General features: G+C 64.2%; 43 protein-coding genes (2 of these 43 running past the window's edge). 14 read left to right on the top strand and 29 right to left on the bottom strand.

The window, feature by feature from the left end:
- From prpC to R2R70_RS11705, 4 genes are all read right to left on the bottom strand, one after another.
- Nucleotides 1–349 carry the start of a 2-methylcitrate synthase gene (gene prpC, locus R2R70_RS11720; RefSeq protein WP_410978059.1) on the bottom strand. Its footprint begins 794 nt before the window's first position, so the window shows 349 of its 1143 coding nt (coding positions 1–349); the start codon lies at nucleotides 347–349; its stop codon lies off the left edge, out of view.
- Nucleotides 350–531: 182 nt separating this feature from the next.
- The gene (prpB, locus tag R2R70_RS11715; protein ID WP_043333964.1) at nucleotides 532–1443 is read right to left on the bottom strand and encodes a methylisocitrate lyase; all 912 of its coding nucleotides are present in this window, start codon (nucleotides 1441–1443) and stop codon (nucleotides 532–534) included.
- A 73-nt stretch (nucleotides 1444–1516) separates the two neighbouring features.
- Complete coding sequence (locus R2R70_RS11710) at nucleotides 1517–2296, bottom strand: GntR family transcriptional regulator (protein WP_107335487.1); 780 nt, start codon at nucleotides 2294–2296, stop codon at nucleotides 1517–1519.
- Between the two features lie 370 nt (nucleotides 2297–2666).
- Nucleotides 2667–3539, bottom strand: a complete 873-nt coding sequence (locus R2R70_RS11705) for an alpha/beta fold hydrolase (RefSeq protein WP_107335488.1) — start codon at nucleotides 3537–3539, stop codon at nucleotides 2667–2669.
- A gap of 231 nt (nucleotides 3540–3770) precedes the next feature.
- Between R2R70_RS11705 and pabB the strand changes: the two genes are divergently transcribed.
- Nucleotides 3771–5222: an aminodeoxychorismate synthase component I gene (pabB, locus tag R2R70_RS11700; protein ID WP_131431311.1), complete on the top strand. Its 1452-nt coding sequence runs from the start codon at nucleotides 3771–3773 to the stop codon at nucleotides 5220–5222.
- Nucleotides 5223–5437: 215 nt separating this feature from the next.
- Nucleotides 5438–6064 carry a phosphoadenosine phosphosulfate reductase family protein gene (locus R2R70_RS11695; RefSeq protein ID WP_131431310.1) on the top strand — a complete coding sequence of 209 codons (627 nt, stop codon included), beginning with the start codon at nucleotides 5438–5440 and terminating at the stop codon, nucleotides 6062–6064.
- Between the two features lie 136 nt (nucleotides 6065–6200).
- Here R2R70_RS11695 and cysB read toward each other — a convergent pair whose 3' ends face one another.
- Nucleotides 6201–7172, bottom strand: coding sequence for an HTH-type transcriptional regulator CysB (gene cysB / locus R2R70_RS11690; protein ID WP_410978058.1), 972 nt, complete (start codon nucleotides 7170–7172; stop codon nucleotides 6201–6203).
- A 176-nt stretch (nucleotides 7173–7348) separates the two neighbouring features.
- Between cysB and R2R70_RS11685 the strand changes: the two genes are divergently transcribed.
- Entirely contained in the window at nucleotides 7349–8125 is a 777-nt protein-coding gene (locus tag R2R70_RS11685; protein ID WP_043333970.1) for a sulfite exporter TauE/SafE family protein, read from the top strand.
- Between the two features lie 250 nt (nucleotides 8126–8375).
- Nucleotides 8376–8699, top strand: coding sequence for a thioredoxin (gene trxA, locus R2R70_RS11680; RefSeq protein WP_043333971.1), 324 nt, complete (start codon nucleotides 8376–8378; stop codon nucleotides 8697–8699).
- Nucleotides 8700–8832: 133 nt separating this feature from the next.
- Here the strand turns inward: trxA and R2R70_RS11675 are convergent, their stop codons facing one another.
- The 5 genes from R2R70_RS11675 to R2R70_RS11655 form a co-directional block, all read right to left on the bottom strand.
- On the bottom strand, nucleotides 8833–10116 hold the full coding sequence (locus R2R70_RS11675; protein ID WP_284892676.1) for an AI-2E family transporter: 1284 nt from the start codon (nucleotides 10114–10116) through the stop codon (nucleotides 8833–8835).
- A 332-nt stretch (nucleotides 10117–10448) separates the two neighbouring features.
- Nucleotides 10449–12260: an acyl-CoA dehydrogenase C-terminal domain-containing protein gene (locus R2R70_RS11670; RefSeq protein WP_410978057.1), complete on the bottom strand. Its 1812-nt coding sequence runs from the start codon at nucleotides 12258–12260 to the stop codon at nucleotides 10449–10451.
- Nucleotides 12261–12708: 448 nt separating this feature from the next.
- Nucleotides 12709–13473 (bottom strand): SDR family NAD(P)-dependent oxidoreductase, encoded by a 765-nt coding sequence (locus R2R70_RS11665; RefSeq protein WP_410978056.1) that lies wholly within the window; start codon nucleotides 13471–13473, stop codon nucleotides 12709–12711.
- A 197-nt stretch (nucleotides 13474–13670) separates the two neighbouring features.
- Nucleotides 13671–15335, bottom strand: coding sequence for an AMP-binding protein (locus R2R70_RS11660; protein WP_410978055.1), 1665 nt, complete (start codon nucleotides 15333–15335; stop codon nucleotides 13671–13673).
- 306 nt (nucleotides 15336–15641) lie between these two features.
- On the bottom strand, nucleotides 15642–16259 hold the full coding sequence (locus R2R70_RS11655; RefSeq protein ID WP_043333975.1) for a TetR/AcrR family transcriptional regulator: 618 nt from the start codon (nucleotides 16257–16259) through the stop codon (nucleotides 15642–15644).
- 117 nt (nucleotides 16260–16376) lie between these two features.
- On the opposite strand from R2R70_RS11655, the gene R2R70_RS11650 reads away from it, so the two are divergent.
- Nucleotides 16377–17597 carry an acetyl-CoA C-acyltransferase gene (locus tag R2R70_RS11650; protein ID WP_107335493.1) on the top strand — a complete coding sequence of 407 codons (1221 nt, stop codon included), beginning with the start codon at nucleotides 16377–16379 and terminating at the stop codon, nucleotides 17595–17597.
- Nucleotides 17598–17743: 146 nt separating this feature from the next.
- Here the strand turns inward: R2R70_RS11650 and pstB are convergent, their stop codons facing one another.
- From pstB to R2R70_RS11620, 6 genes are all read right to left on the bottom strand, one after another.
- Nucleotides 17744–18586, bottom strand: a complete 843-nt coding sequence (gene pstB, locus R2R70_RS11645) for a phosphate ABC transporter ATP-binding protein PstB (RefSeq protein ID WP_084589459.1) — start codon at nucleotides 18584–18586, stop codon at nucleotides 17744–17746.
- A gap of 81 nt (nucleotides 18587–18667) precedes the next feature.
- Nucleotides 18668–19834 (bottom strand): phosphate ABC transporter permease PstA, encoded by a 1167-nt coding sequence (gene pstA, locus R2R70_RS11640; RefSeq protein WP_043333976.1) that lies wholly within the window; start codon nucleotides 19832–19834, stop codon nucleotides 18668–18670.
- A gap of 14 nt (nucleotides 19835–19848) precedes the next feature.
- Entirely contained in the window at nucleotides 19849–21105 is a 1257-nt protein-coding gene (pstC, locus tag R2R70_RS11635) for a phosphate ABC transporter permease subunit PstC (protein WP_043333977.1), read from the bottom strand.
- 128 nt (nucleotides 21106–21233) lie between these two features.
- A complete protein-coding gene (locus R2R70_RS11630; RefSeq protein ID WP_107335494.1) occupies nucleotides 21234–22250 on the bottom strand; it encodes a substrate-binding domain-containing protein in 1017 nt (338 codons plus the stop codon).
- Nucleotides 22251–22362: 112 nt separating this feature from the next.
- Nucleotides 22363–23580, bottom strand: coding sequence for a Bcr/CflA family multidrug efflux MFS transporter (locus R2R70_RS11625; RefSeq protein WP_054555389.1), 1218 nt, complete (start codon nucleotides 23578–23580; stop codon nucleotides 22363–22365).
- A gap of 128 nt (nucleotides 23581–23708) precedes the next feature.
- Nucleotides 23709–23852 (bottom strand): hypothetical protein, encoded by a 144-nt coding sequence (locus R2R70_RS11620; protein WP_410978054.1) that lies wholly within the window; start codon nucleotides 23850–23852, stop codon nucleotides 23709–23711.
- Nucleotides 23853–23904: 52 nt separating this feature from the next.
- Here R2R70_RS11620 and tal point away from each other — a divergent pair, with 52 nt between their 5' ends.
- Complete coding sequence (gene tal, locus R2R70_RS11615) at nucleotides 23905–24843, top strand: transaldolase (RefSeq protein WP_043333980.1); 939 nt, start codon at nucleotides 23905–23907, stop codon at nucleotides 24841–24843.
- Nucleotides 24844–25022: 179 nt separating this feature from the next.
- Here the strand turns inward: tal and R2R70_RS11610 are convergent, their stop codons facing one another.
- The 6 genes from R2R70_RS11610 to R2R70_RS11585 form a co-directional block, all read right to left on the bottom strand.
- On the bottom strand, nucleotides 25023–25577 hold the full coding sequence (locus tag R2R70_RS11610) for an STAS domain-containing protein (RefSeq protein ID WP_043333981.1): 555 nt from the start codon (nucleotides 25575–25577) through the stop codon (nucleotides 25023–25025).
- Complete coding sequence (locus R2R70_RS11605) at nucleotides 25570–26721, bottom strand: PP2C family protein-serine/threonine phosphatase (protein WP_043333982.1); 1152 nt, start codon at nucleotides 26719–26721, stop codon at nucleotides 25570–25572. Before R2R70_RS11605 ends, R2R70_RS11610 begins: the two co-directional genes overlap by 8 nt.
- Nucleotides 26722–26837: 116 nt before the next feature.
- Nucleotides 26838–27599, bottom strand: a complete 762-nt coding sequence (locus R2R70_RS11600; protein WP_410978053.1) for a VacJ family lipoprotein — start codon at nucleotides 27597–27599, stop codon at nucleotides 26838–26840.
- Between the two features lie 135 nt (nucleotides 27600–27734).
- A complete protein-coding gene (locus R2R70_RS11595) occupies nucleotides 27735–28919 on the bottom strand; it encodes a beta-ketoacyl-ACP synthase III (RefSeq protein ID WP_410978066.1) in 1185 nt (394 codons plus the stop codon).
- Between the two features lie 398 nt (nucleotides 28920–29317).
- Nucleotides 29318–33484: an ATP-dependent RNA helicase HrpA gene (gene hrpA / locus R2R70_RS11590; protein ID WP_410978052.1), complete on the bottom strand. Its 4167-nt coding sequence runs from the start codon at nucleotides 33482–33484 to the stop codon at nucleotides 29318–29320.
- Between the two features lie 232 nt (nucleotides 33485–33716).
- Complete coding sequence (locus R2R70_RS11585) at nucleotides 33717–35477, bottom strand: AMP-binding protein (RefSeq protein ID WP_410978051.1); 1761 nt, start codon at nucleotides 35475–35477, stop codon at nucleotides 33717–33719.
- Between the two features lie 520 nt (nucleotides 35478–35997).
- On the opposite strand from R2R70_RS11585, the gene cysK reads away from it, so the two are divergent.
- Nucleotides 35998–36963, top strand: coding sequence for a cysteine synthase A (gene cysK / locus R2R70_RS11580; RefSeq protein WP_043333985.1), 966 nt, complete (start codon nucleotides 35998–36000; stop codon nucleotides 36961–36963).
- 121 nt (nucleotides 36964–37084) lie between these two features.
- Here the strand turns inward: cysK and R2R70_RS11575 are convergent, their stop codons facing one another.
- From R2R70_RS11575 to R2R70_RS11565, 3 genes are read right to left on the bottom strand one after another with little or no spacing between them, the layout of a single operon-like run.
- Complete coding sequence (locus R2R70_RS11575; protein ID WP_410978050.1) at nucleotides 37085–37978, bottom strand: class II glutamine amidotransferase; 894 nt, start codon at nucleotides 37976–37978, stop codon at nucleotides 37085–37087.
- Nucleotides 37971–40118, bottom strand: coding sequence for a VWA domain-containing protein (locus tag R2R70_RS11570; RefSeq protein WP_410978049.1), 2148 nt, complete (start codon nucleotides 40116–40118; stop codon nucleotides 37971–37973). Before R2R70_RS11570 ends, R2R70_RS11575 begins: the two co-directional genes overlap by 8 nt.
- Before the next feature lie 60 nt (nucleotides 40119–40178).
- Nucleotides 40179–40703, bottom strand: a complete 525-nt coding sequence (locus R2R70_RS11565; RefSeq protein ID WP_410978048.1) for a hypothetical protein — start codon at nucleotides 40701–40703, stop codon at nucleotides 40179–40181.
- Between the two features lie 267 nt (nucleotides 40704–40970).
- Here R2R70_RS11565 and R2R70_RS11560 point away from each other — a divergent pair, with 267 nt between their 5' ends.
- Complete coding sequence (locus R2R70_RS11560) at nucleotides 40971–43088, top strand: S9 family peptidase (RefSeq protein ID WP_410978047.1); 2118 nt, start codon at nucleotides 40971–40973, stop codon at nucleotides 43086–43088.
- Nucleotides 43089–43251: 163 nt separating this feature from the next.
- On the opposite strand, the gene R2R70_RS11555 is transcribed toward R2R70_RS11560, so the two are convergent.
- The 4 genes from R2R70_RS11555 to R2R70_RS11540 form a co-directional block, all read right to left on the bottom strand.
- On the bottom strand, nucleotides 43252–44778 hold the full coding sequence (locus R2R70_RS11555; protein ID WP_043333987.1) for a catalase: 1527 nt from the start codon (nucleotides 44776–44778) through the stop codon (nucleotides 43252–43254).
- A gap of 450 nt (nucleotides 44779–45228) precedes the next feature.
- Nucleotides 45229–47475, bottom strand: coding sequence for a catalase HPII (katE, locus tag R2R70_RS11550; protein WP_410978046.1), 2247 nt, complete (start codon nucleotides 47473–47475; stop codon nucleotides 45229–45231).
- 348 nt (nucleotides 47476–47823) lie between these two features.
- Nucleotides 47824–48069, bottom strand: coding sequence for a GlsB/YeaQ/YmgE family stress response membrane protein (locus R2R70_RS11545; protein WP_043333988.1), 246 nt, complete (start codon nucleotides 48067–48069; stop codon nucleotides 47824–47826).
- 98 nt (nucleotides 48070–48167) lie between these two features.
- Nucleotides 48168–48785, bottom strand: a complete 618-nt coding sequence (locus tag R2R70_RS11540; protein WP_410978045.1) for a DUF924 family protein — start codon at nucleotides 48783–48785, stop codon at nucleotides 48168–48170.
- Nucleotides 48786–49051: 266 nt separating this feature from the next.
- On the opposite strand from R2R70_RS11540, the gene R2R70_RS11535 reads away from it, so the two are divergent.
- The 6 genes from R2R70_RS11535 to R2R70_RS11510 all read left to right on the top strand — a co-directional run.
- The gene (locus tag R2R70_RS11535) at nucleotides 49052–50788 is read left to right on the top strand and encodes an alkaline phosphatase D family protein (RefSeq protein ID WP_410978044.1); all 1737 of its coding nucleotides are present in this window, start codon (nucleotides 49052–49054) and stop codon (nucleotides 50786–50788) included.
- A gap of 402 nt (nucleotides 50789–51190) precedes the next feature.
- Complete coding sequence (locus R2R70_RS11530) at nucleotides 51191–52786, top strand: solute:sodium symporter family transporter (protein WP_410978043.1); 1596 nt, start codon at nucleotides 51191–51193, stop codon at nucleotides 52784–52786.
- A 483-nt stretch (nucleotides 52787–53269) separates the two neighbouring features.
- Complete coding sequence (locus R2R70_RS11525; protein ID WP_054555381.1) at nucleotides 53270–54862, top strand: solute:sodium symporter family transporter; 1593 nt, start codon at nucleotides 53270–53272, stop codon at nucleotides 54860–54862.
- Nucleotides 54863–54994: 132 nt separating this feature from the next.
- Complete coding sequence (locus tag R2R70_RS11520; RefSeq protein WP_410978042.1) at nucleotides 54995–55897, top strand: DUF2927 domain-containing protein; 903 nt, start codon at nucleotides 54995–54997, stop codon at nucleotides 55895–55897.
- Between the two features lie 144 nt (nucleotides 55898–56041).
- Nucleotides 56042–57247 (top strand): MFS transporter, encoded by a 1206-nt coding sequence (locus tag R2R70_RS11515; protein WP_410978065.1) that lies wholly within the window; start codon nucleotides 56042–56044, stop codon nucleotides 57245–57247.
- A gap of 115 nt (nucleotides 57248–57362) precedes the next feature.
- A protein-coding gene (locus tag R2R70_RS11510; RefSeq protein WP_410978041.1) for a YcjX family protein crosses the window boundary here: on the top strand, nucleotides 57363–57671 show its 5' end (the start). It continues 1179 nt past the right edge of the window; the window shows 309 of its 1488 coding nt (coding positions 1–309); it begins with the start codon at nucleotides 57363–57365; the stop codon falls past the right edge of the window.

The raw sequence follows: 57671 nt of genomic DNA, 5'->3' as shown, positions 1-57671 counted from the left end.
CGGTCTCCAGATTGCCGAGCATCGAGCAACCGGTGCGCATCACGTCCATCGGGTGAGCGCTGGCCGGAATCTGCTCCAGTACCGCCTTCAGGGCATCCGGCAGGCCACGCAGGCCCTTGAGGCGCGTGATGTAGGCGTCCAGCTCCGAACGATTGGGCAACTTGCCCTTGAGCAGCAGATAGGCGACTTCTTCAAAGCTTGCGTGGGCGGCGAGATCCTCCAGATCGTAGCCGCGATAGCGCAGGCCGGAGCCGGTCTGGCCGACGGTGCACAGGGCGGTCTCGCCGGCACTCTGGCCGCGCAGGCCGCTGGAGGCACTAGGGCTCGGGGTAGCGGTGGTATCTGACATGGCGCGATCTCCTTGGCAGTGACGTCATTGAGTTGTTCTTTTTCTTGTAGGGCATAAAGCGTCAAGCCCCTCGCCGGCCAGGCGTTTGCCAGCGAGGGAGAAACGGTCGGGCCGGAAGTGCCGGCCCGTGAAGCCAATGGCCTCCTGATGCGAGACATGGCGTCCGTCTCGAGCGTCTGGCATCAATCCTTGCGGCTTTCGGCCTCGAACAGGGTGTCCAGCTTCTGCTCGAAGGTGTGGTAATCGAGGAAGTCGTAGAGCTCCATGCGGGTCTGCATGTCGTCGACCACGTCCTTCTGGTCACCCTTGTCGTGGATGTTCTGGTAGACCTTGAGGGCGGCCGCGTTCATGGCGCGGAAGGCCGACAGCGGATAGAGCACCATCCGGCAGCCGACGTCGCCCAGCTCGCGCTGATTGAACAGCGGCGTGGCGCCGAATTCGGTGATGTTGGCCAGAATCGGCGCGTCGACGCCCTCGCAGAAGGCGCGGTAGTCCTCGAGGGTATGCACCGCCTCGGCGAAGATGGCGTCCGCCCCGGCCTCGACACAGGCATTGGCACGCGCCACGGCGGCCTCGAGCCCTTCCTTCTGGAAGGCATCGGTACGCGCGATCAGATAGAAGTCGTCGTCACGGCGGGCATCGGCGGCCGCCTTGATGCGGTCGACCATCTCCTGACTGGAGACGATGGCCTTGTTGGGGCGATGTCCGCAGCGCTTCTGGGCAACCTGGTCTTCCAGGTGCACGGCAGCGACACCGGCGCGCTCCATCTCCTGAATGGTGCGTGCGATGTTGAAGGCGCCGCCCCAGCCGGTGTCGATGTCCACCAGCAGCGGCAGCTCGCTGGCGGCGGTGATGCGGCGCGCATCTTCCAGCACGTCATTCATGCTGGTCATGCCCAGGTCCGGCAGGCCGTAGGAGGCGTTGGCCACGCCGCCACCGGACAGGTAGATCGCCTGATGCCCGACGCGCTCGGCCATGATGGCGGTATAGGCATTGATGGTGCCGACGATGGGCAGCGGACGATTGGCTTCCAGCGCCGCGCGGAAGCGGGCGCCGGGGCTTGGCAAGGCGGTGGAACTCAGATGGCGTGACATGACATCTCCCGGGCTGGGCCCATGACGGGGTTGGAATTGTTGGTGGTGATCCGGTCGCAAGCGGTGTGGCAGTTCACTCCTCGCCCTGCTCTTCCTTGAGCGTGGCGGCATAGCGGCGGGCGACGTTCTCCCGCGATGCGCTGACGTGGCGCCGCATCAGCAGCTCCGCCAGCTCCTCGTCGCCGGCCTCGATGGCATCGACGATACGGTGGTGCTCGACGAAGGCCTTCTGCGGACGCGAGCCACTGGCGCTGAACTGGGTGCGATACATGCGCACCAGGTAGTAGAGGTCGTCGCAGAGAATCGTCATCAGCATGTGGTTATGGCTGCCGAGGACGATCTGATAGTGGAAGTCGAGATCGCCTTCCTTCTGGAAGTAGGCGGTGCCGGTCTTGAGGTCCGACTGCTGCTCGTGGGTCTTGAGCACGCTGCGCAGCCGCGTGACCTCCTCCTGCGTCATGTGCCGCGCCGCCAGACGCGCGGCCATGCTCTCCAGCGCCTCACGCACGTCGAACAGCTCCAGCAGCTCGGTCATCGAGAGCTTGACCACCCGCGCGCCGACGTGGGGCACGCGCTCGATCAGGCGATGAACCTCGAGGCGACGCATCGCCTCGCGCAGCGGGCCGCGCGAGATGCCATAGGCCTGCGCCAGCCCCGGCTCGGTGATCTTGCTGCCCGGTGCCAGCTCGCCGCGCACGATGGCGTCCTGCAGCTGGTGGAAGACGCGCTCGGCCAGAGTGCGCACCTCAGGCGCCGGAGCACTCGCGGAGGCGGTGTGGCCTGCCTGCTCGGCAGTGGCGCCGCGTGCGAGGCTTCGAGCGGTGGTGGCATTGTGAAAGGCATCGGTGGTCATGGCGGTCAGGCAATCCGGCTGGACAAGGGGCTGAGACAGGACAATGGCGATGAGGGACTTTCAGCACCATTGTCGACAATCATTCAATGACTGCCAGACTAGCCAGCGAGCCTGAGTGGGTCAAGATGCAATCCGCCAAATCCTCTACACCTTTGGCGTAAGAGAGCTGGCATGCGCTGGATAAACGGCTGCCAGAACAAGGCCGAACCGCCTGATACGCCGCCATGCCAGTCTTCCCACGCCGACAGGCCAGAGGCACTCCAGCCGGTAGCGGCCGAGACGAAAGACGCCCCGCCAGCACAGGCTGACGGGGCGTCTTGAGTCTCAATGCCAGACCGTTCATCGGTCGGCTTGTCGACAATCATGCGTTTTATGTGAAGCTGAGCTCCGCGCCGATGCGGCGGGGTTTCTGGAAAGGCAGCGAGTGATCGGTGCCGGGGATTTCCAGCGATTGCCAACCCGCATGACGTTCGGCCAGCAGGCTGTGATAGTCGCGCAGGGTCTGCGGGCTCTTGCCGCCGACCAGGCTGCGTACCTCGCTGCCTGAGGCCAGCACGTCGGCCAGCAGCGCCTCGCGGTCGATCTCGCGCACGGCATGCGTGACACAGTCCAGCGCATTGGCGAAGCCCAGATAGCGATGTGCCAGTCGCGCCACCATCATGCGCTCGGCGCGCGGGTTGCGCGTGCGATGCGGCGAGATGAGATCGAGGAAGGCGGTGATGCCCGCCTCGGGGCTTGAGGCTTCGCGCATGGCGCGCGCCGCCTCGGCGTAGCCGTCACGCACCTTGAGCATGGTGGCGTGGCATTCGCGCTCCAGCAGTGCCGGTTCCAGCAGGCTGATGTCGCCGACCTTCACCTCCGGGCGCTCGGCGCGCAGACGCTGGACGAGACGCATGGCGACCAGCCCGCCGAAGCTGTAGCCGATCAGGTCGAAATGCGTGATGCGCTGGGTCTCGATCAACGCCATCACGTCCTCGACCACCTGCTCGAGGGTGAAAGGAGGCTCGCCGCCCTGCGGTGCCAGCGTCTGCCCCATGCCACGCAGGTCCGGGATGATCAGCTCATCATGGGCCGTGAGATGCCCGACCAGCGGTGCCCAGGTCAGCGTGCCGGCCACGCCCGCGCCGTGCAGCATCAGCAGTCGACGCCCGCCCTGTGCGTCATGCCGCTTGAGACGCTGCCAGAAGATGTTCTGATCGGGACGTGACAGCAGATGTTGGCCATGTTCGAACTCGGGATGCATGCAGGGGCTCCGGTGGGGTGCCAGGGGCTGGGCAAGAGGGCTGGGCGAACGTCAGCACGTGCGTCAGGGCAGTCATCGATGACGGCGCAAGGCGTTCGGAGGCAGGCACCTTAATCAGCGCACGGGAGAACGGCAAGCCGACAAGGCCAGCCCCTCACCGGAATCCGCACGCATGGGCGGACAAAACGCCTTCGGATGCCTAGAATGCCCTGTCCGCCAACGGAAGCTGTCATGACCATCTCGCTCGAAATCAACGCCCTGCCCTACGCCCTCGCCGCCGAGGATGAAGCCTCCACGCTGTCGCGCTTCGCACGCCTGCGCTCACGTCCCGACGCCGTGCTGCTCGACAGCGGCCAGCCGTCGCTGGCCGGTGGCCGCTTCGACATCATCAGCAGCGACCCGCTGGCCGTGCTGGAGCAAGGCCCACACGGCGGCAAGCTCACTGGCCCGCTGCCGGAGTCGATGCGTGACCTGAGCCAGTTCAGTGAAGCGCTGGAGCGCCTCGCCCGCCTGCCGGTGATCGAGGCCCAGCGCCAGCTGCTGACCTTGCTGCCACAGACGCTGGCAGGCGAAGAGCTCGCCCGGCACGACCTGAGCGCCGAGGACCTGCCGTTCATCGCCGGCCTGCTGGGCTACTGGAGCTACGACTTCGGGCGCGCGCTGGAAGACCTGCCTGCCACGACCGAGGACGATATCGCGCTACCCTGGGCACGCCTCGGTCTCTATGACTGGGCATTGATCAGTGACCATCAGCGCCAGCAGAGCTGGCTGATCGCCTCGCCCCAACGGCGCAGACAGGTGCTTGAGTGGCTAGAGCAACCGGCACCGCGCAGCGCAGACTTCGCCCTCGACACCCCCTTCGCGCCACTGCTGGACCGCGCGGGCTACGGCGAACGCTTCCGTCAGGTGATGGAGTATCTGCACGCCGGTGACTGCTATCAGATCAACCTGACCCAGCGCTTCTCCGCCGACTGCAGTGGCGACAGCTGGGATGCCTACCTGCGCCTGCGTCAGGCCACGCCGACACCTTACGCCGGCTATCTGAGCTGGCAGGACGCCCAGGGTGAGGAGATGGCGATCGTCTCCGTCTCGCCGGAGCGCTTCGTCGAGGTCAATCATCGCGCGGTCGAGACCAAGCCGATCAAGGGCACCCGCGCACGCGGCGCGACGCCGGAAGAGGACGCCCGGCTGGCCGCTGAGCTGCTGGAAAGCCCCAAGGATCGCGCCGAGAACGTGATGATCGTCGATCTGCTGCGCAATGACCTGGGCCGCGTCTCCGCGCCCGGCAGCGTCAAGGTGCCCTCACTGTGCGCGCTGGAGAGCTACGCCAACGTGCACCATTCCGTCAGCACCATCACCAGCACCCTGGATGAAGGACGCGATGCGCTGGATCTGCTCGGCGCCGCCTTCCCCGGCGGCTCCATCACCGGCGCGCCCAAGATCCGCGCCATGCAGATCATCGAGGAGCTGGAGCCGGTACGCCGCAGCGCCTATTGCGGCAGCCTCGGCTATCTGGATATCCGCGGCCACATGGATACCTCCATCGCGATCCGCACGGCGGTGATCGCCGAGGGCCAGGTGCATCTGTGGGGCGGCGGCGGTCTGGTCGCCGACTCCGAGGAAGAGGCCGAATACCGCGAGAGCCTGGCCAAGATCCAGCGCCTGATGGAAGCGCTGGGCTGACAGGCGGCGTTATAAGGCGTCATGAGCGCCATAACTCGATGGCATATAACGTTCGAACGAATTCGTATTGGGGAAGCAGTGCCTGCCTTTGATAGGGTAGGCGCATTCCTGCACGTCTCCTTGAGCGCTACCCGCCTCTGCTGATGGTCTTTTCTTGCCATTGATCAGCCCTGCGCCCCGCTCCATCGGACGTGCCCTCGTTCTGGAGACTCCTCATGTCCGATACCTTCGATCTCACCCGCATCAATGCCGAATTCGGCAACGACCCGGAAGCCCTGACCCGCTGGGCCCTGTCGCTGGACAAGCACGCCATCTGCACCACCAACTTCCGTCCCTTCGAGGCGGTGATCCTGCACATGGTGACGCGCTTCCGTCCTGACATCCCGATCGTGTGGATGGACAACGGCTACAACACCGATGCCACCTATCGCTTCGCCGATGAGGTGACGCGCAAGCTGAACCTGAACCGCATCATCTATCTGCCGCAGCGCACTCGCGCCCACCGTGAAGCCGTCGATGGCCTCACGCCGCATATCGATGACCCGCGCCACGAAGCCTTCACCCATGAAGTGAAGCTCGAACCCTTCGAGCGTGCGCTGCGCGAGCTGAACCCCGAGATGTGGTTCACCGCCGTGCGCGCCAGTGACACCGCCTTCCGTGCCGGCATGCAGCCGGTCTCGCTGAACGGCGATGGCCTGATCAAGGTCGCCCCGGTGCTCAACTGGTCATCCAAGCAGATGCACGAGTATCTGGTCGCCCACGACCTGCCCAACGAGTTCGACTACGTCGACCCGACCAAGGCGGAAGACAACCGCGAATGTGGCCTGCACCTGGCACACTGAGCCCTGTGGTTGAAGCTGTGCGCTCGAACCGCCCAGCCAGCAAAAAGCCCGCCTCTCAGGAGGCGGGCTTTTTCATCTGCGCTGTGGCAGATCAGGCGAGCGGCACTCAGTCCACCGACACTCAGCCCACCGGGGCTCAGCGCACCGGCAGCTCGATGTCGTGGAAGATCTCGTGCTCGTGGCGCGGGCCGGCGGCCAGCGCCGCTTCGACACGCTCGCGCGTCAGGTGCGGCGCGAAGCGCTCGACGAATTCGAACATGTAGCTGCGCATGAAGGTGCCGCGACGGATGCCGATCTTGGTCGTGGAGCTCTCGAACAGATGCGTGGCGTCCAGTGCGACCAGGTCCTCATCGGTCACCTCGTCCACCGCCATGTGCGCGACGATGCCGATGCCCATGCCGAGACGCACATAGGTCTTGATGACATCGGCGTCCGAGGCGGTCAGCACCACGTTGGGCGCCAGGCCATGGGACTTGAAGGCATCATCCAGCTGGCTGCGCCCGGTGAAGCCATAGGTGTAGGTGACCAGCGCATAACTGGCCAGCGACTCGAGGGTCAGTTCCTCGCCATTGGCCAGCGGATGATCCTTGGGCACCAGCACGCAGCGGTTCCAGCGATAGCACGGCAGCAGGATGAGGTCGTTGAACAGCTCCAGCGACTCGGTGCAGATGGCGAAATCGGCCTGACCTTCACTGACCATGTTGGCGATCTGCTTCGGCGTGCCCTGCTGCATGTGCAGCGCGACATCCGGGTACTTGCGCGTGAAATCGGCGATCACCGGTGGCAAGGCATAACGCGCCTGGGTGTGCGTGGTGGCGATCGACAGGCTGCCGCGACGGTCGTCACTGTGCTCCTGGGCAACGTGCTTGATGTTCTCCACCGTGCGCAGCACCTGGCTTGCCAGCTCGACGATGGACTCGCCGGCCGGGGTCACCCGCGTCAGATGCTTGCCACTGCGTGCGAAGATTTCGACGCCAAGCTCATCTTCCAGCAGACGAATCTGCTTGGAAATGCCCGGCTGGGAGGTATACAGACTTTGCGCGGTGGCGGACACGTTCAGGTTGTGACGGGTGACTTCCCAGATATAACGCAACTGCTGGAGTTTCATGCGGCTTCACTCTCCTGAGAAGCACCATCGACGCGACGCGGCGTGACAGTGGCCCGGACATGGCCGGTCACCTTGCTAAGATGATCGGGCGATAAAATCATGAATAATGATTCCTTTCGGGAATATACGCTCAAGAGTAGATTGGCGACAGTAACCTGACAAGGGGGTAGGTAGGGATGGAAGTCACACAACTGCTGCTATACGTGCTGGCAGGCGCCGGAGTGGGTTTCGCGGTCGGTGTCACTGGCGTGGGCGGCGGCTCGCTGATGACGCCCCTATTGTTGATGTTCGGCTTCCCGCCGCACATCGCCGTGGGCACCGACCTGCTCTATGCCTCCATTACCAAGGCGGGCGGCGCCTTCGCGCACCATCGCCAGGGCCATGTGGACTGGACCATCGCCCGGCGCCTGGCCATCGGCTCGCTGCCGGCGGCGCTGTTGACGATTGCGGTCCTGCATACCTTCTTCACTGACCCCACCGCCTACGCGGGCCTGATCAAGGGCATGCTGGGCGTGATGTTGATCCTCACCGCCGGCGTGCTGCTGTTCAAGAAGCGCCTGCTGGGGCTGATCAGCCCGGAAAGCTTCATCGTGCGCCACGCGGCACCGCTGACCGTACTTTCCGGCATCGTGCTCGGCGTGTGCGTCACCCTGTCCTCCGTGGGTGCCGGCGCCTTCGGTGCTGCCGTGCTGATCATGCTGTTCCCGCTGTTGAGCACCGCGCGCATCGTCGGCACCGATATCGCTCACGCGGTCCCGCTGACCCTGGTCGCGGGACTGGGCCACCTGTGGCTGGGCAACGTCGACTTCCTGTTGCTCGGCGCATTGCTGGTCGGCTCACTGCCCGCCATCAGCCTGGGCGCACGCCTGACACGCCACATGCCCAGCGGCCTGCTGCAGGGCCTGCTGACGACACTGCTGCTGGGGCTGGGCATCCGTTACGCCTTCTTCTGAGCTCTCCTTGTTGCGGGATCCTTCGCATAGGCAATACCAAAGTCGGGGCAGGCAATCCACATTGCCTGCCCCGTTGCTATTCCCTCAAACCAATAAAACAGCTATAAAAACACTAGCGATCATAACCCCGTGCTATTGAGCCGATGGACAATGCCCATTTGTCAGTGATGCAAAGTGGCGCTACCATCGGACGCAGCCTGCATGTCCGGCAATGCCGCAGACAGCGAAACGAATCCCCTGGAGAAACAAGATGTCCAATCACGTCGATGTCACCGGCGCCAACTTCGAACAGGAAGTTCTCAACGCTGAAGCCCCGGTCCTGCTGAAGTTCTGGGCCCCGTGGTGTGGTCCGTGCAAGATGATGGCGCCGGTCGTCGAAGAAGTCGCCAACGAGAAAGGCGAAGGCCTGAAGATCGTCAACGTCAATGTCGATGACGCGCCGGAAATCGCTGCCGAGCAAGGCGTGCGTGGCGTGCCGACCGTGATCCTGTTCAAGTCCGGCGCCAAGGTCGCCTCTCTGGTCGGTGCCCAGTCCAAGGGTCAGCTGAGCCAGTTCATCGAGCAGAACCTCTGAGTCGACTTGCTGACAGGTGACTGCCCGCCAGCCACCGCGCACTGATTCGATAACCAAAGGCCCCGTCACGCACAGCGTGACGGGGCCTTTGGCATTCTGACAGCGGGTCATCCACGCAGAGCTGGCTCGCGGGTCATTCCTCCGCCAAGCGTCTACGACGGCGAATCCGGCGCACGGAGGGGCCCAGCAGACGCGCCGCCCAGCGCGTGCCCGGGTGCGAGTCGAAGGCGATCTTGAGCGTCATGGTGATCGGCACCGACAACAGCATGCCCACCGGCCCGAACACCCAGCCCCACACCACCAGCGACAGGAAGGCGGCCAGCGTCGACAGCCCCAGGGTGCGCCCCATCACGCGCGGTTCGATCAAGTTGCCGAGAATGAAGTTGATCGCCAGATAACAGCCGCCCAGCATCAGCGCCTTGACCGCGCCCCCCTCCGGCATCACCAGCGTCAGCAACACCGCAGGCACCGCGGCCAGCGCCGAGCCGATGTTGGGGATGTAGTTGAGGCAGAAGGCCAGCGTGGCCCACAGGAAGGCGAACTCCACATCGAGCACCAGACAGCTGATCGCGACCAGTCCCCCGGTCACGAGGCTGATCAAGGTCTTGACCGCCAGATAGCGGCGCAGCGTCAGCGAGAACAGCGTGAAGCGGCGCAGGCTGACATGCGGGCTGCGCAGCGTGCTGACCAGCTTGTCGCGCAGTGACAATGCCTCATAGAGCAGGAAGGTGGCCGTCAGCACGATGATCACGCTCGAGGACAGAAGCCCCCCCAGCCCGGTCAGCAGGTTCGGCACCCACTGGGTCAACGAGGCCGGATCGACCAGCTCGCTGAAACGGGCCGGCGCGATGGATACGCCGCTGTCCGCCAGCCATTCCAGCATGCTCTGATACTGTTCGCGCAGGCTCTCCTCAAGCTTGGGCATCTCATCGCTGAACAGGGTGAAGCGCGAGACCAGCAGCGCCGTCAGCGACGAGAACAGCACACAGACCGTCAGGATGACGATCGGCACTCCGAAGCGTTGCCCGATACCGTGACGGGCCAGCCAGCGCACCGGCGCATCGCAGACCGCGGCGACGAACACCGCCAGCAGCAGCGGCACCACCAGGTCCGCCGCCAGCTTGAGGCCGCCGATGATGATGACCACTGCGGCCATGCCGACCAGCAAGGGGTGAATCTCCAGCGCGCGGCGCACGTTGGGCGCATGGCGAGAACGTCCGGAGCGTTCGAGCGCCTCCTGCTGACGCTCGTCGCGTGGCACCTGCATGCGTGTCACGGCCTCCTCGATGGAAGTGCCCTCACTGACGCTGCGTGGCTCGCCAACGCTATCGTCGGGCGCTTGCGCATCGGCCATCTGCGCCTCGGGCGGCACTTCCTCGTGTCGCGATCTTTCGTCAGGCGTATCGTTCGCGTGCATCCTGCGCCACCTATCCTGTCAGTGCTTGCCATCAGTACTTGCCATCAGTACATGCCATAAGTACTTGCGCGTCACTGCCCCGCGGGCTCCTCGGGACAGCCTTCGATGCGCCTATCTTGGGCGCATGCCTGTCACAAGCCAAGACTGAAACGAGATTGATTGCTCGTGTCGGGAAAAACTCCTGCCTGACACCAAGCGCACAAAAAATGGGGAGACCGAAGTCTCCCCAAGGGTACCGAGTCAGAGCGCACTGACTGGAGGCATAAGACACGACTGTTGCCGATACATCGAACTGCTGAGTCTTGAAACTGCTGTCAGGCTTGAAGCCATTATCAGATCTCGAAGCCGCTGCCGAAGCCTTCCACCGTCGGCGCCATCAGCGTCTCGCCACCGGCGCGCATCATCGCGGCATGGCCTTGCGTGCGCGGCAGGATGCGCTGGAAGTAGAAGCGCGCGGTATCCAGCTTGGCCTGATAGAAGGCAGCGTCCCCTTCGCCAGCCGCCAGCGCGGCCCTGGCCGTCTCACCGGCCCGCGCCCACAGGTAGCCCAGCGTGACGTAACCGGCATACATCAGGTAATCGACACTGGCCGCGCCGACCGCTTCGCGGTCCTGCATCGCGCCCATGCCCACCGCCATGGTCAACTCGCCCCATTCGCGGTTGAGCTCGGCGAGCGGATTGGCAAACTCGCTGCCTTCGCTGGCCTGGCAGAACTTGTGGATCTCCTTGGTGAAGACCTTGAGCGATTCGCCCTGGCTCATCAGGATCTTGCGGCCCAGCAGGTCCAGCGCCTGGATACCGGTGGTGCCTTCATAGAGCAGGGTGATGCGCGCATCGCGCACGAACTGCTCCATGCCCCATTCCTGAATGAAGCCGTGGCCGCCATAGACCTGCACGCCATGATTGGTCGCCTCGAAGCCGGTCTCGGTCAGGAAGGCCTTGACGATGGGCGTCAGCAGGCCGAGCAAGGTATCGGCACGCGCCTTGTCTTCGCTGTCCGGGGCATTCTCGACGATGTCATTGAACTGGGCGGCGTACATCACCAGCATGCGCCCGCCCTCGGCGATGGCCTTCTGGGTCAGCAGCATGCGGCGCACGTCCGGATGCACGATGATCGGGTCGGCCGCCTTCTCCGGCGCCTTGGCACCAGACAGGGCACGCATCTGCAGGCGGTCACGCGCATAGCTCAGCGCATTCTGGAAGCTGGCCTCGGCCAGCGCCACGCCCTGGATCCCCACGCCGAGACGCGCGGCATTCATCATGGTGAACATGCAGGCCAGTCCCTTGTGCGGCGGGCCGACCAGATAGCCTGTGGCGGAATCGAAGTTCATCACGCAGGTCGCGTTGCCGTGAATGCCCATCTTGTGCTCGATGGAGCCACAGCTGACACCGTTGCGCTCACCGGCCTCGCCATTGGCGTCGGGCAGGAACTTGGGCACCACGAACAGCGAGATGCCACGCGAGCCTTCCGGAGCATCCGGCAGCTTGGCCAGCACCAGGTGCACGATGTTCTCGGAAAGATCGTGCTCACCGGCCGAGATGAAGATCTTGGTGCCGCTGATGCGGTAGCCCTTGCTGCCATCGCTGTCATCCAGAGGCACGGCGCGGGTCTTGATCAGCCCAAGGTCCGTGCCGCAATGCGGTTCGGTCAGGCACATGGTGCCAGTCCAGCTGCCTTCGACCAGCTTGGTCAGATAGGTCTGCTTGAGCACCTCGCTGCCGTGATGCTCGAGTGCATTCATCGCGCCATGCGACAGGCCCGGATACATGCCCCACGACAGGTTGGCGGAGGCGACCATTTCCGAGAGCACCATCGCCAGTGACGGCGGCAGACCCTGACCACCATGCTCCGGTGAGGCAGCCAGGCTCGGCCAGCCGCCCTCGACATACTGCTGATAGGCAGCCTTGAAGCCGCTCGGCGCCGTGACCTCGCCGCCCTCGAAGGTACAGCCCTCGCGGTCGCCCGACTGGTTCAGCGGCGTCAGCACCTCGTGCGCGAAGCGTGCGCCCTCCTCGAGGATGGCAGTCACGATATCGTCGCTGGCCTCATCGCCACCCGGCAGGCTGGCATAGTGCGCGGGATAGTCGAGCAACTCATTCATCACGAAGCGGATGTCGCGCAACGGCGCCTGATAGTCCGGCATGCTTTACTCCTTGAGCCGTCGCGACGCGGCGGCGCTGACCTGAACAACGACAGGTGGCGGCAGGACGCTTGTCAGGCGGCGCAACACTCACTCGAGCAATGAAGAAGCGAGTCGCTGACGGCGAACAGGTCTGACGCAACACTATCAAACATGTGTTTGAAATTAACGCCTCCTTCGCCATACCGTCAAGCGGTCGTTTGATTTCTGGCCTGCGACATTGGTGGCAAGCCCTGCCTCCAGGCCGCGCCGCGCGCACGGCAGGCACAAAAAGACACACACTAAAAACAGACACAAAAAAGCCCGACCGCAGCCGCGGTCGAGCAATATCTCCCCCAGAGATAACCTGTCCTGCAAGATTCCTTGTGTACCGTGCTCTCTCCCGAGAGCCGATCCAGAGAGCCCGATCCAGAGAGCCCGATCCAGACGATAAAGGCCTTGCCCGCCAGCCTCAGGCCATGCGAATGCTGCCATCGAGGCGGATCACCTCACCGTTGAGCATGCTGTTGGTGATGATGTGCTCGGCCAGACGCGCGAATTCATCGGGCTTGCCCAGACGCTTGGGAAACGGCACCGCCTCGCACAGCGCTTCGCGAGCCGACTCCGTGATGCCGGCCATCATCGGTGTCTCGAACACGCCGGGCGCAATCGCCATCACGCGAATGCCATGGCGTGCCAGCTCACGTGCCATCGGCAGCGTCATGCCGGCGACCCCGGCCTTGGAGGCGCTATAGGCACACTGCCCCACCTGGCCATCGAAGGCCGCGACCGAGGCGGTATTGAGAATGATGCCCCGCTCGCCGTCCTCGCCTTCGGCGGCATTGCGCGCCATGCGTGCCGCCGTCAGGCGCGCCACGTTGAAGGTGCCGCTCAGATTGATCGCCAGCGTCTTCTCGAAGCCCTCCAGCGGAGCAGGCTCGCCGTCACGGTCCACCAGCTTGGCGACGCTCACCACACCGGCACAGTGGATCACCCCATGAATGGCACCGAAGGTCTGCTCCGCGACATCCAGCGCGGCCTCGACACTGGCGCTGTCGGTGATGTCGCAATGACAGAAGCGTGCCGCCTCCCCCAGCGCATCGGCCTGTTCACGTGCGGCCTCGGCAAGGTCCGCCAGCACCACCTGGCCGCCGGCCGCGACGATACGTGAGGCCGTGGCGGCCCCGAGGCCGGATGCTGCGCCGGTGATCAGAAAGCAGTGGTCGGCGATCTTCATGAAACGAGTCTCCCGAAAGGTGATGGCAGGAAAGGTGATGAGAGCCAGGTGTTGACAGACCTGTGGTAACAGGCGCGTGGTAACAGGCGCGTGGTAACAGGCGCGTGGTAACAGGCGCGTGGTAACAGGCGCGTGGTAACAGACAAGCCCCGTCGGATAGCCGGCCGTGCCTGAAAGCCAGGTATATGGCTTGGTATTCAGCTCGCACGCGCCTGCGCCCGCAGCAGGAAACGCTGGATCTTGCCCGACGGCGTCTTGGGCAGGCTGTCGACGAAGTCGATCTCGCGCGGATAGCTGTGCGCCGAGAGTCGCTGACGCACACTGGTGCGAATTTCCTCCGCCAGCTCGTCACTGCCGACATGGCCATCGCGCAGCACCACATAGGCCTTGATGATCTCGCCACGCAGCGCATCCGGCTTGCCGACCGCCGCCGATTCCGCCACCGCCGGATGTACCAGCACAGCGTTCTCGACATCCGCCGGGCCGACGCGATAGCCCGCGGTGGTGATGATGTCGTCATCACGCCCGGCAAAGGTGAAGCGGCCATCGGGCTCTGCCACCACCACGTCTCCAGTCAGGTAATAGCCCTCGACGCAGGGCTGTTTCTCCTGCCAGGTGTAGCCGGCGAAGAAGTGCGCGGGCGAGCGGGCGATATCCACCGCCAGCACACCCGGCTCGCCCGGCGGCAGTTCACGATACTCGGCATCGAGCACGGCGAGTCGATAGCCGGGCAGCGGGAAGCCGACACTGCCGACCACGACCTCATGGGCCAGCGCGTGATGATTGCAGCAGGTCATGCCGGTCTCGGTCTGACCGTAATGGTCCATCACCGCACAGCCCAGCTCCCGCGCGACCCAGCCCACCACCTCGGTGTTGAGGGGCTCGCCGGCGGAGCTTGCGACCCGCAGGTTCAGGCGCTCGAAGGCGCCTTCACCGAGCCCGGAGGCCTTGAGCATGCGATAGGCCGTGGGCGCGGCCGCGAAATTGTCGATGCGGTGACGCTCCATGAAGGCCAGACCGCCTTCTGCACTGAACGGCGCCTGCATGAAGTAGGTGGTGGCACCCAGCAACAGCGGGCCGGTGATGGCGTAGTAGAGGCCGTAGGCCCAGCCGGGATCGGCCATGTTCCAGAAGCGCTCGCCGGGGCGCAGGTCCACCGCCAGGCGTTGATAGAGCCAGAAGGCAGGCAGCGCATTCAGCGCCACCGCCACGCCCTTGGGCTTGCCGACCGTGCCGGAGGTGAACATCTGCAGGAAGGGCGCCTCCGCCGGAAGCCACACTGGCGGCTCGGTCAGTGGCTCGCTCTGCATCAATGTCTGCCAGTCGAGATCGCCCGCCTCCAGCGCATCTCCCTCACCGCGCACGCAGATGATCACGGGATGGCGGGCAAGCTCAGTGAACTTGCTGCGCTGGCTCGTCTCGGTGATCACGATCTGCGTCTCGGCGCGCGCCAGGCGATAGTCGAGCGCATCGGTGCCGAAGGCGGTGAACAGCGGCTGATAGACGGCGCCCAACCGCCAGGTCGCGGCCAGCGCGATCATCAGCTCCGGCGTGCGCGACAGCATGCAGGCGACCCGCTGCCCCGCCATCACGCCCTGTGCCTTCAAGGCAGCCGCCATCCGCGCGCTCTGCTCATCGAGCTGTGCGTAACTCAGCTCACGCACCCGGCCCTGTTCGTCTTCGTGGACCAGCGCGATACGATCGCCCTGCCCGGCGCGCAGATGACGCCCGACACACGCCTCATAGGCATTGCCGAGCTCGCCCTCGCCGTCGAGCGGCGTGGTGAACAATTCATCGCGCAGTGCCTGGATATCGAAGGCGGCCAGATAATCGCTCAGCGTCTGGCTGGCGGCGGGTTGCATGGCGTGTGAATTCGCAGATGTAGCAGAGGCGGCGCGTGACGTGCGGTTTGTTGTTGTATCGCTTGGCGTCATGGCGTGACTGGCTCCTGAGTGGTGCTCCGGGGCGATGTGAGATGACTGGGCGCCATCCATCTACAGTTAACGTAAACGTCAAGTTAGCGACAAGCCTGTCGGGCGGCAAGCATTGTGACGCTCGACTGGCCAAAAGTTGCAGACGCCGTGTAACGGACGGCGTGTAACGCACGCTGCGTAGCAGAGGCCGTGTAACCCACGCTGCGTAGCAGAGGCCGTGTAACCCACGCTCGCTCAGGGCAGACGACACAGGCTATCGACCAGCGCTTCGGCCAGCTCATCGGGGGAGCGCTCTCCCTCGGGGCGATACCAGCGTACCGTCCAGTTGAGCGCGCCGAGCATGAACTGGCGCAGCAGCGCGGCGTCGCCCTTGAGCAGCCCTGCGGCCACGGCGGAGGCGATGGCGTCACGCCACAGGTCCTCGTAGTCATCGCGCAGCTGGACGAGATGCTCGCGCGCCGGGCCCTCCAGCCGCCGCCACTCATAGAGCGCGACCACATGGGCATTGCGATCGGTGAGCAGCGTGTCCAGATGTGCACGCGCCAGGGCCAGCAGTCGCTCACGCGCCTGCTGCTGCGATGCCGCCGAGGCGGTCACTTCGCTTGCCTGGTACGGCTCGCAGCGCGCCAGATGCTCACGGGCGATGGCCAGTGCACTGAACATGCCCTCTTCGATCACGGCGCACAGAATTTCCTGCTTGTCGGCGAAGTGATGGAAGAGACTGCCGGACTTGATGCCCATTTCCTGGGCCAGCATGCGGACGGTGGTGCGATCGAAACCCTCCTCGACGAACAGGCGGGCAGCGATACGGACCAGCTCCTTGCGACGGGGTGAGGCGGTGGCTACATTCATCGTATAACTAGCGCTTGCTTGGTTTATGGGATTGAATGGATCAAAGCATAGCCACGCAGTGATCACAACGCCGACTGCACGACTCGATCTTCCAATAACAAGACACAGGAGACCGTCATGACGACTGCTTCCCGCACTACGCCAAGCCCCGCCGCCAGCGCCGATGACATCGTGATTCTCGCCGGCGCCCGCACGCCGATGGGTGGCCTCAAGGGCTCACTCTCGACGCTGAGCGCGCCACAGCTCGCCGCCGTGGCCATCAAGGCGGCCATCGAACGCGCAGGCCTCACGCCTGCCGATGTCGACGAAGGCATCTTCGGCTGCGTGCTGCCCGCCGGCGTCAAGCAGGGCCCGGCGCGGCAGGCCATGCGTCAGGCCGGCGTGCCGGACAGCATCGGCGCCACCACCATCAACAAGCTGTGCGGTTCCGGCATGAAGGCCACCATGCTGGCGCATGACCTGATTCGCGCAGGCACCAACCGCATCATGCTGGCCGGCGGGATGGAATCGATGTCCAACGCCCCGCACCTGCTCACCCAGGCGCGTGGCGGCTATCGCCTCGGCCATGGCGAGCTGAAGGACCACATGTTCTTCGATGGGCTGGAAGACGCCGAGACAGGCAAGCTGATGGGCGTGTTCGCCCAGGAAGTGGCCGATGCCCGCGGCTATGACCGCCAGCGCATGGACGACTTCGCCATCGAATCGCTCAGGCGCGCCATGACGGCCACCGAATCGGGGGATATCGCACCGGAAATCGCCGCCGTCACGGTCAAGAGCCGCAAGGGCGAGAGCGTGGTCGAGCAGGATGAGCAGCCCTTCCAGGCCAATCTCGACAAGATTCCCACTCTGCGCCCGGCCTTCGCCAAGGACGGCACCATCACCGCCGCCAATGCCAGCTCCATCTCCGATGGCGCCTCGGCACTGGTGCTGACGCGCCGTGATGAAGCCGAACGGCGCGGGCTAGCCGTCAAGGCGCGTATCCTCGGTCACAGCACCCACTCCCAGCACCCCAGCGAATTCACGCTGGCGCCCATCGGCGCCATCGACTCGCTGATGAAGCGCCTGGAATGGACCACAGAAGACGTCGACCTGTTCGAAATCAACGAGGCCTTCGCGGTGGTCACCCTGCTGGCGATGGATGCCCATGACATCCCGCATGACAAGGTCAATGTCTTCGGCGGCGCCTGCGCCCAGGGGCATCCGGTGGGCTCCACCGGCTCGCGCATCATCGTCACGCTGATCAACGCGCTGGAGCGCCGCGGCAAGAAGCGCGGCATCGCGGCGCTGTGCATCGGTGGCGGCGAAGCCACCGCGATCGCCGTCGAACTGGAAGGCTGATCCGCCAGCAGACACTGAGCCAACCTGATGCTTGAAACGACACGAGGCCCGGATCATTGATCCGGGCCTCGTGTCGTCGTGCGGCCTGCAATGCTCTCAGGCAACGATCAGGGGCTCAGCCTTCCGAGCCCTGACGCTGGCGCCGCTTAGCCATAGCGACCGGTGATGTAGTCCTCGGCCTTCTTGGTATTCGGGTTGGAGAACATGGTCTTGGTGTCGTTGTACTCCACCAGCTCACCCATGTGGAAGAAGGCGGTGTAATCGGCGACACGTGCCGCCTGCTGCATGTTGTGCGTCACGGTGACGATGGAGAACTGGGTCTTCAGCTTGTCCATCAGGTCTTCGATGGTCGCGGTGGAGATCGGGTCGAGTGCCGAGGTCGGCTCATCCATCAGGATGACGTCCGGCTTGACCGCGATGGCACGCGCGATGCACAGACGCTGCTGCTGACCACCGGACAGCGAGGTGCCCGGCTGGTCGAGAATGTCCTTCACTTCTTCCCACAGACCCGCATCACGCAGCGCGCTCTCGACCAGATCATCCTTGTCGGCGCGACGGCTGACCAGGTCGTGCATGGTCGGCGCGTAGGCGATGTTGTCGTAGATGGACTTGGGGAACGGGTTCGGCTTCTGGAACACCATGCCGACGCGACGACGCAATGCCACTTCATCCATGTTGCGCGCGTTGACGTCACGGCCATCCATCTCGACCAGACCTTCGATGCGCACGCTGCGGATCAGGTCATTCATGCGGTTCAGGCAGCGCAGGAATGTCGACTTGCCACAACCGGACGGGCCGATCAGGGCGGTGACGTTCTTCTGGAAGACATCGATGTTGATGTTCTTCAACGCCTTCTTCTCGCCGTACCACAGGTTGAGGTCTTCCACGCGAATGGCCAGCTCGTGGTTGGCATCTTCGTTGATGACGACCGGGCTACCGGGACGAGTGGCGGCGGCAGGCTTGGCGGGAGTGGCGACGGTGCTGTTCATGTCTCGTATTCCTTGATGAGTCGTGGGCCAGGGCTAAGGGTGGAAGACGGCCGGCCAATCGGCGGGCCGCCTCGCAGCTGCCTACCAGCGACGCTCGAATTTCTTGCGCAGCATCACGGCTGCGGCATTGAGTAGGATCAGCACTGACAGCAGCACCAGGATGCCCGCCGCAGTACGTTCAACATAGGCCTGCTCCGGCTCGCCCGCCCAGGTGAATATCTGGGCCGGCAGCACGGTGGCAGCCTGGGTGATGGCGGTCGGCGCATCCGGAATGAAGGCCACCATGCCGACGATGATCAACGGCGCGGTCTCGCCCATCGCCTGTGCCAGGCCGATGATGGAACCGGTCAGGATCCCCGGCAGTGACAGCGGCAGCACGTGGTCACGCACCACCTGCCAGCGGGAGCAGCCGACGCCGAAGGCGGCCTGACGAATGGTGTCCGGTACGCTGCGCAGTGCCGAGCGCGTGGTGATGATGATCACCGGCAAGGTCATCAGACCCAGCGTCAGACCACCGACCAGCGGGGAGGAACGCGGCATGCCGAAGAAGTTGATGAAGATCGCCAGACCCAGCAGACCGAACAGGATCGACGGCACCGCCGCCAGGTTGTTGATGTTGATCTCGATGGCCTGGGTGAAGCGGTTGTCCGGAGCGAACTCCTCCAGATAGACCGCCGTCAGCACGCCGACCGGGAAGGCGAAGGCCAGCGTGACCAGCAGCGTCAGGATCGTGCCCATCGCGGCCGACCAGATACCGGCGTATTCCGGCAACTTCGAATCACCGGTGGTGAAGAAGTTGATGTTGAACTTGAGCTCGGCCGTGCCGTTCTCGATCATGCGGTCCAGCACGGCGGTCTGCTTGGGCTTCAGGTGTGACTTGTGACCCTTGAGGTACTGGTCGACCTGGTCATCGGCGATCACCCAACGGTCGATCGTCTGCCCCATCAGGCTGGCGTCAGCGGCCATGTCGCGAGGCAGCTGGCGCAGCCAGCCGCGGCTGACCAGGTCACGCACGTCTTCTTCCACCGCTGCCAGCGGGATTTCCTGCGACTGCTCGCTGTAGGTGACCGGCACGTGCAGTTCTGCCTGCTGGAAGGCCGGGTAGCCGCGCATGACCATGTCGCCGATGAAGACCACCAGGAAGGTGGCGGCCAGGGCGAGTGCGCCCATGGACATGAATTTCAGGCGCTTGGTGCGGCGATGACGGCCCTTCAGCTGGGCCGAGATATCGTCGAATGAATGGCTCATGTCTAGTCTCGGCCTCAGAGGTTGTTGGCGCTGTACTTCTCACGGAAGCGGCGGATCAGGACCACCGAGACCATGTTCAGCAGCAGAGTGACAACGAACAGCACCAGACCCAGCGCGAAGGCCGACAGAGTCTCGGCACTCGCGAATTCCTGGTCGCCGGTCAACGCGGCAACGATGCGCACCGTGACGGTGGTCATGTCTTCCAGCGGGTTGGCGGTCAGGTTCGGACGCATGCCCGCCGCCATCACCACGATCATCGTCTCGCCGAGGGCGCGTGACATGGCCAGCAGAGACGCGGAGATGATGCCCGGCAACGCGGCCGGCAGGATGACGTTGCGGATGGTCTCGCCGTGGGTCATGCCCAGCGCCAGAGAGCCCTGACGCATGGTGTCCGGCACGGAAGTGATGACGTCATCGGACAGTGAGGAGATGAACGGAATGATCATGATGCCCATGACCAGACCCGGCGCCAGCGCGTTGTTGTAGGACGCCTCGATGCCCAGCGGCGAGAAGATGTCGACGATCAGCGGCGCGACGGTGATGGCGGCGAAGAAGCCGTAGACCACGGTCGGGATACCGGCGAGCACTTCCAGCACCGGCTTGGCGACGGTACGCACGCTCTCAGGGGCGAACTCCGCCATGTAGACCGCGGCGAGCAGACCGATGGGAATGGCCACCAGCATCGCGATCAGGGTGATCATGAAGGTACCGGCGAACAGCGGTACGGCACCGAAGTTGGCGGTGCTCTCGACGCCTTCACCACGGCCGGCGGCCATCTGGAAGCTGTTGCCCGGATCCCAGGTGGTGCCGGTGATGAAGGTCCAGAAGCTTTCCATCTGGAAGAAGCGGATGGCCTCGAAGATGATCGAGACCAGAATGCCGAACGTCGTGACGATGGAGATCATCGCCGCGCCGATCAACACATAGCGAATGAGGGTCTCGATGGCATTGCGCGCATGGAAATCAGGCTTCACCAGGGCGAGGCCGATGACCAGGCCGACGGCTGCGACGACCAGACTGGCGATCAGCAGCTGCATGCCTTCGATATCGATATCTGCGGTGGCAATCGCAACGACGGCTGCCAGACCGACCAGCAGAGCAGGTCCTGCGCTGGAGATTGCCGTGAACCAGCCGTACTGATCCGGCTGGGCGTACATTTCAGCACCGCTGGCACGCACACGCTGTGCCTTGCTGCGGCCGCTGAAGAAGGCCACCAGGCCAGCCAGCGCCACGATGCCTATGAAGAAGAGAAAGATCTGCTGAGTCTGCATCTTTCGGGTCCCGGAGTCGCGTTGTTCACAGGGGGAAGGCTTCATGCCTTGCGAAACCCTGCGACCAGTCAAGCAAACGGGCCGGCTGCCAAGGGCAACCGGCCGCGTCAGAGGGTCAGCTGCGTTGCTTACTTCTGGAGATCGGCCAGAGTCAGCTTGGTGCGCTCAGCGACCTGCTCGCGAAGCGTGGCGCGCTCTTCCTTCGGCAGCGGGATCAGACCGATGCCCTTCAGGTAGCCCAGCTCACCGATCATCTTCTCGCTCATGAACAGGTCGTTGTAGGCCTGCTGAGCCGGCACGTCATCCTTGTGCTGGTTCTTCACGTAGTAGAACAGGGAGCGGGAGACCGGGTACTCGCCAGAGGAGATGGCATCGGCTTCCGGCTGCACGCCATCGATGGAAGCACCGACGACCTTGTCAGCATTCTCTTCGAGGAAGGAGTAGCCGAAGATACCGAAGGCTTCGGTGTTCTCGACCAGCTTCTGGATGATCAGGTTGTCATTCTCGCCGGCAGCGATGTAGTGACCGTCCTGACGGATGTTGGTGTAACCCTCACCGCCGTAGCCTTCCATCTCTTCGGTGGAGACTTCCATCACCAGCTCTTCGAAGGCGTCACGGGTACCGGAAGTGGAAGGCGGCCCGTAGACGGTGATCTTGCGGTCCGGCAGGGAGGAGTCGATCTCGGACCACTTGGTGTAGGGGTTGTCGACCAGCTTGCCGTCGACCGGCACCTGAGCGGCGACCGCCAGGGTGATCTGCTCACGGGTCAGGTCCATGCTGCCATCGCGGACAGACTGGGCGAAGGCGATACCGTCGAAGCCGATCATGGCTTCGGTGATATCGGTCACGCCGTTCTCTTCACAGCGCTCGAATTCAGACGTCTTCATGCGACGAGAGGCGTTGGTGATGTCCGGAGTGCTGTCACCGACACCTTCACAGAACAGCTTCATGCCGCCGCCGGAACCGGTGGATTCGATGACCGGAGTCGGGAAATCGCTGGTGGCACCCAGCTCTTCAGCGACGTAGCTGGAGAACGGATAGACCGTGGAAGAACCCACGATGCGCAGCTGTTCACGGGCTTCTGCAGCACCAACTGATGCAGCGATGACAGCCACTGCGAGACCGGACTTGAGGAACGCCTTCATGCCTGAAACTCCTTGCGATAGGAATGAGCCAGTGAGGTGGCTTCTTGTCTACAGGGAGTACCTTGCCAAGCATTCATGACAACTGTGTGACAGTCGCCGGCTCAAGCCTTTCTCAGTCGGACGGCGTCTCATGGCGCGCCAGGGCGCGACGCCCTGCCAGCACCCGCAGCAGAATATTGCTGACCAGCGCCGTGCCCAGCATGCCGAGAATCATCGGCCACAGGCTGTCCATCGCCAGACCTGCGATCAACATGCCGATCACGGCGCCACTGGCAAACTGCATGCTGCCGATCAGCGCATTGGCCGTGGCGCTGATGCGCGGGAAATACTCCAGCGCCGAGGAGATCGCGTTGGGCGCCACCATGCCGTTGGCCCCGACGAACACCATCAGCAGCGGCGCGATGACGTAGAGCAGGTCCAGCCCCAGTGCCAGCGCCGATACCAGCAGGATGGCGGCAGACAGCTGGATACCGATGCCGATGCGCAGCAGGCGCGGCGGCGACAGGCGTGACAGCAGGCGCACGTTGAGACGGTTGGCGGTGAACATGAACAGGATGTTGGCGCCGAACAGCACCGGGTACCAGGCCGCCGTCACTCCGAAATGCTGCATATAGACGTAGGGCGACGCGGTGATGAAGGCGAACATGCCACCGAAGCCCATCGCCTGCGTCAGCGCATAGCCCATCGCCGGCCCGTGGCGCAGCACGCTGGCATAGTCACGCGCGACCTGCAGGAGGCTGGCCGGCGGCTCGTCCGCCTCACGCTTGCGCCGGGTCTCGGGCAAGCGCAGCGGCAGCACCACCAGCAGGAAGGCGGCATAGGCGGCCAGGAAGGCGAAGATCAGCCACCAGCCCGCCATGCCCAGCAGCAGACTGCCGATGGCAGGCGCGATCAAGGGCGCCAGCATCATGATCACCGCGACGGTGGACAGCACCTTGGCCGCCTCGCGGCCACTGAAGCAATCGCGCACGATCGCCGAGGAATTGACCACCGAGGCGCCGCCGCCCAGCGCCTGCAGGAAGCGCAGCGCATAGAGCCCCTCGAGACTCTCGACCTGGGTGATGGCCAGACTCGCCAGCAGGAAGACGAAGATGCCTGACAGCAGGACCGGCTTGCGCCCGATACGGTCTGACAGCGGGCCGAAGATCAGCTGCCCCAGCGAGAAGCCGAGCAGGAAGACCGACAGCGACAGCTCCGTATGGTGCACCGTGGTCGCCAGGTCTTCTGCCATGGCCGGCAATGCCGGCAGATAGGCATCGATGGCCAATGGAGCCAGGGCCGTATTGGCCGCTACCAGCAAGGCCAGCTGACGGGTTTGACGCTTGTCCACATCCCCTCCTGCAATCGTTTGTCGATGGTATGTCCACGTGCCGAAAACGCCACGCCCTTGCCGTCAGATGACGACAGTGGGCGCGCCGCCGCACAATTGATACAGTTGACCTACACAGGTGACGAATGTCACATCACGCTGATGAAATCCCCGCGGATCATCCACTTGGGGCGATCGGCCCGAGATGCCTTCACAGCCGGCAGGCGTGGGTGCACACTCGGTGGCAGCGCTCGCTCCGGCGGCCCCTGCCCTTCACCTCTTGCCTTATTCATGAGGGCCACTCACCCCTTCGGGTGGCTCACGCTCAGTACAGGAAACTCTTGCATGGCACAGGACAAGCTCTCCCAACTCAAGGAAATGACCACCGTCGTCGCCGACACCGGTGACCTCGAGGCCATTCGTCGCTTCGCGCCCACTGATGCTACCACCAACCCGTCACTGATCCTGCAGGCCGCTCAGGACCCGTCACGTCGCGAGCGCCTGACCGAAGTCGCGCGCAAGGCCACCGACATCGATGATGCCGTCGATGCCGTGGCCGTGGATATCGGTACCGAGATCGCCGGCCTGGTGCCGGGTTATGTCTCCACCGAGGTCAGCGCCCGTCTGTCCTTCGATGCCGACGAGACCATCCGTCGCGCGCATCGCATCATCGAGCGCTACGCCGCCAATGGCGTCGGTCAGGAACGCATCCTGATCAAGACCGCCTCTACCTGGGAAGGCATTCGCGCCGCCGAGAAGCTCGAGCGCGAAGGCATCCGCACCAACCTGACGCTGCTGTTCAGCTTCGCCCAGGCCCAGGCCTGTGCCGATGCCGGCGTGACGCTGATCTCGCCCTTCGTCGGTCGTATTCTCGACTGGCACAAGGCCAATCAGCCGGACGCCGACTTCAGCGGCGACAACGACCCGGGCGTGAAGTCCGTCAAGGCCATCTACGAGCACTACAAGGGTCACGGCTACAAGACCATCGTGATGGGCGCCAGCTTCCGCAACACCGGCGAGATCGAAGCGCTGGCCGGCTGTGACCGCCTGACCATCTCGCCGGCACTGCTGGGTGAGCTGGCCGAGAGCACCGGCCCGCTGGAACGTCGCCTGCTGGCCGCCGATGCCGAGCAGAACGTGCCGGAAGTGCTGACCGAGTCCAACTTCCGCTGGGACATGAACGAAGACGCCATGGCCACCGAGAAGATGGGCGAAGGTATCCGCAAGTTCATGGCCGATCAGCGCAAGCTCGAGACTTTGCTGGCCGAACTGCGCAGCCACTGAGCCAACGGAGCATAGCGCCGATGATGAGCTCTTGTTAAGCAAGAGCTCATTGAATGGCCAAGGCAACAAAAAGCGCCTGCCGTGTTTCACGGCAGGCGCTTTTTTTGTGCTTTCAGAAACGTGCTGTCTGAATCGTGCTTTCAGCAGCGTGCTGTCAGGCTCAACGTCCCAGCGCGCCTTCAGTGCGGCTGGCGATGCTCCTCGCTTTCCAGCAGCTCGATCAGCGGCTGGAACTCCAGGCGGTTGTGGCCATTCAGGCACATCAACAGCCGGTGAGCCTCGAGAATGCGTCCGCGCAGCTCCTGTTCCTGCTGGGGCGAGGCATCGGCGTCATCCTGAGACTCGTTCAGCGCTGGCGCGTTGCAGCAGGAAGCCCCGTCCAGATCGGCCTGGTCCGCCTCCGGCAGGCTGCCGGCGTCCACGACACTGGCCACCTCGTCGAACCCCATCACCTTGAGCATGGTCAGCACGTCGGGATGGGCAGCCACCACCTGTGCCGGCATCACCAGCCGGTCGCGGACCGCCAGCGCCAGCTTGGCCAGAAAGCCCAGTGCGGTGGAATCGACATTGGTCGCTTCGCGCAGATCGATGATCACGCTTTCCAGTCCCTCAACCGCAGCCACGCGCTGTACCTGCTGATCCAGCGTGGCACACAGCGTCAGGCGTACATCACCGGATAGCTTGAGCACGAACAGGCCGTCTTCGAACACGGCCTGGATACGTCCTTCATCCATCATGGAATCCTGTCAGCGTCATCAAGGTAAGGTCATCCGGCAGCTCGCCATCCAGCGCCAGTCCACGACGCAATCCTTGCACATCCTCACTGCTCAGAATCCGTTGATGCAGTGCTCGAGTCCTGTCCTCCAGCGCCTCGCCCGGCAGGCATTCCAGTACACCATCACTGGCCAGCCACAGACGGAAGCGCTCAGGAAGCGCCACACGATACGCTGGATAGCGGGTGTCTGGGAAGAGCCCCACCGGCCGACCGCTGCCTTCCAGCTCACGCAGTTCGCCGTCAGGCGTGACCAGTACCGGCATCGGCAGCTGGGCGCCCAGAGTGTAATGCAGCGTGCGCGTGTCACGGTCCATCACACCACACATCACCGTGGCATGCTTGCCGATACCACTGTCGATCAGTTCACGGTTGAGCAGTGCCAGCCACTCGGGGCCGAAGGTTTCCGGCGTATGTTCCTCCCAGTGGCGGATCGCCCGTGCGAACAACAGCTTGAGCAGCACGGTCACGAAGGCCGACGAGGCGCCATGCCCGGAGACATCCGCAAAGTAGAACAGGCTGAAGCGTTCGTCGATCGCTTGGTACTCGAGGAAGTCACCCGACAGATACAGCGACGGCGACAGGCAGTACTCATAACTGACGCCATTGATGTGCTGCCCGCTCTGGGGCAGCAGACGCTGCTGGATCTGGCCACCGGCCTGCTGGTCCTGACGCAGCAGCGCCAGATGCGTCTCCAGGTGCTCGTTGAGCTCCTCGAGGCGCGCGCGTGCCTTGGCGTGCTCATGGGCCAGCTGGTGATGCTCCGCCGCCCGCTTGAGCAGACTGCGCAATACCGAGCCATGCTCGCGCGGCGAGATGAGGTAATCGACCAGCCCGGCCTCCACCGCCGGCAACAGGCATTCATCGCCACGGCTCTCGGCCACCACCACCGTCGGCAGGCGCTCGGCCAGACGCGCCCACTCATGACTGGAAACGGCCTCGACATGCGCGACCACCACCGCCACCCCGCTGGGCAGTGTCGCGATGCCATCACAGGCCGCCACCGCACAGCGTTCATCCGTCAACAGGTTCGCCAGCGCATCACGCCGCGAGCCGGGAAGATCAATCAGACCGATCAACAGACGCTTGCCTTGCTCATCCGCCATGCCAACCCCTCATTCCCGTCCTTACTGCCATCCACTCGCAGTCTTGATGCTGCTTGCCCTCGCGACCGGCACCACTGACCCATTCACGGTACCGGTCGCCTGCTGCGGGTGACGCGTTACTGGCTGTCGTCTTCCGGTGCGAAGGCACCGTCGAGATCGGCATCATCGAAGCTGTCGCTGGCGAAGGGATCATCGCCCAGCTTGCCATCGTTGATCTCGAAGTTGCGGCGCTGCAGGTAGGCATCACGAATGAAGCTGTAGCGATCGCCCTGGATCAACTTCTCCTGCTCGAGCAGACCGGCACGGGTATCGACCAGATCCAGCGCCTTCAGACCGTAACGCACCTTGTCGTCTTCGACGTAGTTGACGGGATCAGCGAAGTAATCCACCGGCATGCCCGCGGTATCACGCACGGTACTCGGACCGAACAGCGGCAGCACGAGATACGGCCCCTGCCCTGCACCCCAGACGGCAAGCGTCTGACCGAAGTCTTCCTCGTCCACTGTCCAGCCAAGCTCGCTGGCCGGGTCGAACAGGCCGCCGATGCCGACGGTGGAGTTGAGCAGCAGACGGCCGGTGGAGACACCGGCATTGGCCCACTTCCACTGCAGCACCGAGTTGAACATGGTGCTGACCTCTCCCAGATTGGAGAAAAAGTTGCCCACGCCATCCTGTACCAGCTCCGGCGTCGCATAGTCATAGCCCTGCGCGACCGGCTTGAGGGCATAGCGATCCAGGGTGTCATTGAAGGTATAGACGTTACGGTTGAAGCCCTCCCAGGGGTCCTGAGGGTTCGGCTCGCTGTCTCCGGTGCTGGCGCAGCCCGCCAGCAGGGACATGGCCAGCAGTGCCGGCAGGGAAGTCTTGATCGTGTGCATCTCGTCACCTGTAAGTCTATTGGATTCCTGCAGCGGTCCTTGCCACATCCCTGGCTGTCAGGTCCGGTCTTCTTTATACGTTCCGCGCCCGCCAAGAGCCAGCACAGGCCACGTGGATTCGCGCAATGTCCTGCTTCAACCGCAGCGTTTCAGCAGCACGCTGCCGGCACTGTAGCCTGCCCCGAAAGAACACAATACCCCCAGGCTCCCCGGCGCCAGATCAGCGTGATGGAGGTGGAAGGCGATCACCGAGCCCGCGGAGCTGGTATTGGCGTAGCGATCGAGAATGATCGGCGCTTCCTCGCTCGACGGGTCACGCCCCAGCACGCGCCGCGCGATCATGTCGTTCATGTGGCGGTTGGCCTGGTGCAGCCACATGCGATCAAGATCACCGCCGTCCGCCTCGATCTCGCCCAGATGGGTGGTGATCAGCTCGGCCACCATCGGGCAGACCTCGCGGAAGACACGCCGCCCCTCCTGGATGAACAGCTTGTCATCGGCCTTTACACGATGGCTTGCGCTGTCAAGTGTCATCGCGGATGCCACGTCGTCCTCAAGCACCGCCGTGCGATTGAGGAAGCCGAAATTGTTGCGTATCGCGTTGGAGAAGCGCGTCACCAGACGCGTGCCGAGCACCTCGAAGCCATCGGTGCGCGTGGCGACATCCGCCGCTTCCAGCACCACGGCCGTGCAAGCATCCCCGAAGATGAAGTGGCTGTCACGGTCGCGGAAGTTGAGATGCGCACTGCAGATCTCCGGATTGACCATCAGCACACGCCTGGCGCTGCCGCTGCGAATCGCGTTGGCGGCGGTCTCGATGCCGAAGGTGGCGGAGCTGCACGCCACGTTCATGTCGAAGGCATAGCCACCGGCCTCGAGCGCGGCCTGCAGTTCCACCGCCACCGCCGGATAGGGGCGCTCGAGGTTGGAACAGGCCACGATGACCAGATCCAGGTCCGCGGCGTTGACGCCCGCCGCCGCCAGCGCTTCACGCGCGGCCGCCACGCCCATCTCGCACTGCACCGAGGGCTGGTCATTGGCGCGCGCCGGCAGGCGTGGGCGCATGCGCTCCGGGTCGAGAATGCCCTCGGCATTCAGCACGTAGCGGCTGTGGATACCCGAGGCCTTGACGATGAATTCGGCGCTGGACTCGGTGCGCGCCTCTCGCTCACCACGTGCGATGGCGTCGGCATTGGCGGCATTGTCCGCCGCCACCCAGGCATTGAAGGACGCCACCAATGCCTCGTTGCTGATGGCATTGGGCGGCGTGTAGAGCCCGCTGCCGGTGATCAGTACGCGATGATTGCCGCTGGCGCTCATGGACTGACCGGCGTTGGCGTGTTGCGTATCGGCAGCGTGATCATTGTCATTGTTTGGCATGCATCCACTCCTGACAGTGCTATCCCGCGGGATATCACCAGAATTGAGCGGGGCACGACCCGGCGCCGCGTCGTCATGCCCCATGTTCAGTGTACGCTGTCTCGGCGATTCCAGACGCCCGAGTCAGCATTTGTCGGGCGATCACAGTGAATGCTTAAACAGCAATTCCTGTCTGCAGCTTGGGCCATCCCGCCGCAGCACGCCTCCACGTACCGGTCACGCAAGCCCCTGATGCCACGCACAGCGCCCTGGAATGGCCCCAGACAAGGCAGAGCTTCAGCCAGGACAGAGCTTCACAAGGCAGAGCTTCAGCCAGGACAGAGCCCAGTCTCAGGACATCAGCGGCGCGCCATCAGCTCCTGCCAGCGCTTCTCGAGGCGCTTGGCGGAGACGGTCTCCAGGGTGCCGAGCTGCTGGGCAAACAGCGAGACGCGCAGTTCCTGCAGCCACCAGCCGAACTCTTCCAGCTCCGCATCCGGCAGCCCCTGCTCGCGCGCCTTGCTCAGGCGGGCATCAAGGCGGGATTCGAAGCCCTTGACCTCCTCCATGTCACGCTGGTCGCGCATGCGCTCACGCGGCGCCTTGTCGAGACGGATCAGCATCGCCTCCACATAGCGTGGCAGCTGATGCAGCCATTCACCGGAGGCCTGGATGAAGCCCGGCGTGATCAGGCGTGCCTGCTGGGCCTTGAGGTCAGCCACCACCAGCGCCATCGAGAAGTCGATCTTGCCCTTGAGGCGCTTGGATAGCTCCAGATGCTGCTTGAGCGCGGCTTCCAGCGGCTTGAGCAGCGCCTCGGCGTGCGGCACCAGCTCGGCCCGCTTGTCATCGAGACGCGCCTGCAGTTCGCTGCGCGAACGCGGCAGCGGCTCGACGGCCATCACCTGCTCGAAGACGCTGTAGATGAAGTCATCCGCCAGCTGGCGACGCGTGCCGACCTTGGCGAACAGCAGCGCACAGCGCTCCAGCGCCTTGAGGTCACGGTCCAGATAGCGCACCTGGTCGGGCAGGCGTGCCATCGCCAGGCGCGTGATGCCATCACGGTGCGCGGCGGCGGCCTTGGCCGGATGATCGAACAGCTCCACGCTCAGATTCTGCTCGACCTGAGCCGTCGCGCTGGCAGGCGCATGACTGGACGGCGCGCTGTTCTTGCCGGTCTTGCGCGCCAGCTTGCGCTGCTTGGCGCTCATGCCGCTGTCGGCAGGCGCCGCCGCCTTCACCACCAGCGCCGGGTAGGCCTCGACGCGAATGCCCGCCTGGGTGGTGCTGTGCGAGGTGGCGATCGGTGTCTCCGGCAGATCTTCCAGCACTTCGCTGTCGGCTTCACGGCTGCGGCTGGCCATCGCCCGCGCGGCGGCCGCGGCCGAGTCCTTGAAGCGTGCTTCCAAAGCCTCGAGGTCCCGCCCTTCGCCCAACACCTTGCCGTCCTGATCGACGATGCGCAGGTTCATCTTCAGGTGCGGTTCCAGCGTTTCGGGCCCCCAGGCATCCTGCGGCAGGCGCAGGCCAGTCTTGACGCGCATGAACTCGGCCAGCGCATCGGTCAGCGGCACGTCGTCCGGGGTCAGCGCCTCAAGTGCGGCATCGACCCAGTTGGGAATCGGCACCACCTGCTTGCGGTACTGCTTGGGCAGCGACTTCATCAGCGCGATGGCCTTGTCGCGCAACAGCCCCGGCACCAGCCATTCGATGCGATAGCGCGGCAGCTGCGACAGCATCGCCGCCGGCACGATCATCGTCACGCCATCATCCACCGCGCCGGGCGCGAAGTGATAGCTCAGCGGGTAGGCGACGCTGTTGTGGTGCAGCTGTTCGGGGTAGCGCGCGACGGTGACTTCCTCGGCGTCACGCGCCATCAGGTCGTCGAGATTCAGATGCAGGACATCGGGGTTGTCGCGCTCGGCTTCCTTGCGCCACTTGTCGAAGCTGCGCCCGTTGTAGATGCCTTCCGGAATGCGCTCGGCATAGAAGGAGAACAGCGTCTCTTCGTCGACGAGGATGTCCCGCTTGCGCGCGCGATCCTCAAGCTCACCGACCTCATCCATCAGGCCGCGATTGTGGGCGAAGAACGGCGCACGGGTCTGGAATTCGCCCTCGACCAGCGCACGGCGAATGAACAGCTCGCGAGACTCTTCCGGCGCCAGCGGGCCGTAATGCACCTTGCGCGCGGTGACGATGGGCAGCCCGAACAGGGTCACCTGCTCACTGGCGACCACCTGGGCACGCTTCATCTCCCAGTGCGGCTCGCTGTAGCTGCGCTTGACCAGATGCTCGGCCAGCGGCTCGACCCACTCGGGCTTGATCGCCGCGACCTGACGCGCGTAGAGCTTGGTGGTCTCGACCATCTCGGCCGCCATTACCCATTTGGGCGACTTCTTGGCCACACCGGAACCCGGGTGAACGAAGAAGCGTCGGTTGCGCGCGCCGAGATACTCGCGATTTTCCTGCTTGAGGCCAAGATTGGAGAGCAGCCCGGTCAAAAGCGCGCGATGCAGTGATTCGTGATCGATGGCCACCGACGGGCGGCGACCCTGCCCCGGTGAGGCCAGTACCCGCGCGGTGACCTCGGCCTGGGCCTCGGCGTCGCGCTCATGCTGGGCGCTGGTCATCTCCAGCCCCAGGTCGCGCGTCAGCTGCTTGAGCTGGCGGAAGGTGTCATGCCACTCGCGCAGGCGCAGATAGTTGAGGAAGCGCGCCTTGCACCAGCGGCGCAGCGGGTTGGCGCCCAAGGCATCCCGCGCCAGTTCGAAGCCTTCCCACAGATTCAGCCAGCTGACGAAGTCGGAGTTGTCGTCATCCCACTCGTGGTGGATCTGATCGGCCTGCTGGCGCTTGTCGGCGGGGCGCTCGCGCGGGTCCTGGATCGACAGCGCGCTGACGATGATCAGCACTTCACGCAGGCAGCCGCGCGAGGCGCCTTCAAGCACCATGCGCGCCAGACGCGGGTCGATGGGCAGACGCGCCAGGGTGCGGCCATCACGGCTCAGACGGTTGTGTTCATCCACCGCGCCCAGTTCGCGCAGCAGGCGGAAGCCATCGGTGACGAAGCGCGAATCCGGCGCATCGACGAAGGGAAACTTCTCGATGTCGCCCAGCTTGAGCGACAGCATCGACAGGATCACCGAGGCCAGATTGGTGCGCTGGATTTCCGGCTCGGTGTATTCCGGGCGCGCGAGGAAGTCCTCCTCGCTGTAGAGGCGGATGCACAGGCCTTCGGCGATACGCCCGCAGCGGCCCTTGCGCTGGTTGGCGCTGGCCTGGCTGATCGGCTCCACCGGCAGACGCTGGATCTTGGAGCGATAGCTGTAGCGGCTGATGCGCACCAGGCCCGGGTCGATCACGTAGCGGATGCCCGGCACGGTCAGCGAGGTCTCGGCGACATTGGTGGCCAGCACGATGCGGCGGCCACGATGCGGCTGGAAGACGCGGTTCTGCTCTTCGTTGGAGAGACGCGCGTACAGCGGCAGTACCTCGGTATCGCGCAGCTGGGCGCGACGCAGGGTGTCCGCGGTGGCGCGGATCTCGCGCTCGCCGGGCAGGAAGATCAGCACGTCACGCGGGCCCCGCATCCAGCCCTTGTCGCGCTCGATCACCGACAGCTCTTCCACCGCGCGCAGGATACCCTCCTGCAGGCTGAGGTCTTCCTCATCCTCGGCGTCGCGCACCAGTGGCAGGTACTGGGTCTCGACCGGGAAGTTGCGCCCGCTGACCGAGACGATGGGCGCCGGCGTGCCATCCTGGGCCGCGAAGTGCTGACTGAAGCGCTCCACGTCGATGGTCGCCGAGGTGATGATGATCTTGAGGTCCGGACGGCGCGCGGTGAGACGCTTGAGGTAACCGAGCAGGAAGTCGATGTTCAGACTGCGCTCGTGGGCCTCATCGATGATGATCGCCTCGTAGCGGCTCAGGTCCGGGTCATGCTGGGTTTCCGCCAGGAGGATACCGTCGGTCATCAGCTTGATCAGCGTCGACGGGCCGGTGGTGTCGTTGAAGCGCACCTGATACCCGACCGTCTCGCCGAGTGTCGTCTCGAGCTCCTCGGCCAGACGTGCCGCCACCGAGCGCGCCGCCAGTCGGCGTGGCTGGGTGTGGCCGATCAGGCCATTGCGCCCCAGCCCCATCTCCAGACACAGCTTGGGCAGCTGGGTGGTCTTGCCCGAGCCGGTCTCGCCGGCGACCACCACGATCTGATGCTCGGCAAGCGCGGCGAGGATGTCTTCGCGACGCTCCACCACCGGCAGTTCCGGCGGATAGTTGAGCGCGGCGGGTGTCTGCCAGCGTGCCAGTGCCGTCTCGCGGGCGGCGCGCTGGGCGATGCTCGCCTCCAGGCGGCTCTCGATGTCGTTGATGGCACGATCGACCGGCTTGCCTTCCTTGAGACGCCGCCGCAGGCCAGCCAGGCGCTTGCCCAGCTCGCGCTGATCACGGCTCAGGGCGCGTTCAAGGCGAGCCGCGAGGGCTTCAAGACGCGCATGTTCGGACGGTGCGGTAGCGGTGTCGCTCAAGGACTGCCTCTTCTCAACCAGCGACCACACGCCACGCGCGCAGCCGGAAACTCTCGGGAATTCAGCCTCACGCTCGCCTGCACGGGGCAGCAAGCCATGATGCCTGAATGACAAAACGGCCCGTCAACAAGTGACGGGCCGTCCATTGTAGCCCTGCGCGTAGCCGCGCCCAACCTTGGCGGTGCTAGTCCCCTGCCATGCCGCCGGCTCAGCGCTGCCCTCAGTACTGTCCTCAGTGCTCGCGTAGCGGCGTATTGCCACAGCTCTCTTCGCTGTCGCGCAGCTCACGGCGCAGCACCTTGCCGACGTTGGTCTTGGGCAGTTCATCGCGGAATTCGACGAAGCGCGGCACCTTGTAGCCGGTCAGCTGCTCCTTGCACCAGCTGCGCAGGCTGTCGCGATCCAGATCCGGATTGCTTGAGACCACGAACAGCTTGATCGCCTCGCCGCTCTGCTCGTCCGGCACGCCCACTGCCGCCGCCTCGACGATATCCGGATGGCCGCTGACCACGTCCTCGATCTCGTTGGGGAACACATTGAAGCCGGAGACGATGATCATGTCCTTCTTGCGATCGACGATGCGCACGAAGTCATCTTGCTGGATGACCGCGATATCGCCGGTGCGGATGAAGCCCTCGTCATCCATTGCCTCACGCGTGGCATCGTCACGCTGCCAGTAACCCTTCATCACCTGGGGGCCGCGCACGCACAGCTCGCCCGGCGCATCGCGCCCCAGCGTCACGCCATCGGCGTCCACCACCTTGAGCTCGGTGCCCGGCACCGGCTTGCCGATGGTGCCCAGCTGCAGCTCGCGCGGCGGATTGAAGCTGACGATGGGCGAGGTCTCGGTCATGCCGTAGCCCTCGGCGATCGGGCAGCCGGTGACGGTTTCCCAGCGCTCGGCCGCGCTGCGCGTCAGCGCCATGCCGCCCGAGATGGTCAGCTTGAGACTCGAGAAGTCCAGCGCCTTGAAGTCATCACGCTGACATAGCGCCGAGAACAGCGTGTTGAGGCCGACGAAGGCGGTGAACGGCGTCCTGGCCAGTGTCTTGATGAAGCCATCGATATCGCGCGGATTGGTGATCAGCACGCTGTGGTTGCCGCTCTCCATGCTGTAGAGGCAATTCACCGTGAAGGTATAGATGTGATAGACCGGCAGCGGCGCGATCAGCACCTCCTGGCCTTCATTGAGCACATCACTGATCACGCCGCGCGCCTGCAGCATGTTGGCGACCAGATTGCGGTGGGTCAGCATGGTGCCCTTGGCGACGCCGGTGGTGCCGCCGGTGTACTGCAGCGCGGCGATGTCCTCGGGCTGGCGCGTGACACGCGTGTGCGAGAGCCCCGCCCCGCGCTTGAGCACGTCACGCAGGCCGTGTGCGTCGGGCAGGTGGTACTTCGGCACCATCTTCTTGACGTAGCGCACCGCCAGATTGATCAGCGGACGCTTGGGGAAGTCATGCAGGTCACCGATCTCGGTGATGATGACCTCCTCGATGGACGTGCGCTTGAGCACCTTCTCGAGCTTGTCCGCCATGTTGGCCAGAATCACGATGGCGCGAGCGCCGGAGTCATGGAACTGGTGCTGCATCTCGCGCTCGGTATAGAGCGGGTTGGTGTTGACCACCACCAGACCGGCGCGCAACGCGCCGAATACCGCCACCGGGAACTGCAGCAGGTTCGGCAGCTGAATGGCGATGCGATCACCGGGCTCAAGGCCGGTCTCGTGTTCCAGCCAGGCGGCGAAATTGCGCGACAGGCGGTCCACATCGGCGTAGCTGAGCGTCTTGTCCATGCAGCTGAAGGCCGGACGCTCGGCATAGTTGGCGCAGCTGGCCTCGAAGACCTCGAGAATCGAGGGGTAATCCTCGAGACCGGACAACGGCTCGCCACTGACGATCAGGTTGGCGTCCCCGGTCACGGGGCCAGCGTGATCAGACGCCTTGTCGGCTTCCGGGTCTGCCGAGGCGTTGGCAGGATTGGCATCATGCATGGCTTGGGCTCCATGACTGCATTCGTCTGCTGGATCGTGGCCGGGCGCGGAGTCTTTCACTGGCAGCCACAGGCGAGAATTCAGCACTTGTTGTTATCAGGGCGTCACGCCCACATGTGAACAATGACATGAATGACGGCGTGATGGGGAAAAGGACGGCGCGACAACGCGCGCGCAGGTACCGGCAATACACCGACGACACCCCGGCAAGAACCTCCAGGGTCGCCGCGCTTCACCTTAACCAGTCACGCCAATGATGTAAAACGACCGATTGAAACTATCGTTCACATCCAAAAAAGTGTCGTTAAATCAAACCACTACTCTTGTACGACCTTGGTCAGAGACTAGCCGCGACTGCCAACCTTGCCATGTCGTTATGCGCTTCAGGCCTTTGAGTCGCGCTCGGCTAGCCCTTAACCTTATGCTCATACAGTCGCGACAGGCGCTGCTGAGCATCATCACTTCACTCAAGCAGCGGGCCTGCTCGCTGTCTAGCCGCCAGATACCCAGAGGACCTCGCATGGCCAAGATCTATCAGGACAACTCACAAGCCATCGGCAATACGCCGCTGGTCAAGATCAACCGCCTCAGCAGCCATCCACGCCTGTACGCCAAGGTGGAAGCCCGCAACCCGGCGTTCTCGGTCAAGTGCCGTATCGGTGCCAGCATGGTGTGGGACGCCGAGGAACGCGGCGTGCTCAAGCCGGGCATGGAAATCATCGAGCCGACCTCCGGCAATACCGGTATCGCGCTGGCCTTCGTCGGCGCGGCGCGTGGCTACCCCGTCACCCTGACCATGCCCTCCTCCATGAGCATGGAACGCCGCAAGGTGCTGAAATCCCTCGGCGCCAACCTGGTGCTGACCGACCCGGCCAAGGGCATGCAGGGCGCCATCGACAAGGCCTGCGAGCTGCAGAAGGCCGAGCCGGAACGCTACTTCCTGCCGCAGCAGTTCTCCAACCCGGCCAACCCGCGCATCCACGAAGAGACCACCGGCCCGGAGCTGTGGGACGCGCTGGATGGCGAGATGGACGTGCTGGTGGCGGGCGTCGGGACCGGCGGCACCATCAGCGGCATCGCCCGCTACTTCAAGACGGTGCGCGGCCAGTCACTCGAAGCCGTGGCGGTGGAGCCGGCGGAATCCGCCATCATCACCCAGCGCATGCAGGGCGAGTCGATCACGCCGGCCCCGCACAAGATCCAGGGCATCGGTGCCAACTTCATTCCCGACAACCTGGACCTGGCGCTGATCGACCGCGTCGAGCCGGTCGCCAGTGAAGACGCCATGGCCATGGCGCGTCGCATCATGCAGGAAGAAGGCATCATGTGCGGCATCTCCTGCGGTGCGGCGATGACCGCGGCGCTGCGTCTGGCAGAAGATCCGGCCTACGCCGACAAGTCCATCGTCGTCATCCTGCCGGACAGCGGCGAGCGCTACCTGTCCTCGCCGATGTTCGCCGGCATGTTCGACGACGTCGAAGGCTGAGCCTCACGCATTGACCAGGCAAAAGCCGCAAACACGAAGGGCCGCGATTGCGGCCCTTCGTGTGTCTGGCGTTCACGCTCTTTCTCGGTCGCTCAGCGTCAGCGACTCAGATCACCAAACGTCAGCAGCTCAAGTCAGAAGCCAGCCAATCCGGCTTGCGGCGCGCGGTGGCGGTGCGATCGACCGCCCCGCTCTCGGCCTGCTCCTGCCCTGACTCTTCCTGGCTCAGCGGCAACTCGCCACCAAGACTGGCGACCAGCTCGCCTTCGCGGAACACCACCAGCTGCCCCGGCAGCAGGCGCTGCCATTGCTCATTGTCGGTCAGCGGATCGGTGGCGATCACCGAGACCACATCGGCATCGGTGGTGTGCTGCTGGAAGTCGACGCTCATCTCGAAGTCGGTGAGGCTCGCCTGCCCGAAGGGCGCACGGCGCGTGATGTGCGCCAGCTTGGTGGAGCAGTAGGCGTAGAGATGCACGCCGTCGGAGAGCAGCAGATTGAAGACGCCAAACCCGCGCAGACGCTCGCACTGGGCGTGCAGATGTCGCCACAGGTCTTCGCACCGCGCCGGCGGATTCGGGAAGGCGCGCCGGATCTCGCCGAGCAGGAAGCAGGCAGCGTGCTCGCTGTCCGTGCTGCCCACCGGGCGATAGTACGGCAGGGGCAGTGCCTGCCAGTCCGCCAGCTGACCGTTGTGGGCATAGCACCACTGCCGGCCCCACAGCTCGCGCGTGAACGGGTGGGTATTGGCCAGTGTCACCTGGCCGACATTGGCCTGGCGGATATGGCTGATGACCATCTGCGACTTGATCGGATAGTCGAGAATCATGCGCGCGATGGGCGAATCCACCGAAGGATGCGGGTCACGGAATTCGCGATAACCGCCCTCTTCATAGAAGGCGATTCCCCAACCATCGCGGTGCGGACCAGTACCCCCGCCTCGCTGCAGAAAACCGGCGAAGCTGAAGCAGATATCGGTCGGCACATTGGCACTCATGCCGAGCAGTTCACACATGGGGTTCCTCCCGCTGAGTCGGCTTGCGCGTCATGCGACGCACCAACATGATCACTACCAGCAGGCCGATCACACCGGCCACGGCGTAAGCGATCATGCGGCTTTGCGGTGATTCTGCCTCACGCTGGGCAAAGTCCGAAGCTCCTTCGAACCACTGACTGATCAACGCAGGCACCTTGTCGATGGGCAGGCGGCCCTTCATCAGCAGATCATTGAGGTCTTCCTTCTCCTCTACCGCCTGATCCAGGCCCTGAATCTCACCGAAGGACTCACCCTCGATGGGCGAGCGATCCAGATTGGCGGCACGCCGCGCCGCATTCGCGTTGAGGGTATAGGGCGCCAGGTCAATCACCCGCGAACTCCCGCCCAGCGCGATGCGCGCGCTGATCTGCACATCGGCACTGACGTCACGCTCCAGCGGCGGCAGTTCGATACGCCAGCGACTCTCGCCCGCTTCCGCCACGCTCAACGGCTCGCCCTGCAGCGTCGCGTCCAGCTGGGTGTTGGCGGTGTTGAGCAGCGGATGACGCGCGCTGACCTCCAGCGCGCTCGGCGGCGTCGCATTCTGCGCATTGCCACCGATCGGCTCAATCAGCAGCGGGTCGACCACACTGGTGCGCTGGCTCAACTGACGTGCAAAGGGCGCGCCATCGCGCTGGCCCTCGATGGTCAGCGTGAGGCGAGCGCCACCCGGTTGCTGCGGCGGCGGCATGTTGACGCTGAACTGCGCGCGGTCACGCTCAAGACCGCGCTGCTGGGCGCTGGTCACGGCTGCCGTTTCTGCTGACATGTCACCCTCGTCTTCCGGCACCAGACGCGCATTGCCGTCCAGCGTCGCCAGGAAGTCCTGCTCGACGACATCACGTGCGCCGTCGACCAGCGAGGCTGAGAGGGAATAGCCAAAGCCGCGATACAGCGTGGCCGGCAGCGGGCGCGATACCAGCGCCAGGTCTGATACCACGGTGATGCGGCTATCGACGCCCACCTGCCCTTCGATACGCCACTGCCCGGCCGCGGGGTCGGTCACGGTGATCAGGTCATAGCGCGGCTGATGTTCCCAGCGCACGCCCTCGGGCAATGACGCCTTGTCGGCCAGCGAATAGCGCTGACCATCCGGCGCGATCAATACCGGCGCGCTGTCATCGGGGCCGTGGAAGACCAGCGCCGTGAATTCCTCGACGCTGCCATCGATGGTGAAACGCTTGTCCTCGAGCGGCACCAGCTCGCCGGGCACGATACGGTCGAGCGCCCCGAGGAAGGCACGCAGCAGGTCTTCCGGGGTCTCGGCGACCGTCGCCAGCCCGCCGGTGCCATCGGCGACCTGCTGTAGCAGATCGATATCGGCATTGCGCGACAGCGCGACGGTATGCACCGTGATGTTGTGCGCCGCCAGCTGTGGCGTCAGCTCATCGGTGATGCGCTGACGCGAGGCGCTGTCCGAGGCGGCCTTCTCGCTGCTCGGTTCACGCAGGTCGACCATGCCATCGGAGAGCAGAATGACCTGACGCGGCCCCTGGCCATCGATGCTCGCATCGGCGCCTTCGGCGGCGGCACGCAGGCCCGCCTCGAGGTCGGTGTACTGCTCGTAATCGTCCAGCCGCCCTTCCAGCCCGCGGGCGGCCTGCTTCCAGCCCGCATCGACCGCGCCCAGCGCCAGCAGGGGCTGCACCTGCTCACCGAAGCCCCACAGTCCCGCACGCGAGCGCTCCGGCAGCAAGGTGACCAGCAGGTCCAGCGCACTGGCGCGCAGATTGGTCGGGTCGTTGTGCTTCATGCTGCCGGAGACATCGATCGCCATGCGCAGGTCAGGCGCAATGTCGCGCGCCGAGCCACTGCTTGCATTCACGTCACTCGCGACATCGCGGGCCACGAACGGCATCTGCTCAGCCTGTTCGCTGGCCGACTCATCTACCGACTCACTCACCGACTCACTCATCGGCTCGCTGGCCGAGGCGTTGTCCGCTGACGATGCCTGCTCGGCGAAGGCCGAGGGCGACGCGAGGCTGATGCCCGCCAGCATCAGGGCCGCCAGCCAGCGCGCCCCCGCACCCTTCGCTAGAGGGCCGGATGAAGAGCCGGACGCAAGCCCTGGAGAACGGACTGGCTCAAGAGACGAAGTGACAGCTACATCACGGGGCATGACAGATCCTTAGTCCACGCTCGGACAATGCACGGCTGGCGCTGATCGAACGACGCTCGATCAGAGCGACGGTTCCTGACGGTCACGGCCTGCGCGGGTACGCTCCGACGCACGAGCCGGGGTGCCACGTTTCTCGCTACGCAAGCTGGCGCCAGCGGCGTGGCCCTCGCGCACTTCCTCATCTTCCTGCTCGTGGGCATGAGGCTGGCGGTGCTGCTGGGCGGCGCGGCGACGCTGTTCACGCCCGCGTCCCAGCCACCAGATCACCAGGCCCAGCACCACGCCGGCCCCGATGCCCAGTACCAGCATGCCGAAGGCCGAGGCCATGCCACCACCATCCTTCTGCACCACGCTGACGGCAAAGGCCACGATGGCCGGCGCAAGGCCGGTGTAGGCATCTTCCGCGACGCTGGCCGTGACGTGAAAACTGGTCGGCACGGCGATCATGCCGGCGATACCGCCGACGAGGATCCAGCGCAGGAAACGCGGCAGTATTCGCACCGCCATATAGCCGGTAAACAGCACTACCGCTGCCAGGCCAAAATAGATCAGCCACATCTGCGGCAGCGAATCGGAAATCATCATGCCCTTCACTCCTGTCATAACATCCTGTCGAGACTGACATTCTGAGGGGTGCCTGTCCTGTGCAGAAGCAGCCGGCACCTCAGTTCAGCCATCGAGTCATCCCATCATCGGGGCCACACGTTGCGTGGCACCAGAGGCTGCGCATTCATCTCTCACGGCGGCGATGCCTCCCATGAGGCAAGGGCTTGCGCACGCTGTGGGACAGGCTCAATGTTACACTCCATGCCCGCCCGACACACTCGAGCACCCCACTTTCAAGAGGTAGCCATGCCCGATAGCCCCGTCCAGCGCCATTATCGTGCCAATGACCCCGAATGGCACTGGCTTGAAGAACGCGACACGCCAGAGGTCACCACCTTTCTCACGGCGGCCAATGCCGAGAGTGATCGCTGGTTCGCCCCGCTCGCGCCGCTGAGCGACGCCCTCTATCACGGCCATCTTGCGCGCCGCAAACTGGCCGTCTCAAGCCTGGCCGAGGCACTGGATCACTATGTCTATTGGAGCGAGACCGCGGCCGACGCCGACTATCCGGTCTGGTGGCGCCATGCGATCGGTGCCGACCCCGCCGATACCCGCCAGCACGAATGCCTGCTGGACCTGCAGAGCCTGTCGCGCCATCACGACTTCGTCGAGCTGGGCGAGATGGCCATCTCCCCGGATGAACAGCAACTGGCATGGACTCTGGACACCAGCGGCGACGAGGTGTTCAGCCTGCGTCTTGCAACACTGAACGCGGCGAATGGCGACTCACGCAACGCAGGCCACGATGACGAGTGCCTGCTGGAGGATATCGGGCCGGACCTGGTGTGGGCCGAGGACGGCCAGCACCTGCTGTTCACGCGCTATGACAGCACCCAGCGCCCCTTCGAGATCTGGTGTCTGAATGTCGCGAGCCGCGCCGAGACGCTGCTCTATCGCGAGGAAGACAGCGAATTCTGGGTCGGCATGGGCAAGACCCGCTCACGCGCCTGGCTGATTCTGGAGACCGCCTCCAAGGACACCAGCGAGACCTGGTTGCTCAAGGCCGATGCCCCGCTGGGTGAGATGCGCCTGGTGCGCGCCCGCGAGACCGGTGTCGAGTACGGCGTCGATCACCGCCCCGGCCACTTCTATGTGCTGCACAACAGGCAAGCGCCGCACTTCCAGCTCGATATCGCCTCCGAGCATGCGCCCGGCGACTGGCAGCCGCTGATCGCCACCCGCGATGAGGTGACGCTGGAAGGTGTCGAAGCCTTCAGCTGGGGGCTGATGGTCGATGAACGCGACCACCGTCAGGCCCAGGCCTGGCTGCGCGTGATCGAATTCGAGGGCACGGCGCCGACACAAACGATCTGCCGCGACGAACGCCTGGCGATGCCGGAGCAACCGCTGAGCCAGGGGCTGGGCGACTGCCCGCATTTCGACGCTCGCCGCCTGCGCATCCGCGAGGAGAGCTTCACCACGCCGCCGAGCTGGATCGAGCTGGACCTCGACACGGGAGAGCGCCGCCTGCTCAAGCGTCAGACCGTGCATGGCGATCTCGCGCCCGAGCAGCTGATCAGCCGCCGCCTGTGGGCGACCTCCGACGATGGCGAGCAGGTGCCGGTCTCGGTGGTCATGCGGCGCGACCTGTGTGATGACGCAGGCCGTCCCCACGCTCCGCTGCCGGTATTGCTCTACGGCTATGGCGCCTACGGCGAGACACTGGACCCCTGGTTCTCGATCGCCCGCCTGGAACTGCTGACGCGCGGCGTCGCCTTCGCGGTCGCCCACGTGCGTGGCGGCGGGGACCGTGGCGAGCCCTGGTATCTGGCCGGCAAGCTGGAGCACAAGGAAAACAGCTTCAACGACTTCCTCGCCGCGCGTGATGCGCTGGTCGAGCAGGGCGTCGGGGCCGCGGATCGCATTGCCGCCTACGGTGCCAGCGCCGGTGGTCTGCTGGTCGGCGCCAGCCTCAACAAGCGTCCCGAGGCCTTCTGCGCCGCGGTGCTCGATGTGCCCTTCGTCGATGTGCTGCGCACCATGGAAAACCCGGAGCTGCCGCTGACCACCGCGGAATACACCGAGTGGGGCAACCCGCACGAGAACGAGGCGCGGCGTCGCATCCGCGCCTATTCGCCGCTGGACAACCTGAGTGCCGCGTCCTATCCGCCGCTGTTCCTGCAGGGCAGCTGGCATGACACCCGCGTGCCCTACTGGGAGCCGGCCAAGCTCTATGCGCGTCTGCGCCAGATGGACTGCACGCCGCATCCTGTCCTGTTGCGCACCGACATGAGCTCCGGACACGGCGGCGCCTCGGGTCGCTTCAAGGCGTGGCGTGACAATGCGCGTCAGGACGCCTTCCTGCTGTGGGCGCTGGGCGTGTGCGAGAAAGCCGACGGCAATGAGGCCACGCGCGACGACTGAGGTGCCTGTGCTTGCGTGTCTTTCGCACAGCGCTGTGACTGTCGGATAGCACCCTGACAGCCGCATACGACAAGGCCCCCGCCGGTTACCCGGCGGGGGCCTTGATGTTTTCGTCAGTTCAAGGGAGCACTACTGACCTGACGAAGGGTGCAGCATGAATGACTCAGCGCGGATCGAGCTTGGCCAGCTTGGTGGCGATACGATCACCATAATCGGCATCCGCCTGACGGAAGTGCGCGATCATCTTGTCCTGGACCACGTGGCTGACGCCTACCATGGTGCCGGCGATGACGTCGGTGATGCGCGTCTTCTGACCTTCATCGAACAGACGATAGAGGTTGCCGGCCTGGCTGTAGTTATCCTCATCGCTGTTGTCGTGATAGCCCATCCAGGCGTTCTGCTCCAGCGGCATCGCCGGCTCGGCGACGGTAGCGTCCGGCACCGGGGCACCCTGCTCGGCACGCTCGTTGGGGTAGAAGTTGGTGCGTGAGTACTGGCCACCTTCCTTCGTTTCTCCCGGTACACCCTGACCGACCTGGCCGCCCAGCGGGCCGCCACCGTGACCGGTGACCGGGCACATGCCCGCCATCACGCCATCGCGCTGGTAGTGGTTGACCGGGCAGACCGGACGGTTGACCGGCAGCTGCTCGGCGTTGGCACCGACACGGTAGCGGTGTGCATCGGCGTAGGCCCACAGACGAGCCTGCAGCACGCGGTCCGGCGAGGCGCCGATACCCGGCACGAAGTTGGACGGCGAGAAGACGGACTGCTCGACTTCCGCGAAGTAGTTCTCCGGGTTGCGGTTGAGCTCCATCTTGCCGACTTCCATCAGCGGGAAGTCACCGTGCGGCCACACCTTGGTCAGATCGAACGGGTTGATGTGGTAGTCACGTGCCTGCGCTTCGGTCATCACCTGCAGGTTGACGGTCCAGCTCGGACGCTCACCACGCTCGAGGCGGGTGAACATGTCGTGCTGGTGGAAGTCCGGTGCGACCTGCGCCGCTTGATCGTCGGTCAGTGTCTCGTGGCCCTGGTCGGTCTTGAAGTGCCACTTGACCCAGACACGCTCGCCCTTGTCGTTCCACAGGCTCAGCGTGTGCGAGCTGTAGCCGTTCATGGTGGTCAGCGACTTCGGGATACCGCGGTCGGACATCAGGATGGTGACCTGATGCAGCGCCTGCGGATGGTTGGCCCAGAATTCCCAACGGTTCTGCCAGTCGACCATGTTGGTGCGCGGGTCTTTCTTCTGGGTGTGGATGAAGTCAGGGAACTTGGACGGCTCGCGGATGAAGAACACCGGCGTGTTGTTGCCGACCATGTCCCAGTTGCCGTCCTCGGTGTAGAACTTCAAGGAGAAGCCGCGCACGTCGCGAGTGTTGTCGCCGCTGTCCTGGCCACCGGCCACGGTGGAGAAACGCGCCAGCAACGGGGTCTGCTTGCCGACACCCTGCAGGAAGCGGGCGATGGTCAGGTCAGACAGGTCTCGGGTCAGGGTGAAGGTGCCGTAGGCGGCGACGCCACGGGCGTGGACGACACGCTCCGGAATGCGCTCACGGTTGAAGTGCGCCAGCTTCTCGAACAGACGCCAGTTGTCGAAGGTCAGTGAACCATTCGGGCCCGCTGTCTGGCTGATGTCATCGTGAGGCACCGGGGCGCCGTTACCTGTGGTATAGCGTGGAGTCTGGGACATGTAGACGTTCTCCTGTCAGGTAGAAAAAAGCGCTATCAAACTCGACTGGCAAGGCCAGATGCTGCTGATGTCACATTTTCATGCGCTGCTTGATGTGAAAGCCTGCAGCCCATTGTCGAATCGGGTCGGGGCCGATGCCTGCCCGGCATGTGCTGGCTTGTGGCCCCTTGATGCCTGCTTACCTTACGCACCTGGTGCTTCTAGCGATAATCAATTACCAGCATGCCTTCGATAATCAGCCCCTATCACTGAGCCTATCAGCCACTCTCAGCGGCGTGAACCGCAGGACGGCACTCGACCCGGTGGTATCACCAACCCTGTTTTCACCTTTCTTCGCTACCCCATCTTCACGTCCGGAAATGACCACATCATGACCATGAAAAAGCCCCCTGACCTTTGCAGGTCAGGGGGCTTGGTGAGTGACATCATACCTTGTGGGGCGTCAGCACCTCATGCCGGCATCTGGTTGGCACGCGCATCACGCGACCACACACGGTGAGCCATCAGGGCATCACGCAGCGGCAGGCTGGCGGCGAGCACATCATCCACCAGGATGACGCCCTCCTCGACCGGCACGCGAGCGGCGGCCAGCAGCTCCTTGCCTTCACAGATCGCCACGATGGGCTTCAGGTGCTTGTAGGCTTCCTGGACATAATAGAGTCCGAGGCCCGAGCCGCTCAGCGCCTCGACGCTGCCCACGCCGCCAGCGACGACGACGGCATCCACCGTCACGGACGGCAGGCCATTGAGCATCGCATCCGGCGACAGCATGGTGCCGTCTCCGGCCTTGATCGGCGCCATGCTCGGGGCGATCAACAACCCTTCGGCCCCCTCGGCGGCCAGCTGCTCCTTGATCGAGCGAACATCTTCCATGGCGACGCCATCGGCAGCCAGGATCGCGACCTTGCGGGTGGCGATGGAGTCCGGCAGACGCGCCATCAGGCTCAGTGCCGGGTCACTGTCGACCTGGCTGGTGCCCAGTTCACCGTCCGGCGCGGGCTTGCTGGTCGGTATCTCGATGCCGTGATTCTCACCGACGCGACGTGCCAGCTCCAGATCGATGTTGGGCAGGATCTCGGTGATCACCCGCTCACGGATCCACGGACGCTCGACCTTGGAAAGCTCGAAGGTGTAGGCCGCGATGATGTGCTCCTTCTCCACGTCAGTCTGGCTGTTCCAGAACAGGGTGGCCTGGGAATAGTGATCCCCGAAGGAGGCGCTGCGCGCACGTACCTTGTGCGCCTCGATGCGCTCATGATACGGCTCGAAACCGCCATGGGCGTCCTGGGACGGCGGTGTCTCGGCCGGCCAGCCACCATCGATGGAGTTCGGCTCGTAGGACGCCTGCCCCGTGTTGATGGTCTGACGATGCTGGGCATCGCGCTGGTTGTTGTGGAATGGGCACACCGGCTGGTTGATGGGAATCTCGTGGAAGTTCGGCCCACCCAGACGCAGCATCTGGGTATCCAGATAGGAGAACAGACGCCCCTGCAGCAGCGGGTCATTGGAGAAGTCGATCCCCGGCACGATGTTGGCCGGATTGAAGGCGACCTGCTCGGTCTCGGCGAAGTAGTTGTCCGGATTGCGGTCCAGCACCATCTTGCCGATCGGCACCACCGGCACCAGCGATTCGGGGATCAGCTTGGTCGGATCGAGGATATCGAAGTCGAAGCTGTGCTCGTCCTTCTCCTCGACCACCTGGATGCCCAGCTCCCACTCCAGCGGCGCCCCGCTCTTGATGTCATCCCACATCATGCGACGGTTGAAGTCCGGGTCACGCCCCCACAGCTTCTGGGCTTCATCCCAGATCAGCGAGCAGGTACCAGCCACCGGCTTCCAGTGGAACTTGACGAAGCGCGACACGCCTTCACGGTCGATCAGACGGAAGGTATGCACACCGAAGCCTTCCATGTTGCGGTAATGACGCGGGAAGGCGCGGTCCGACATGGTCCACAGCACGGTGTGAGTGGTTTCCGGCATCAGTGACACGAAGTCCCAGAAGGTATCGTGGGCTGACTGGCCTTGGGGAATCTCGTTGTGCGGCTCCGGCTTCACGGCGTGCACGAAGTCAGGAAACTTCATCGCGTCCTGGATGAAGAACACCGGGATGTCATTGCCGACCAGGTCCCAGTTGCCGTCATCGGTGTAGAACTTGGTCGCGAAGCCACGCACGTCACGTACCGTGTCGTTGGAGCCACGCGAGCCCTGCACGGTCGAGAAGCGCACGAACACCGGCGTCTTCTTGGATGGGTCGCTGAACACGCCGGCCTTGGAATACCTGGCGGCATTGTCGTAGGCCTGAAAATACCCGTGCGCGGCCGCGCCACGCGCGTGAACGATACGCTCAGGAATACGTTCATTGTCGAAGTGGTTCATCTTCTCGCGGAAGATGAAATCTTCCATCAGGGTCGGACCGCGTTCCCCCGCCTTCAGCGAGTTGTGGTTGTCCGCGATGCGCAGTCCCTGGTTGGTGCGCAGGTCATGCCCTTCGGCGTCGGCGCGATAGGTCTCCAGCGCCTCGTCCTTGGCATGGCCATCACCGGCATTGGGCTTGGTGTCGTGCGGCCCATTGCGGTTGGGATGGGTATAGGGGTTCTCTCCCTCTGCCGAGCGATTCTGGCCCTCGTGATAGGGGCACTTCGCGCTGTCGGCATTCGACTGGGAAGAGGGTGCTGAATCGTGCTCATTGCTCGCCATGCTCAAACGCTCCTGTTTTCGCTAGATCCGCAACGCGCCACTAGTGTGGCGCTGAAGGATGATTCGGCCTTGCCGCCTCTTGCCGGCGTACTTCTTGTCCAAGTACTTCTTCTCAAAGCACTTGTCGTGAAAGTGCTTGTTGTCAAAGCACTTCTCGAACAAGGCACCTCTCGGCGCCGTGACAGATCACCGGGCAGTCAGGTGCCCCGGGTGACAAGAGGCGTTGCTGCAGCGGGTGTCTACATCGAATCCATCCAGACACCCGCAAGGGACTTCACTTGCTGTTGACGATTGCACTTGCTGCTAGCGCTTGCTGACAACCGCCTGACGGGGCTCGACACCGCGCCGTCAGGCCTTGGACTTGACCTTCGAGACGATCCACAGCAACACCACCGCCCCCACGACCGAGACGACCAGCGAGCCGATGATGCCGGTGGAGGCCAGCCCCAGCAGCTTGAAGATGACGCTGCCCAACAGGCCGCCGACGACACCGACGACGATGTTGCCAAGAATGCCGAAGCTGCCGCCGCGCATGATGTTGCCTGCGATCCAGCCGGCCAGACCACCGATGATCAACCCAAGAATGATACCCATCTGCTGTCTCCTTCCTTGCTGATGTACAGGCGCTTGGCGCCGCTGTACAAGTCTTGGAGACGACGTCACACAATTAAAAGGGGGCGATCTTTCATTTGTCAGAATGAGGAGCCGGGCTGGCTCAGGAAGGCGATCTCTTCCGGCGTGGGCTCGCGACCGAGAATCGCATTGCGATGCGGGTAGCGGCCGAATCTACGCACGATGTCCGCATGCAGATGCTCATAGCGCAGGGTGTGCTCGAGACCGGGGCGTGCGAACAATTGTTCGGCGTGTTCATGGATGCGCAACGATTCGCTGTGCATCCACGGCATGATCGCGAAGGGCTGCCAGGCCAGCGGAAGGCGGTCCAGGTCGCCCAGCGCGACGGCCTGCTGGGAGAGCGCAAGTGCCAGGTTGTCGCCACGGAAGGCGCGCGGAGTATCGCGATGGATATTGCGCGCGAACTGGTCCAGCAGCAGGATTTCCGCCAGCCGCCCACCGACGCTCGCCCGCCACTCCCACAGCTCACAGGCGAGCGCCTGCTCGAGCCGCGCGGCGAATCGCTCACGCAGCTGACCATCGAGGGCATCGCTCTTGCGAAACCAGTCCTTGGGCGTCAGCTGAGTGAACCAGTAATCGAGCACCTGCCGTGCGTGGGGATGGCTGTCCGCGATCAGCGTGGCGGCGTCAGGTTGCGGGGATTCCGAGGGGCTTGAGGGGGGCATGGAGGGGGGCATCGAAGGTGTCCTTGGGTGGAGTCGGGAAGGAAGCCGCGCGACAGGCCTGGCTGAGCGCACCACCTTGCACTGCGAGTGCCGGGCCTGAGCGGCGCGGGGCGATCATGGTTCTGACACCGGATCTTCATCTTGAGCGTGGAAAGTAGCCTCTCCCATCAGCGCTGTCAGCCTTTGCGGCATGTCCCGCGCTGGCTGGTGCCCTGATGTCACTTATGTTGCCACTCTCTATCCCAACCTGACGCCAGACCGTTACAAGGAAGCCCGTCATGTCCCGCCGTCTGTCTGATCTGCTGCCTTTGCGCTCCTCTCGCAAGTCCCACGTCACTCACGTTTCCCCCACCTCCCACACCTCCCCCGTCTCGCCAGGCGATGCGCCAGCCGGCAATGGTGCTGCACCAGTCACCTCCGCAGGCGCCCCGTCACGGATGGACCGCCGCCAGCTGCTGGGGCGCGGCCTGCAAGGTGCCGGGGTCGGGCTGCTGGCGACCACGGGCCTGCTCGGCGCTCCCGCGATCGTGATGGCCGAAGGACGGCGCCCACGCATGCCCTCCGGCGTGATGAGCGGCGACGTGACCGCCAGCCGCGCCATGCTGTGGAGCCAGAGCGACAAGCCGGCACGCATGCTGATCGAACTGGCCGACAATCCCGAGATGCGCGGCGCCTTCCAAATGCGTGGCCCGGTGGCCCTCCCGGCGGACGGCCTGACCAGCAAGCTCGACCTGACCCGCATCGGCACTCGCGCCAACGCCAGCGGCGAGGTCTTCTACCGGGTGCGCTACGCGGCGCTGGATGACCACCGCGCCATCAGCGAGGCCACCACCGGTCGCCTGGTATTGCCGCCGAGCGTGCAGGCACCGCGTGCGCTGCGTTTCGTGTGGTCCGGTGACACCGTCGGCCAAGGCTGGGGCATCAACCCGGACTTCGGTGGCCTGCGCCTCTACGAGACCATGCGTCAGGTCAAGCCGGACTTCTTCCTGCACTCCGGCGATACCATCTACGCCGATGGCCCGCTCGAGGAGAGCGTCACCCAGCACGACGGCAGCCTGTGGCGCAATATCGTCACGCCCGCCAAGTCCAAAGTGGCAGAAACGCTGGACGAGTATCGTGGCCAGTACGCCTACAACCTGATGGACGAGAACCTGCGTCGCTTCAATGCCGAAGTGCCGATGTTCGCCCAGTGGGACGACCACGAGACCACCAATAACTGGTACCCGGGCGAGATTCTCGAGGATGATCGCTACACCGAAAAGAATCTCGACGTGCTGTCCGCCAATGCGCGTCGCGCCTTCCTCGAGAACATGCCACTGCGCACCGGCCCAGCCGCACCGGAGCGCATCCACCGCAATTTCAGCTTCGGGCCGGGGCTCGAGATGTTCATGCTCGACATGCGCAGCTTCCGCGGCGCAAATTCCGCCAACCGCCAGACGGGGCGTGGGCCACAGACCGACTTCCTGGGTCGCGATCAGCTGGCATGGCTCAAGCAGTCGCTCAAGGCCAGCACGGCCACCTGGAAGGTCATCGCCTCCGACATGCCTATCGGGCTGCTGGTGCGTGACGGCGACAACTTCGAGAACGGCGCCAACGGCGATGGCGAGGCACTGGGGCGCGAGCAGGAGATTGCCGAACTGCTCAAGTTCGTGCGCGATCACGACATCCAGAATCTGGTCTGGCTGACCGCCGATGTGCATTACACCGCTGCACATCACTACTCGCCCGAGCGCGCCGTCTTCAAGGACTTCACGCCGTTCTGGGAATTCGTCAGCGGCCCGATCCACGCCGGCACCTTCGGTCCCGGTGAGCTGGACAACACCTTCGGGCCGAGACTCGAATTCGTGAAGGCGCCGCCTGAGGGGCGGGCCAACATGTCGCCCAGCGAGGGCTTCCAGTTCTTCGGCCAGGTGGATCTCGACCCCGAGAGCGAAGCGCTGACCGTGACGCTGAAGGACATCCACGGCGCCTCGCTCTACCAGCAGGTGCTGACCCCCGCCGCCGCCAGCGCCTGACAGCGGTGCCTGTTTCTGGCACTCGCTTCTGATGTCGGCATGCGGCACTCGCTGCTGACTATCGGCTTCTGACACCGACTTCCGATACCAGCTTCTGACAACGACAACGCCCCGCCTCCTGCTGTCGATCGACACGCAAGAGGCGGGGCGTTCTGCTCATGGCGACAGGTCGACAGCCGCTGGCGGGCTATGTCTGCACGAATCAGACAATTGCAGAAAAATGTCAGACAAATTGTCAATGGTGAGGGTCGGGCATTTCTTTGACACTGATCGGCACGCTAGATGTCGGTCGCTGACAGCGTGTCTCGTGGTACCGCGCGCCAACGGTGAGGCATGTTCTGCAGACGACGGGCAGCTGAGCAAGCAGGCCTCCGAGCCCTGTTGTTCAACAAGGATAATGCCATGAACGCCCTCACCCTGAGCTCCTTCGTGTTCTTCACGGGGCTGGTCGCCGTGATCACCTGGTGGCTGACCCGTCGTGACGACCATCAACATTCCACCGGCTATTTTCTCGCCGGACGCAGTCTGACCTTCCCGATCATCGCAGGCTCCCTGCTGATGACCAATCTGTCCACCGAGCAGATGGTGGGCCTCAACGGCGCCGCCTTCACCGACGGCCTCTCCGTGATGGCCTGGGAAGTGGTGGCCGTGGTCTCGCTGGTCGCGATGGCCATGTTCTTCCTGCCACGCTTCCTCAAGAGCGGCATCACCACCCTGCCGGAACTGCTGGCACTGCGCTTCGATCGCACCACCCAGCTGCTGGCCAACCTGATCTTCATGCTGGCCTACGCCATCATTCTGCTGCCCAGCATTCTCTACTCCGGCGCCCTCGGCCTGATGGGTGTGCTCGACCTGCGCGCCCTGACCGGCATCGACTCGCAGATGGTGCTGCTGACCGGCACCGTGATCGCCGTCGGCATCGCCGGTGCCATCTATGCCCTCTTCGGTGGCCTGCGCTCCATCGCAATCTCCGACACCCTGAACGGCATCGGCCTGCTGATCGGCGGCATGATCATCGTCTACTACGGGCTGGACCGTGTCGGTGACGGCAATGGCATTCTCGCCGGCTGGGAGACGCTCAAGGAGACCCACCCGGAGAAGCTCAATTCGCTGGGCGGGGATGACCAGTCAGTGCCGGTCTCGACCCTGTTCACCGGGGTGCTGCTGCTCAACATGTTCTACTGGTGTACCAACCAGCAGATCATCCAGCGCACCTTCGCCGCCAAGACTCTCGCCGAGGGCCAGAAGGGCGTGCTGCTGACCGGCGCCCTCAAGCTGCTGGGCCCGCTGTATCTGGTGCTGCCGGGCATCATCGCCTTCCAGCTCTACGCCGGTGACGGCATCAAGGCCGACGCCGCCTATGGCCGGCTTGTCTTCGATGTGCTGCCCGCGCCGCTGACCGGCTTCTTCGCCGCGGCGATGGTCGGCGCGATCCTGTCGTCCTTCAACTCGGCGCTCAACTCCACCGCCACCCTGTTCAGCCTCGATGTCTACAAGGCACGCCTCAAGCCGCAGGCCAGCGATGAAGAGGTGGTCAAGGCCTCCAAGTGGGCCGGCTGGATCATGGCCGCCGCCGCGATGGCCATCGCGCCGCTGCTGGCGACCCAGGAAAGCCTGTTCGTCTACGTGCAGAAGGTGAACTCCATCTACTACATCCCGCTGCTGGCGGTGATCGTGGTGGGACTGACGTCCAAGCGTGTGCCGGCCATCGCCGCCAATCTGGCGCTGGTGCTCGGCTGCGCAGTCATCGGCCTGTTCTACTTCGTGCCGACGCTTTCCGAGCTGGTCGATCGGGTGCACAACTTCCACTTCATCGCCATCGTGCTGGTGCTGTTGATCGCCATGATGCTGGTGATCGGCAAGCTGTCACCCCGCGCCGAACCCTGGATCCAGCAGGACGTCGGTGCCATCGACATGACGCCCTGGGCCGGCACGCGTATCGCCAGCATCATTCTGCTGGTACTGGTGATGGCGATCTATCTGGCTTTCGCCGGCTGATCGCCCCACTCGCACAGCGCGACTGCACGCCACTTGTCATCGACATGAGCGTATGACATGAGCACGCCAGCGCCCCGTCATCTTCACCGATGGCGGGGCGCTGGCGTCTCTGATTGGGCATCAAAGATGACCCGCAATACGCGGTAAAAGCCGTGACATGCGTCTTTTTACGACACTGCGATCAAGGCCTGATACCAGAGACTGAGAAGCAATGACCGCCTGTTCATTCTCAACGCTCAGTCGACGCCAGCTGCGCCTCAAAACCAACGTATGTTCTACAAATGGCGGATAGCGAGAAATCGGGAGATACCTACACTATCGCCAGTCTTGCCATGAATGTTACCGGTGAGTCTCTTCACGGACGATGACACAGCTTGCTGTGTGCATTGCATCGCCACGGCTGGATCGGCGTCGAATCGCCACCCGGGTCACCTGCCCGCCGCCTCATGATTCGCCGCCGCACGCCTAAAGGAATCCTCCCCCATGCATGCCCTGACACTTGTTTCTTTCGTGTTCTTTACCGGCCTGGTCGCTGCCTTGACCTGGTGGTGGACACACCGCGATGACACCTCGCATTCCACCGGTTATTTCCTCGCCGGACGCAGCCTGACCTTCCCGCTGATCGCGGGTTCCCTGTTGATGACCAACCTGTCCACCGAGCAGATGGTCGGCCTGAATGGCGCCGCCTTCACCGATGGCCTGTCGGTGATGGCCTGGGAAGTCATGGCGGTACTGGCCATGGTGGTGATGGCGATGTTCTTCCTGCCACGCTTCCTCAAGAGTGGCATCACCACCCTGCCTGAGCTGCTGGCCCTGCGCTATGGCCGCAGCACCGAGCTGATCACCAACCTGATCTTCCTGTTCGCCTACGCGGTGATCCTGCTGCCGATCATCCTCTACTCCGGTGCCATCGGCTTGCAGGGCATGCTGGATCTGCCCTCGCTGACCGGCATCAGCTCGCCCAATGCACTGCTGTGGATGACCATCTGGGTGGTCGGCATCATCGGCGCCATCTATGCCCTGTTCGGCGGCATGCGCTCCATCGCCATCTCCGACACCTTGAACGGTGTGGGCCTGTTGATCGGCGGCATGCTGATCGTCTATTTCGGCCTCGATGCCGTCAGTGATGGCCAGGGCGTGATGGCCGGCTGGGACACGCTGACCGCCGCCAATCCGGAGAAATTCAACTCCATGGGCGGTGAAGACCAGTCGGTGCCCTTCTCGACCCTGTTCACCGGCGTGATGATCATCAACTTCTTCTACTGGTGTACCAACCAGCAGATCATCCAGCGCACCTTCGCCGCCAAGACCCTCGCCGAGGGCCAGAAAGGCGTGCTGCTGACCGGTGCCCTCAAGCTGCTGGGCCCGCTGTATCTGGTGATTCCCGGCATCATCGCCTATCACCTCTATGCCTCTTCCGGCGTCAAGGCCGACAGCGCCTACGGCCAGCTGGTATTCGATGTGCTGCCCGCACCGCTGACCGGCTTCTTCGCCGCCGCGATGGTCGGCGCGATCCTGTCGTCCTTCAACTCGGCGCTGAACGCCACCACCACGCTGTTCTCCACCGGTATCTACAAGGCGCATCTGCGTCGTGATGCCAGCGACGAGGAAGTGGTCAAGGTCTCCAAGGGCTTCGGCTGGGTGCTGGCGATCGCCTCCATGACCCTCGCGCCGCTGCTGGCCGGTCAGGAAAGTCTGTTCGGCTACCTGCAGAAGATGAATGCCATCTACTTCATCCCGATCTTCGCCGTGGTGCTGATGGGGCTGCTGACGCGTCGCGTGCCGACCATCGCCGCCAACCTGGCACTGCTGATCGGTTGCAGCGTGATCGGGGTGGTCTACTTCGTGCCGGCCTTCTCCGGCGTGCTCGACGTGATCCACGAGTTCCACTTCGTCGGTCTGGTGTTCGTGCTGCTGATCGCGATGATGCTGATCATCGGCAAGCTGGCGCCGCGTGACGAGCCGTGGATCCAGCAGGATGTCGGCGCCATCGACATGACGCCCTGGAAAGGCGCCAAGGTCTGCGCGCTGCTGCTGGTCGTGCTGGTGATCGCCATCTATCTGGCCTTCATCTGACGCCTGAAAGTCGCCTTTTTGGAACGACAAATCGTCATCAATTGAGCATCACGCCCCGCGTTGCCCTCTCGGACACGCGGGGCGTGTGCATTTCAGGCATGCTGGACTGCATGTTCCCTGAAGAGGTCGCCCATGCCCTGCTTACCCCATCGACAGTTAAAGGGGCTGTTCTTTTCCGCGCTGAGGGGGCCTTTCTCCTCTTCGCTGAGGGCGCCTTTCTTTTCCTCGCTCAGGGCGCTCAAGGCGCTGGGCATCGCCCTGCTGCTGCCCAGTCTGGTCGTCGTCAGCCCGAGCCAGGCCGCCGAGCGCTGGCAGCGGGCCGATGTGCTGACGGACAGCTTCATGGAAGTGGCGCTCAAGCGTGAATACCACCTCGGCAGCAGCGCCTCGCTGGTGCGCTGGCAGGCGCCCATCAAGGTGCGGGTCGATTCACAGCTGGGCAATTCGCGCATGCAGCGCCAGATGAGCGAGGTCCAGTTTCGTCATCTGGCCGCCATCACCGGGCAGCCGCTGAGTTTCGTGTCCTCCGCCGGAAAGGCCAACCTGCGCATCGCCTTCATCGCCCGGGACCACATGACGCGCGAGGCCGCCGCCTACGTCGGCAAGCAGCAGGCCGCCACCCCGGGCATGCGCAAGGCATTGCGTGAAGGCGTGTGCCTGACGCTGTTCAAGACCGGGCCGGATCACGCCATCACCAGTGGCCTGATCCTGATTCCCGCGGACTATGCCCGCCAGAAGGCGCGTCTGGTAGACTGCGTCGTCGAGGAGAGCGCCCAGTTGATGGGGCTACCCAATGATTCGGATAAAGTTTTCCCCTCCATCTTCAGTGACGTCACGGTGGATACCTGGCTGAGTCCGCTGGATTACGTACTGCTCAAGATGCTGTATGCCCCGGAACTTTCCCCCGGCATGTCAGCCGCGCAAGTCCGCGCTGCGCTGCCTGCGGTCATCAAGCGTCTTGCCGAGCAGGGCGAGCTGTCACACGCCATCCGCCGCGTGCGCCAGGGCAGCCTGCGGGAATGGGCGGGAGACTAGGCTCACCGAGAGCGCAATCCTGAGCATGGAGTTGGAACGCCTGAGCGGAGCACAGGCATAATCAGGTCAGGCGCGCCGGGCGCCGACATCCGACGGAGCTGCGCCTTCATGCCACTATCTTCTCCCGCTGCCGACCGGGCACGCCTGCCCTTGGCCGTCACGCTGCTGTCGCTGTGTCAGGCCTTGCTGGTCAGCGGCAACATCCTGCTGATCGCGGTCTCACCGCTGATCGGTGCCCAGCTGGCCTCGAGCAGCTGGTCGACCGCGCCGGTCGCCACCCAGTGGCTGGGCCTGATGTGCGCCACCATTCCCGCCTCGTTGATCACCGCCCGTCTCGGGCGGCGACGTGGCTTCGTGCTCGGCAATCTGTGCGGGCTGGCTGGTGCGGGGCTGGCCGTGCTGGCGCTGCATCTGCAGCATTTCGGGCTGTTCCTGCTTGCCACCTGGCTGGTGGGCATCGGCATCGGCTTCGGTCAGCTGTATCGCTTCGCCGCGATGGAGGCCGCCCCGGAGGAACAGCGCGAACGCGCCATCGGGCTGGTGATGGGCGGTGGCGTGCTGGCGGCCTTCTTCGGGCCCTGGCTTGCACGCACCAGTCATGCACTGGCCGACACCCCCTTCCTGGGCAGCTTCATCGGGCTGGGGGCGCTCTATCTGCTGGCGCTGTTGCTGCTGGCCTTCATCCGCCTGCCCCGTGACGGCAACGCCCAGTCAGCCGACGATGATGCAGTGGCGCCTGCACGCCCATTGGGCGTGATCCTGCGTCAACCGACCTTCCTGCTGGCCGTGCTCAGCGCGATGGTCGGCTATGGGGTGATGAATCTGGCGATGACGGCCACACCGCTGGCCATGGCCCATGCCGGGCACGGCTTCGATCACGTCGCCACCACCATTCAATGGCATGTGGTCGCCATGTTCCTGCCGTCCTTCTTCACCGGGCGGCTGGTCGCCCGCTTCGGGGCGGGCACCATGATCGTGACCGGCTGCGGCTTTCTGCTGGCAAGTCTTGCCACCGCGCAGCTGCTGGCCGCCGACTACCTGACGGGAACCCAGGGGTTCTTCCTCGGTCTCATCCTGCTCGGCATCGGCTGGAACTTCACCTTCCTGCCCGCCACCACGCTGCTGACCCACTGCCATCGCCCCAACGAGAAGGCCCGCACCCAGGCCGCCAACGAGTTCCTCGTCTTCACCACCGGGGCGGTGACGGCGCTGCTGGCCGGCCCCCTGGTCAGTACGCTGGGCTGGGCGCTGCTCAACCTGCTGCTGATCCCCGCCTGCCTGCTGCCCATCGCCCTGCTGGTGTGGCGTCAGCTTGCCTTGCGCGCCGATCGCCCGCAGATAGAGGGATGATGGCGAGCCGTGCGGTGCACGCTGACAAGTGCCGGCCATCACCCAGCTCATCATCAGCTGCCAGGACGCCATCACGTCGCGCCGCCGCCTCGCCCCCACTGACAGGGAATGCCTGATGTTCAACACCATGACCCGCAACGCCCGCCAGCTTGCCCGCGATGTGGGCCGCGAAGCACATGACCTGCTGGAGCGCGGTCTCGACCGCCAGCTGCGGCTCGCCGTCACGGGCCTGTCCGGTGCCGGCAAGACCGCCTTTCTCGTCTCGCTGATCGAGCAGCTGCGCCATGCCGGGCTCGGTGCGCGTCTGGAACTGCTGCCCGCCGCACGCGATGGTCGCCTGCTCGGCGCGGAACGCGTCAGCCAGCCGGACCTCTCCATCCCGCGCTTCCCGCTGGAAGCCGGCTTGCGCTCGCTGTCCGGCCAG

The organism is Cobetia sp. SIMBA_158, from assembly GCF_046566945.1.
GTDB lineage: Bacteria > Pseudomonadota > Gammaproteobacteria > Pseudomonadales > Halomonadaceae > Cobetia > Cobetia amphilecti.
Note: the sequence above shows the minus strand (reverse complement) of the source record. Positions and strands in the feature narration are given on the sequence as shown.

Coding starts and splice junctions, on each gene's coding strand:
- prpB (WP_043333964.1), bottom strand. CDS start 1,443: ATGTCACGCCATCTGAGTTCCACCGCCTTGCCAAGCCCCGGCGCCCGC.
- R2R70_RS11710 (WP_107335487.1), bottom strand. CDS start 2,296: ATGACCACCGATGCCTTTCACAATGCCACCACCGCTCGAAGCCTCGCA.
- R2R70_RS11705 (WP_107335488.1), bottom strand. CDS start 3,539: ATGCATCCCGAGTTCGAACATGGCCAACATCTGCTGTCACGTCCCGAT.
- pabB (WP_131431311.1), top strand. CDS start 3,771: ATGACCATCTCGCTCGAAATCAACGCCCTGCCCTACGCCCTCGCCGCC.
- R2R70_RS11695 (WP_131431310.1), top strand. CDS start 5,438: ATGTCCGATACCTTCGATCTCACCCGCATCAATGCCGAATTCGGCAAC.
- cysB (WP_410978058.1), bottom strand. CDS start 7,172: ATGAAACTCCAGCAGTTGCGTTATATCTGGGAAGTCACCCGTCACAAC.
- R2R70_RS11685 (WP_043333970.1), top strand. CDS start 7,349: ATGGAAGTCACACAACTGCTGCTATACGTGCTGGCAGGCGCCGGAGTG.
- trxA (WP_043333971.1), top strand. CDS start 8,376: ATGTCCAATCACGTCGATGTCACCGGCGCCAACTTCGAACAGGAAGTT.
- R2R70_RS11675 (WP_284892676.1), bottom strand. CDS start 10,116: ATGCACGCGAACGATACGCCTGACGAAAGATCGCGACACGAGGAAGTG.
- R2R70_RS11670 (WP_410978057.1), bottom strand. CDS start 12,260: ATGCCGGACTATCAGGCGCCGTTGCGCGACATCCGCTTCGTGATGAAT.
- R2R70_RS11665 (WP_410978056.1), bottom strand. CDS start 13,473: ATGAAGATCGCCGACCACTGCTTTCTGATCACCGGCGCAGCATCCGGC.
- R2R70_RS11660 (WP_410978055.1), bottom strand. CDS start 15,335: ATGCAACCCGCCGCCAGCCAGACGCTGAGCGATTATCTGGCCGCCTTC.
- R2R70_RS11655 (WP_043333975.1), bottom strand. CDS start 16,259: ATGAATGTAGCCACCGCCTCACCCCGTCGCAAGGAGCTGGTCCGTATC.
- R2R70_RS11650 (WP_107335493.1), top strand. CDS start 16,377: ATGACGACTGCTTCCCGCACTACGCCAAGCCCCGCCGCCAGCGCCGAT.
- pstB (WP_084589459.1), bottom strand. CDS start 18,586: ATGAACAGCACCGTCGCCACTCCCGCCAAGCCTGCCGCCGCCACTCGT.
- pstA (WP_043333976.1), bottom strand. CDS start 19,834: ATGAGCCATTCATTCGACGATATCTCGGCCCAGCTGAAGGGCCGTCAT.
- pstC (WP_043333977.1), bottom strand. CDS start 21,105: ATGCAGACTCAGCAGATCTTTCTCTTCTTCATAGGCATCGTGGCGCTG.
- R2R70_RS11630 (WP_107335494.1), bottom strand. CDS start 22,250: ATGAAGGCGTTCCTCAAGTCCGGTCTCGCAGTGGCTGTCATCGCTGCA.
- R2R70_RS11620 (WP_410978054.1), bottom strand. CDS start 23,852: ATGAATAAGGCAAGAGGTGAAGGGCAGGGGCCGCCGGAGCGAGCGCTG.
- tal (WP_043333980.1), top strand. CDS start 23,905: ATGGCACAGGACAAGCTCTCCCAACTCAAGGAAATGACCACCGTCGTC.
- R2R70_RS11610 (WP_043333981.1), bottom strand. CDS start 25,577: ATGGATGAAGGACGTATCCAGGCCGTGTTCGAAGACGGCCTGTTCGTG.
- R2R70_RS11605 (WP_043333982.1), bottom strand. CDS start 26,721: ATGGCGGATGAGCAAGGCAAGCGTCTGTTGATCGGTCTGATTGATCTT.
- R2R70_RS11600 (WP_410978053.1), bottom strand. CDS start 27,599: ATGCACACGATCAAGACTTCCCTGCCGGCACTGCTGGCCATGTCCCTG.
- R2R70_RS11595 (WP_410978066.1), bottom strand. CDS start 28,919: ATGAGCGCCAGCGGCAATCATCGCGTACTGATCACCGGCAGCGGGCTC.
- R2R70_RS11585 (WP_410978051.1), bottom strand. CDS start 35,477: ATGCATGATGCCAATCCTGCCAACGCCTCGGCAGACCCGGAAGCCGAC.
- cysK (WP_043333985.1), top strand. CDS start 35,998: ATGGCCAAGATCTATCAGGACAACTCACAAGCCATCGGCAATACGCCG.
- R2R70_RS11575 (WP_410978050.1), bottom strand. CDS start 37,978: ATGTGTGAACTGCTCGGCATGAGTGCCAATGTGCCGACCGATATCTGC.
- R2R70_RS11570 (WP_410978049.1), bottom strand. CDS start 40,118: ATGCCCCGTGATGTAGCTGTCACTTCGTCTCTTGAGCCAGTCCGTTCT.
- R2R70_RS11565 (WP_410978048.1), bottom strand. CDS start 40,703: ATGATGATTTCCGATTCGCTGCCGCAGATGTGGCTGATCTATTTTGGC.
- R2R70_RS11560 (WP_410978047.1), top strand. CDS start 40,971: ATGCCCGATAGCCCCGTCCAGCGCCATTATCGTGCCAATGACCCCGAA.
- R2R70_RS11555 (WP_043333987.1), bottom strand. CDS start 44,778: ATGTCCCAGACTCCACGCTATACCACAGGTAACGGCGCCCCGGTGCCT.
- katE (WP_410978046.1), bottom strand. CDS start 47,475: ATGGCGAGCAATGAGCACGATTCAGCACCCTCTTCCCAGTCGAATGCC.
- R2R70_RS11545 (WP_043333988.1), bottom strand. CDS start 48,069: ATGGGTATCATTCTTGGGTTGATCATCGGTGGTCTGGCCGGCTGGATC.
- R2R70_RS11540 (WP_410978045.1), bottom strand. CDS start 48,785: ATGCCCCCCTCCATGCCCCCCTCAAGCCCCTCGGAATCCCCGCAACCT.
- R2R70_RS11535 (WP_410978044.1), top strand. CDS start 49,052: ATGTCCCGCCGTCTGTCTGATCTGCTGCCTTTGCGCTCCTCTCGCAAG.
- R2R70_RS11530 (WP_410978043.1), top strand. CDS start 51,191: ATGAACGCCCTCACCCTGAGCTCCTTCGTGTTCTTCACGGGGCTGGTC.
- R2R70_RS11525 (WP_054555381.1), top strand. CDS start 53,270: ATGCATGCCCTGACACTTGTTTCTTTCGTGTTCTTTACCGGCCTGGTC.
- R2R70_RS11520 (WP_410978042.1), top strand. CDS start 54,995: ATGCCCTGCTTACCCCATCGACAGTTAAAGGGGCTGTTCTTTTCCGCG.